Here is a 55,407-nt window from a genome sequence, read left to right on the forward strand (position 1 = left end):
GCGATGCCGATGTGGCAGTGCGCGTCGACCAGCCCCGGCAGGACGAACCCGCCGTCCACGACGGTCTCCGCGTTGCTCGACCGACCGGACACGTCCGGGTTGCCGGGCCGGTAGGCTGACCGCGCCCTGCTCCCGACCCTGAGGGTTGACATGAAGATCGCCGTGACCGGCTCGATCGCCACCGATCACCTGATGAGCTTCCCGGGTCGCTTCGCCGACCAGCTCATCGCCGATCAACTGCACAAGGTTTCGCTCTCCTTCCTGGTGGACGACCTGGTGCTCCGACGTGGCGGGGTGGCGGCGAACATCTCCTTCGGCATGGGGCAGCTCGGGCTGCGCCCGGTGCTGCTCGGGGCGGTCGGGGCCGACTTCGCCGACTACCGCTCCTGGCTGGAGCGGCACGGCGTCGACTGCGACTCGGTGCACATCAGTGAGGTGGCGCACACGGCGCGGTTCGTCTGCACCACCGACACCGACATGTGCCAGATCGCCTCGTTCTACGCGGGCGCGATGAGCGAGGCGCGCAACATCGAACTGGCCCCCGTCGCCGACCGGCTCGGCGGACTGGACCTGGTGCTGGTCAGCGCCAACGACCCGGCGGCGATGCTGCGGCACTCGGCCGAGTGCCGCACCCGCGGGTACGCCTTCGCCGCCGACCCCTCCCAGCAGCTCGCCCGGATGCCCGGCGAGGACGTGGTCGCGCTGATCGAGGGCGCCGAGTACCTGATGACCAACGACTACGAGAAGTCCCTGCTGCAGAGCAAGGCGCAGCTCAGCGACGAGCAGTTGCTGGACCTGGTCAAGGTGCGGGTCACCACGCTGGGCAAGGACGGCGTGGAGATCGCGGGCCGGGGCATCGACCCCATCCACGTACCCATCGCGCGCGAGATCCGGGCCGTCGACCCCACCGGTGTCGGCGACGGCTTCCGGGCCGGTTTCTTCACCGCGCTCTCCTGGGGCCTCGGCCTGGAGCGGGCCGCCCAGGTCGGCTCGCTGCTGGCCACGCTGGTCCTCGAGACGGTCGGCACCCAGGAGTACGACGTACGCCGCGACCTGTTCGTCAAGCGCCTCGCCGAGTCCTACGGCGACGTGGCCGCAGACGAGATCCGCCCGCACCTCCTGCCGTAGCCCCCACCCCCAACCCTCGCCGATCTTGCACTTTCGGTCGCCGTTCTACGGCTTGTGCACGCCTTTGTCCCAACAGAAACTGCAAGATCGCGGGGCGGGGGAGCGGGAGCGGGAGCGGGGGCGGGGACGGGGACGGGGACCGGGGTGCGGGGGCGCGCGGGGGTTGGGGGGTTAGTGGGTGCGGCGGATGTCGTAGGCCGGGCCTTCGGGGCCGGAGACCGAACCCAGGTACTCCTGGCCGCGCATGCGGCACCATGCCGGGAGGTCCACCGCCGCCGCCGGGTCGTCGGCCAGCACCCGGACGACCGTACCGACCGGCACCTGCGGCATCCGCCGGGCCGCCGCGATCACCGGCAGCGGACAGCGTTGGCCCCGGCAGTCGATCACCTCGTCCGGCATCGTCACAGCCCGACCACCCCGGCGTCGGCCCGCAGCCCGGCGACGATCCCGGGCAGTTCGGCGAGGAACCGCTCGACGTCCTCCTCGGTCGTGTCCCGGTGCAGGCTCACCCGCACGTTGCCGTGCGAGAGCACCCCCATCGCCTCCAGCACGTGCGACGGCCGCAGCGTCGACGACGTACAGGACGAACCGGACGACACGGCGAAACCCCGCCGGTCCAGCGCGTGCAGCAGCGTCTCGCCGTCGACGTACAGGCAGGAGAACGTCACCAGGTGCGGCAGGCGCAGCACCGGGTCGCCGACCACCTCCACGTCGGGCTCCTCCGCCGCCACCCGCTCCCGGATCCGATCCACCAGCGGAAAGAGCCGGGCCTGCTCGGCAGCCGCGTCGGCCGCCGCCGCGCGCAGGCTCGCCGCCGCCGCCACCACCGCGGGCAGGTTCACCACCCCGGGAGTACGTCCACCCTCCCGCTCGTCGGCCGGCCACGGCGACTCCCAGCGGGTGCCCTTGCGCACCGCCAGCAGCCCCACCCCGGGTGGCCCGCCCCACTTGTGGGCGCTGGCGCTGAGCACCGACCAGCCGGCCGGCAGAGGCACCCGCCCGACCGACTGCGCCGCGTCGACGTACAGCGGCACCCCGACATCCGCGCAGACGGCCGCCGCCTCGGCGACCGGCTGCACCGTGCCCACCTCGTGGCTGGCGCTGATCAGCGCGGCCACCGCGACCCCGGGAGCCCGGACGGCGTCCGACCAGGCGGTCAGATCCAACCGGCCCGACCGGTCGACCGGCACTGCGGTGGCGGTGCCGCCGGCCGCCACGTGCCGTTCCGCGGCGTGCAGGACGGCGGAGTGCTCGATCGCCGAGTGCACAAGCGTCGCCCCGACCCGACGCCGTCCCGCCAGCGTCCCGAGCACCGCGCCGTGGGCTGCGGTCGTACCGCTGGAGGTGAAGGACAGCTCGTCGGCGCGGACGCCGAGCGTCTGCGCGGCGGCCTCGCGGGCGGCGTCGAGCAGTTGCCGGGCGCGGCGCGCCTGGCTGTAGAGCTTCCCCGGGTCGGCCCAGCCGTCCTCCAACGCGGCCAACAGCGCCTGCCGGGCGACCGGATGCAGCGGCGCGGCGGTCGCCGCGTCCAGGTAGACCGGGGATGCGCTCACGGGGCCGCCTTCTGTTCGCGACTGCGGGGCTCGCAACCCCGGCTCACTCCTCGCACTCACGGGGCCGCCTTCTGTTCGCGACTGCGGGGCTCGCAACCCCGGCTCACTCCTCGCACTCACGGGGCCCAACGCTATCGCGGCGTTATGCCCAGGATCCCCCCGATGGGGGCGGACAGTGACCCCACCACGGTCGAGTCCGTCATGGTCGAGTAATCTGCGACCGTCGGTGACGCCTTTGCCGCCGGTGCTGACGAACGACGCACCGCGGCGCGCTAGGGAGGCAGGACCAGGTGGTCGCAAGGAGTTCGGAGGTACGGCCGTCGGCCGTACGGCACGGTGCTGTCCCACGGGTCGGTGGACGCCGGGGACGTGGTGCCGGTCGGCTGGCCGGGCTCGGTCTCGGGGGCGTGGCTCTACTGGTTCTGCTCACGGGCTGTGACGTCGGCAAGACGTTCGACGGCTTCGGGTGGCCGCAGGGCGGCATCACCCCCGAGTCGCACCGGATGTACGACCTGTGGATCGCCTCCTGCGTCGCCGCGCTCGCGGTCGGCGTCTTCGTGTGGGGCCTGATCTTCTGGTGTGTCGTGCGCTACCGCAAGCGTGGCAACGCGCTGCCGGTGCAGACCCGCTACAACCTGCCGATGGAGTTCCTCTACACCATCGCGCCGATCCTGATCGTCTCCGTGCTCTTCTACTACACGGCGATCGTGCAGACCGACGTCGACAAGCTGTCGAAGAACCCGGACGTCACGGTCGAGGTCGTCGCGTTCAAGTGGAACTGGCAGTTCAACTACCGCGACGGTCAGGGCACGGAAGCCAAGACCACCGCGTCGACGCTGGGCACCAGTGAGGTCATCCCGGTGCTCGTGCTGCCGACCAACCGGTCCATCCGGTTCGAGGAGACCAGCCGCGACGTCATCCACTCCTTCTGGGTGCCGGAGCTGCTGTTCAAGCGGGACGTCATGCCCGGCAAGATCCGCAACGTCTTCGAGGTCTCCAGCCTCGACGCCGAGGGCGCGTACGTCGGCCGCTGCGCCGAGCTGTGCGGCAGCTACCACGCGTTCATGAACTTCGAGCTGCGGGTCGTCTCGCCGGAGAAGTACGACCAGTTCCTCGCGGCCAAGCAGGGCGGCAAGTCCACCCAGGAGGCGCTGGCCCAGATCGGCGAGGAGCCGTACGCGCAGACCACCCAGCCGTTCGACACTCGCCGGACGCAGAGCAACTTCAACCCGGACAACGCTCCGGCCGGCACGGGAAGCTGAGGCAGCGGCATGAAGACCGAGTGGCGTATCTTCCTGATCATCGCCGGGTTCCTCTTCGGCGCCACCATCCTCTACGGCGCCTGGACGCACGGTGAGTCCGGCAACATCGAGTGGGTGGGCACCGTCGCCCTGGCGCTGTCGTTCCTGCTGTGCTCGATGTGCGGTGGCTTCTTCTGGTTCGTCTCCCGCCGTATCGACCTGCGCCCGGAGGACCGGGCCGACGCCGAGATCTCCGACGGCGCCGGCGAGGTCGGCTTCTTCAGCCCGGGCAGCTACTGGCCGTTCGGTCTGGCGCTGGCCGCCGCGACCGCCGCGCTGGGCATGGTGTTCTGGCAGTTCTGGCTGATCGGCCTCGGCCTGGTGGCGGTCATCTTCGGTGCCTGTGGCCTGCTGTTCGAGTACTACACCGGCACCCGGCGCACCGCCGAGCACTGATCGACCGTTCGCGTACCGCCACGAAGGCCCGCACCCCGACCGGGGGAGCGGGCCTTCGTCGTGATCGACTCGGTTTCCTGGAAATCGGGGTGTCCGAGTGGTCCGGACCCCCCGCCTTCCGTGGTGTCGAGTGGATCACGGATGGCCGGTGCGGTCCGAGGGCGTGCGCGGAGATTTGTCGGACCCGCGTGGGAAACTACAGGCGAGTAGTTCTCCGCTTCCGGTGTGCGTCGTTGTCGCATTCGGGAGCGGCTCGCCCGGAGTGAGAAGGAGACGCCCGATGTCGCACCGCGATCTCTACTGCGACGTCTGCGAGGGCGTGGCGCCGTTCGAGGCGCCGCCCTGCGTCGACGGCCACGGCAGCGACTGTCCCGAGCTGGTCTGCACCGGTTGCGGCGCGGCCGTGGTGATCGCCACGTTCGCCGCTTCCGTCACCCGGTTGGCCGAGCGTCGACGCCGCCAGCCCACCCGCCGCCACGCTGCCTGACGCACGACGCCTCACGCACGACGCCTCACGCACGACGCCTCACGCACGACGCCTGACGCACGCCGCCTCACGCACGCCGCCTCACGCACGACGCCTCACGCACGACGCGTGACCGGCTACGCCCTCGGCCGGCCGCACACCGCTGCAACCGACACGCCGCCGTACCCACCTCGCCGATGTGGGGCATCCCGTCGCGCCGACACTCCCACCTCGCCGATGTGGCGGTATCTCGCCGTGCTGTCGCCCCCATGTCGCGGATGTGGGGGTATCCCGTCGCGTCGACACCCCCGCGTCGCGGATGTGGGGGTATCCCGTCGCGTCGACACCCCCGCGTCGCCGCCCCGGCGGTATCCCGTCGCGTGACAGGCCGCGTCACCGATGCGGGGGCATCCCGCCGTACTGTCGCGCACCGCCTCGCGGACCTGGTCAGACGCGGTCGCGCATGCCGGTTGATCTGGTGGGACGGGCGCGCCGATCAGGCGCTGGTCGTGGCCTCGGCGGTGGTGGCGGTCTCGATCCAGCGCTCCAGGACGCCCGCCGCCGCGCCCGAGTCGATCGACTCGGCGGCGCGGTCCAGGCCGGCGCGCAGCGCCTCGGTCAGGTCGCCGTCGAGCGGACCCTGCGTCGCGAGGGCCGCCGCCGCGTTGACCAGGACCGCGTCGCGCACCGGACCGGTCTCGCCGGCCAGCAGACGACGGGCCACGCCGGCGTTGTACGCCGCGTCACCGCCGCGCAGGTCGGCGAGGGTGGCTCGGGGTACGCCGAGGTCCTCCGCGTCCAGCACGGCCTCGCGTACGGTGCCGTTCTGCGCCGCCCAGACGCGGGTGGGCGCGGCGGTGGTGAACTCGTCCAGCCCGTCCTCGCCGCGCATCACCAGCACCGAGTCGCCCCGGGCGGCGAACACGCCGGCCATCACCGACGCCATCCGGGCGTCAAAGCAGCCGACCGCGCCGGCGCGGGGACGGGCAGGGTTGGTCAGCGGGCCGAGGAAGTTGAACACGGTCGGGACGCCCAGCTCCCGGCGGACCGGCCCGGTGTGCCGCATTCCCGGGTGGAACCGGGCGGCGAAGCAGAAGCCGATGCCGGCCTCGGTGACGCAGCGCACGATGGCCTCGGGGTCGAGGTCGAGCGGGACGCCGAGGAACTCCAGCAGGTCCGCGGTGCCGCAGGAAGAGGACGCGGCCCGGTTGCCGTGCTTGACCACCCGTACGCCCGCGCCCGCGACGACCAGCGCGGCCATGGTGGAGATGTTGACCGTGTGGGCGAGGTCACCGCCGGTGCCGACGACGTCCAGCGCGGTGGAGCGCAGCTCGTCGGGGAGGTCGACCGGGACGGCCCGGCTCAACATCGTCTCCACCAGGCCGGCCAGCTCGGCCGAGGTCTCACCCTTGGCCCGGAGCGCCACCGCGAAGCCGGCCACCTGGGCGGCGCCCGCCGAGCCGGCCATGATCTCGCCCATGGCCCAGGCGGTGTCGCCGGTGGACAGCTCCTCGCCGCGCAGCAGCGAGTTGAGCAGGTGCGGCCAGGTCCGATCGCCCATGGCGGGCCTCCCGAGCGTACGAAAGTGCGGGTGGGCTGGAATCGGCGCGGGCTCGGCCGGCGCCGTGTCGGTGCCGGGTGGCGCTGGGACGTCAGGCGGGTGCGTGCGTCCGCAGCAGCTCGGCCACCGTGCTGCCGGTGGTCACCGGGTCGAGCGGGTGCACCAGCGTCGCGTCGACCTCGGCGTACGCGGCGAGCCATCGGTCCGCGGCGCGGGCGATCACGAGGCAGGTGGGGGGCGCGTCGTCCCGGTCGTCCTTGATCTGCCGGGCGATGCCGATGCCGCCGCCGGGGCTGGCTTCGCCGTCCAGCAGCAGCAGGTCGATCTCGTAGTCGTCGACAAGCCGGATGGTCTCGGCGTAGGTCGACGCGTCGACGAACTCGATCTGCAGCCCGGGCGCGGGCCGGGTGCCCACGGCGAGCCGCATCCGGTCACGGACCTGCGGGTCGTCGCTGTAGAGCAGGACGGTGCACAGACGCTCACTCATGCCGACACTCCGCTTCCAACCTCGTAGCTGCCCGCCGATCGTACCGGCCGACGTGACGTACCTGACACGCCGCCCGCTCTCCGCGCGTCCGGCGTACCGTCTGCGCAGCTCAGGCCGTCGTGGCGCCGGCGGCGCGGTCGCGGGCCTCCTGGCGGTCCAGCTCGCGGTCGACGCGGCGGGCCTCCCGCTCGGACTGCTTCACCCACTGCACGACCAGCACCGCGAGCATGGTCACGCTGACGAACTCACCGCCGGCCCAGAGGATGCCGCCGGCGACCACCTGGTCGGCCTTGGGGTCGGACCAGCTCAGGTTGAGCGACGGATACCAGTCGCCGCCGAAGAGCGTGGTGCTCTGCATGATGGTGAGACCGAGCACGGTGTGGAACGGCACGGAGAGCAGCATGAGCAGCGCCCGCGCCGGGTACGGCCAGCGGCCCGGCAGCGGGTCGAGGCCGAGCAGCGGCCAGAAGAACACGCAGCCGGTCATGATGAAGTGCGCGTGCACCAGCTCGTGCGCCCAGGCGTGTTCCAGGGTGAAGCGGTACAGGTCACTGAAGTACAGCGCGAACGGGTTGACCACGAAGATGGCGAACGCCACCAGCGGGAAGCTGTAGACCCGGGCGATGCGACTGTGCACGATCGCCAGGAGGCGCTTGCGGGGTCCGACCGGCAGGGTCCGCAGGGCCAGCGTCATCGGCGCGCCCAGCGCCAGGAAGATCGGCGACACCATGGAGAGCACCATGTGCTGGACCATGTGCACCGACAGCAGCGCGGTGTCGTAGGCGTGCAGTCCGCTGACCGTGACCAGCGCGATGCCGCCGAGGCCGGGCCCGAGGAAGAACACGGTACGGGCGATCGGCCAGCGGTCGCCGCGGATGCGCAGCCGGTACACGCCGTAGAGGTAGAGCCCGGCGGCGAGCACCAGGCCGAGGGCCAGCCAGCTGTCCAGCCGGGTCTCGGTCAGCACCGCGCCGATGGTGAACGGTGGTGGGGTCGCCTCGGCCCCGGCGGCCAGCGCCGACGGACTCGCCGGCGTGGCCGCGAGCACACTGGCCGGGACGGCCGAGGTGGCGGCGAGGATGGGATCGACGTGCAGCACGCTTTTCAGGCTAGGCCAGGCGAACCGGACCCTGACGCTCGGGCCACGGAAGGCGCAGGTTTGCCACCCCGCTGATCGCCGGCCCCGGTCAGGGGCAATAATGACGGCGTGACTGCGGCCCCAGCCATTGACAAGAGCCGGATCCACTCTCTGACGCGACCCAACATGGTCAGCGTGGGGACGATCGTGTGGCTCTCCAGCGAACTCATGTTCTTCGCGGCGCTCTTCGCGATGTACTTCTCGATCCGCGCGGCTGCGCCGGAGCAGTGGGAGAAGCACACCGAGTCGCTGAACATCCCGTACGCGACCACCTTCACGGTGATCCTGGTGCTGTCCTCGGTGACCTGCCAGCTCGGCGTCTTCGCGGCGGAGAAGGGTGACGTGCACGCGCTGCGTCGCTGGTTCACCGTCACCTTCGTGATGGGCCTGATCTTCGTGCTCGGCCAGGTGAACGAGTACCGCCACCTGGTGGAGGACGGCGTCAAGATCAACGCCGACGGCTACGGCTCGATGTTCTACCTGACGACCGGCTTCCACGGCCTGCACGTGACCGGCGGTCTCATCGCCTTCATCATCTTCATGGTCCGCACGACCATGGGCCGGTTCACGCCGGCGCAGGCGACCTCGGCGATCGTCGTGTCGTACTACTGGCACTTCGTCGACGTCGTGTGGATCGGCCTGTACGCCATGATCTACTGGCTTCAGTGATCTTGGCGCGTCACGAACCGCGCCGCTGCTCCGTCCCCTGAGACAAGGTCCAACCGGTTAAGGACACAGCTCATGACTTCTGACAACGACCGCCGACGCGGCCTGCTCGCGCGGTTGCGCGGGCGGCCCGCCGTGCGCAGCAGGGGCCGCCGCCGGCTGGGCGCCGCGGTCCGGCTGATCGCGGCGCTGATGCTCGCCGGCGGCGCCTACACCGTCTTCGCCCCCGGTGCGCAGGCGCAGGACAACCCGCCGCTCACCGGCGCCGCAGCCGAGGGCAAGGCGCTGTTCGACGTGAGCTGTGTGACCTGCCACGGACGCAACGCCCAGGGCGTCGAGGGTCGCGGGCCGAGCCTGATCGGCGTCGGCGCGGCCTCGGTCGAGTTCCAGGTCAGCTCGGGCCGTATGCCGCTGGCCCGCCAGGAGGCCCAGGCGCACCGCAAGCCCCCGGTCTTCACCGACGAGCAGGTTCGTCAGCTCGCCCAGTACGTCCAGGAGCTCGGCGGCGGTCCGGTCGTGCCGGGCACCGACGAGGACCTGCACGAGAACGGCAACGTCGCGGCCGGCGGCGAGCTGTTCCGGATCAACTGCTCGCAGTGCCACGCCTTCGGCGGTGGCGGCGGTGCGCTCTCCTCGGGCAAGTTCGCCCCGAGCCTGCACCCGGCGACCGACCGGCAGATCTACGCGGCGATGCTGAGCGGCCCGCAGAACATGCCGGTGTTCGGCGACAACCAGATCACTCCGGAGCAGAAGGCCGACATCATCGCCTACATCCAGGAGACGCTGAAGACCGACCAGGACCCGGGCGGGTTCAACCTCGGCCGGTACGGGCCGTCCACCGAGGGCCTGGCGATCTTCCTGGTTGGCATCGTGGCGCTCGTATTCGCTAGCCTGTGGATTGCGGGTAAGTCGTGACCGAGCGGATCGTCAGTTTCAGTGCCGTGGTGCCGCTCGGCGCCACCCGTAGCGAGGTGACGGCATGAGCACGCACACCGAGCACCAGGCCCCCCAGGGCCGGGAGCCGCTCGACGTGAACGACCCCCGGCTGAGCCGGTTCGACATCGTTCGTGAGGGCGCGCGTCGAGACGACATCGAGATCGTCCACTACGAGCCGCAGGTGCTGCCGGGCACCAAGGCGGAGCGTCGGCTGACCCGCGTGGTCGCCGGATTCTTCCTGATCACCGGCCTGGCGGCGACCGCCTTCCTGGCCATCTACATCTGGTGGCCGTGGCAGTACGCGCCGGGCCGCGGCGGCGACAAGTTCTACACGCCGTTGCTGGGTGCCACGCTCGGCGTGGCCCTGCTCGCCGTCGGCTTCGGCATCCTGACCTGGGGCAAGAAGTTGCTGCCCAAGGAGGTCTCGATCCAGGACCGGCACGAGGGTCAGGTCGACTCCGAAGGCCGCACCATCACCGGCCAGACCATGCTCTACATGGCCGACGAGCTGGGTGTGAAGCGTCGTCCGCTGCTCGGCATCTCGCTGCTGGCCGGTCTCGCGCCGGTCGCCGCGGTCGCGGCGGCGCCGCTGGTCGGCGGGCTGATCTCCCAGCCGCACAAGAACAACCAGATGTTCACCACCGGGTTCGCCCCGGCCGAGGGTGGGCAGAGGATCCGCCTGGTCCGCGAGGACGGCCGTCCGGTACGCCCGGCGGACGTCAGCGCCGGTGGTCAGCTCACGGTCTTCCCGGGCATCGAGCACGGTGTGAGCAACCGGCACGCCGACTCACCGACGCTGCTGATCCACCTGCGCGACTCGGACGCCCAGAAGTCCCGTGCGGCCAACTCGCGTCCCGACGTGGGTCACGGCGACTACATGTGGGGCAACTACGCGGCGTTCTCCAAGGTCTGTACGCACGCCGGCTGCCCCGCCAGCCTCTACGAGCAGCAGACCAACCGGCTGCTCTGCCCGTGCCACCAGTCCCAGTTCCTGATCACCGACAACGCCCGGCCCGTCTTCGGCCCCGCCAGCCGGCGGCTGCCGCAGCTGCCGATCGAGGTGGACTCCGAGGGCTTCTTCGTGGCGAAGTCCGACTACACCGAGACCGTCGGGCCTGATTTCTGGGAGCGGCCATGAAGCGTCGAAAGTTCGACCTGGCGGCCACGCCGGGCAAGGCCGCGGTGGGGGTGGACGACCGCTTCGCGGTGGCCACTCCGCTGCGCAAGCTGCTGAACAAGGTCTTCCCGGACCACTGGTCGTTCCTGCTGGGCGAGATCGCGCTGTTCTCGTTCATCGTGCTGCTCCTGACCGGTGTGTTCCTCACCCTCTTCTACGAGCCGGCGATGACCGAGGTGGTCTACGACGGCAGCTACGCGCCGTTGCAGGGCACGCCGATGTCCGCCGCGTACGCCTCGAGCCTGGACCTCTCGTTCGACGTCCGTGGCGGCCTGGTGATGCGGCAGATGCACCACTGGGCGGCGCTGCTGTTCATGGCCGCGATCGTCGTGCACATGCTGCGGGTGTTCTTCACCGGCGCCTTCCGCAAGCCGCGCGAGACCAACTGGATCATCGGCTCGCTGCTGTTCTGGGTCGGCTTCCTGGCCGGCTTCACCGGCTACTCGCTGCCGGACGACGGCCTGTCCGGCACCGGCCTGCGGATCGCCTCCGCGATCATGCTGTCCATCCCGGTGGTCGGCTCCTGGGTCACGTCGTCGATCTTCGGTGGCGAGTTCCCCGGGACGATCATCATCAGCCGGTTCTTCATCGCCCACGTCCTGCTGATCCCGGGTCTGCTGCTCGCGCTGATCAGCGTCCACCTGGGTCTGGTCTTCAAGCAGAAGCACACCCAGTGGCCCGGCCCCGGCCGGACCAACAACAACGTGGTCGGCGAGCGGATGTTCCCCCGCTACGCGTTGAAGCAGGGCGGCTTCTTCATGGTCGTCTTCGGCGTCATCGCGCTGCTGGGCGGTCTGTTCCAGATCAACCCGATCTGGCTGTTCGGCCCGTACGAGGCGTGGGTGGTCTCGGCCGCCAGCCAGCCCGACTGGTACGTCATGTTCCTCGACGGCTCGACCCGACTCATGCCCGCCTGGGAACTCAACATCCCGATCGGCGACGGGTACGTCATCCCGCCGCTGTTCTGGCCGACTGTCGTCCTGCCCGGCATCCTGGTCGGCCTGTCGACGATGTACCCGTTCCTCGAGGCGCGGCACCTCAAGGACCGCAAGAGCCACAACCTGCTCCAGCGGCCCCGTGACGTTCCGGCCCGTACGGCCGTGGGTGCCATGGCCGTCGCCTTCTACATCGTGCTGACGCTCTCGGGCGCCAACGACGTGATCGCGGACAAGTTCCAGATCAGCCTGAACGCGATGACCTGGGCGGGCCGGGTGGGTCTGCTCGTGGTCCCGCCGCTGGCGTACTACGTCACCTACCGGCTCTGCCTCGGTCTGCAGCAGCACGACCGGGAGGTGCTCGCGCACGGCGTGGAGACCGGCATCATCCGGCGTCTGCCGGACGGCCGGTTCGTCGAGGTCCACCAGCCGCTCAGCGCGGCGAACGGGCACGCGGACGGCCACGGCGAGCTGGACTACGTCGGCTGGGTGGTGCCGAAGAAGATGAACCGGCTCGGGGCCCTCGGCCCGGCGGTCCGGGGCTTCTTCTACCCGATCGAGAAGCCGGTCGAGGCACCGGTCTCGCCGGGTCACCCGCCGGTCGAGCCCCGGGGAGACCGCGCGGAGATCGGCAGCGGCGAGAGCCGCCACTGACCTCCCGACAGCACCGTCACGTGACGCCCGCCGGACTTCCGGCGGGCGTCACGTCGTTGTCGGTGCTCTGCCGCCCATCCGAGGAGAAGTCGGACGGGTACGGCGGGACCGGTCGACCCCGCGCGCCGGGCGATCGCAGGAATAACCCCCGTGAGCCGGGTATCCGTGCGATCCAACGTCTCAAGGGGGGGAAGCATGTTGGGTCTCAAACGCCTCGGCCTGTTGGCCGCGCTGGTGCTGGTCGGCCTCGCACCGGCCGCGGCCGCCCAGGCGGCGGCACAGCCGTCGACGCAGGACACCCAGTATCTGCAGGCGGTGCACCAGGTGAACCTGTTCGAGATCACCGCCGGTGACCTGGCTCAGCAGAAGGGCCAGAACCAGGGGGTCAAGGACCTGGGTGCGATGTTCAAGACCGACCACACCCAGCTGGACCAGACGGTGCAGCAGACCGCGTCGCAGCTCAACGTCGAACTGCCGAACGAGCCCACGGCCGATCAGCAGGCGGTCATCGACAAGCTGAACAACGCCAGCGGCGCGGACTTCGACCGGCTCTGGGTGACGAGTGAGCTGGCCGGTCACGTCCAGGCCATCCAGGCCACCCAGACGGAGATCTCGCAGGGCTCCGAGCAGTCGGTGGTCCAGTTGGCCCAGACCGCCCTGCCGACGTTGCAGGCGCACTACGACGAGCTGGTCCAGCTCGCCAACCAGTTGGGCATCCCGGTCCCGCAGACCAGCGCCAGCGGCACGCCCAGCCCGGGCACCTCGTCGTCGGCGCCGGGTGGCGTCACCGAGTCGCCGTCTCCGAGTGGTGGCATCACCGAGTCGCCGGAACCGGGCCTCGGCACCACCGAGCGGCCCGCTCCCAGCGAGAGCTGACCTCGCGGTAGCGCGACGGCCGGTCCACCCGCACGGGTGGACCGGCCGCGCCGTCTTGCGGGCCGGCCGCGCACGCGGCCCGCGGGTCAGTCGGCGTCCGCGAGGCCGATCGCGAACGTCTCCTCAAGGTCGAGCTTCGAGTACGCCCGGAACGCGATGTGCGACTCCGTGTTCAGCACACCCGGCACCTTGGAGATGCTGCCCGCGATGACCTGTGCGATCTGGTCGAACTCGCGGACCCGGACGATGGCGATGAGGTCGACGTGCCCGGCCACCGAGTAGACCTCGCTGACACCGGCGACGTTGGCCAGGGCCTCCGCCACCTCGGGGATCGCATCGGTGGCGCAGTCGATCAGCACGATCGCGGTGATCACGGGGCATTTCTCCGTTCGTCGGCGTCGCTGCCCATGCTAGATGTTCCCGACGGGATTCCAGGACGGGTGTACCCGGGTCAGCGGTGGGCGCCGGCGTGCACCGTGCCGTCGTCGCCGAAGCGGATCACGTCCCGCAGACGTTCGCCGGGCCGCACTGTCGCGCCCGGCCAGATCACGCTGCGTCGCACGTCGCCACCCACCGTGGCGTGGGCGCCGACGACCGACTCGACACAGCTCCCGGTCACCGTGGCGGACGCGTCGACCAGCACGCCGCCGGCCGTCGCGTGCAGGTTGGCCGCCAGGTAGTCGGCGGGGGTGCCGGTGTCGTAGAAGGTGCCCGCGTACGGCACCACGTCGAGCGTCCCGGCCGCCTCCGCCGGGCGCCACACCGCGCGTACCAGGTCCGAGAAGACCACCGGCAGGTCGCGTACCAGTCGCCACGGCAGCAGCGAGAAACCGGTGAAGCAGTGCCCGGCGAAGGTGCCCGGCGCGGCCGGGTCGGCGGCGGGCTGCCCGAGCAGGCGTACGGAATCCTGGTCCCAGCCGTCCAGCAGCGCGGCCACGTCGGGGCCTGGGGCGGTGGCCGGATCGGCCAGGTACGCGTCGGCGTTGCCGACCAGGACCGGCCGACCGTCGATCCAGTCCCGCAGGTTGGCCACCCCGCCGGCCGTGCCGAGCGGGTCGCCGGGCTCCACCGACAGGTGGGCGCGGTCGCCGACGTGTGCGACCACCTGGTCGGCGAGGTAGCAGGCGTTCACCGCGACCCGTGCGGGACCGGTCAGGCCGAGACCGGCCAGCCGGTCCAGCGCCCGGTCCAGCAGGGGTACGTTGCCGACCGGGCACAGCGCCTTGGGCACCCGTTCGGTGAGCGGGCGCAACCGGGTGCCCTCGCCGGCGGCGAGCACGACAGCGCAGAGGTCCTCCGGCCAGCCCGCCCTGGTCATGGCGCGGTGTCGGGCACCGGCGGAGGGAACTGCCCGGCCAGCGGCCCGATGTCGTAGTAGGCGAGCAGCCGGGCCGTCGGCCAGGTCAGCTTGGGTAGGTCGTCCAGCGGATGCCAGGCGGCCTCGAAGACCTCGCCGCCGTCCACCACCAGGTCGGTGCTGGACGCCGGCACCTCCGTCTCGAAGACCATGTCCACCCAGCCCTTGGCGTGCACGATCGCGTTCGGCACGGCCGGGCGCAGCCGGGACGGCGGCAGCCGGACGCCGGACTCCTCGAACAGCTCACGGGCCGCGCCCACGACCGGTGGCTCACCCCGGTTGAGCAGGCCGGCGGGGAGCGACCAGCCCTTGCCCGGGGGTTGACGCAGCATCAGCAGCCGACCCGCGCCCGTCGCCTCGGCGTCGCGGACCAGGGTGACCGCGCCGACGATGTACTTCGGCACGGCGAGCCGGACCAGGCGACGGCGCACCGGCAACGGCAGCCGGTAGAAGGCCTGGTAGAACAGGGCCCGACCGGTGGCGCGGGAGCGGGGGATCATGACCCCAGGCTAGTGGTCACGAATGTCGTTCGGACGCGCTGGGGCCTGCCGGAGTCACTGTCGATGGTCGACGAGGTCGATGAGCTGGCGTACCACGGCGTCCGGTTCGATCACCCGGTCGAAGACCGCGACGAGCAGGGTCTCCAGGTCGGGGTAGCCCAACTCCTCGGAGAGCCGCAGCAGGGGCAGGTCGCTGGCGAGGCCACGGTTGTGTTGACGCAGGGCGAGACCGATGGTGGCCCGACCGAGGCGGACCTTGTCGCTGATCGTGATGCCCGGCTCGGTGTGCTCGGCGAACCACCTGTTGATCTGCATCTGCGCGTGCGGCGACTTGACGAAGCCCAGCCACTCCTTGCGCGGGCCGCGCGGCGCGGCGCCGGCCTCGAAGCCGTTGTCGGCGTCGTTCTCGGTGAAGATCTCCACCACGTCGCCCTCGTCCAGCTCCGAACTCAGCGGGGCGAGCCGGCCGTTGATGCGGGCGGCGAGGCAGTGGTCGCCCCGGTGACTGCCCAGCTCGTACGCCAGGTCGACGGGTGTGGCGCCGGCCGGCAGCACCACCTGACGGCCGTCGCCGAAGACCTGGATCTGGCCCTCGGCGAGGTCGCAGCGCAGCGACTCGTAGAACTGTGCCGGGTCGGCGGCCTCCGGCTCCCAGTCGAGCACGCGGCGCAGCCAGTCCAACTGCTCGGCGCGGGCCGCCGCGCCGCCGCCGCCCGAGCGGGGGAAGCGGAAGTCGGCGGCGATGCCGTACTCGGCCGAGCGGTGCATCTCCTCGGTGCGGATCAGCACCTCCACGGTGCGGTCCTGCGGGCCGCAGACGCTCGTGTGCAGCGAGCGGTAGAGGTTGTTCTTGGGCGAGGCGATGAAGTCCTTGAAACGGCCCGGGACCGGCCGCCAGGTGCCGTGGATCGCGCCCAGCGCCGCGTAGCAGTCGGTGGCCGGGCCGTCGACCACCACCGAGATGCGGGGCAGGTCGTACGGCGCGGTGTGGCCGCCGGCGATGGTGTCCTTCCAGATCGAGTAGAGGTGCCGCGGTCGGGGGCTGACCTCGGCGTCGACCCGGCTGCGCTTCAGCGCCATCCGGGCGCGGCTGACCACCGCGTCGAGGTACGCGTCCCAGCCCGGCCGGTCGTGCACGTGGCGGGCCAGTCGGGCGTGCTCGTCGGGCTCCAGGTGCAGCAGCACCACGTCGTCCAGCTCACGCTTGAGGGTCTGGATGCCCAACCGGTCGCAGAGGGGGACCAGGACCTCCTGCGTCTTGCGGGCGATCCGTTCGCGGGAGGCCGCCGAGCGCACACCGAGGGTGCGCATGTTGTGCAGCCGGTCGGCCAGCTTGATGATCAGCACCCGGACGTCCTTGGCGGCCGCGACGATCATCTTGCGGACCGTCTCCGCCTCGGCGGCCTTGCCGTAGAACGCCTTGTCGAACTTGGTCACCCCGTCGACCAGGTGGGCCACCTCGTGGCCGAAGTCCTCGGACAGCGCCTGAAGTGTGTAGCGGGTGTCCTCGACGGTGTCGTGCAGCAGCGCCGCGACCAGCGTGGTGGTGTCCATGCCCAGCTCGGCGCAGATCTGCGCCACCGCGAGTGGATGGGTGATGTACGGCTCGCCGCTCTTGCGGAACTGCCCGCGGTGCATGTTCTCCGCGATCGTGTACGCCCGCCGCAACACCGCCGGATCGGTGCCGGCGTGGATGCCCCGGTGGGTGCGGACCAGGTGCGTGACCGGGTCGGAGTCGTTGGTCGGCCAGGTGAGCAACGACCGCAGTCGGCGGGTCAGTGGCAGCTCACCCGACTGGGTTGGCAGGGCGCCCCCCAGGGCGGCGCCGTGTCCGGCGTCGACGTCCACGAGGGACACCTCCTCACCCCGGCTCCACGACCGCCGGACCGGGCGATCGGGAGCAGGCCCACGAAACGGGCAGGACTGCACTTCTCTAACAGCCTAAGCGAGTCGACGTAGTCCGATCGGTCAGTTGGTCATGAGCGTTCGGTCGAGAGTTGGTGCGACGCTCCGCTCTCGGCCTTCGTCAGCAGGTCACGGAAGCGGCCCGCGCCGGCTGCCGGTGACGACCAACCGGACGAGATCTCGACCAGCCGGGTCTCCGGCCGCTCCAACCAGGACAGGATCCGCTCGGACTCCTCGGCGGTGGCCGACGGCACCGGCCCGTGTCCTCCGGACACCGTCTCGGCCGTGGCACGGATGGTGTTCAACGTGGGTCGCGGGTGGACGCCCGGCGGGGACACGCCCGCCCCGGCCAGCCGTCCGTGCCGGATCAGGGCCAGCTCCCAGCCGCCTGTCGGGGCTGGCCGGGCCGCGGCCATCTCGACGATCCCGGTCAGCGCCGCCAGCCGCTGCATCCGCACGGTGGCGCGCAGCACCGCGGCCAGCCGGGATCGCACCACGGCGGCCTCCTCGTAGCGCTGATCGGCCGCGAGTACGTCTATCCGGGCCAGCAGCGCGTCCACCACCGGCTGCGGGTCACTGGTGGTGGCGGTGCGGAACGGCCCGACCGCCGCGTCGTCGTACTCCTCGGGGGTGATCCGGTGCTCGCAGGGCGCCGGGCAGCGACCCAGCTCGGCCAGCGCGCAGGCCGGCGTGACGGTGCGCAGCGAGAGCCGGTGGGTGCACTGGCGCAGTGGGACGGCGTCGTGGAAGCCGGCGGCGGCCAGCTCGGCGGCCCGCCGGGAGGTGAACGGCCCGAGGTAGGCGGCGTCGGTGGGGGAGATGTCGCGCACGATCGACAACCGGGGGTACGGGCCGTCGGTCAGCTTGAGCCAGACCATCCGCTCCGGGTATTTCGACCGCCTGTTGTACGGAGGCGCGTGCGCGGCGATCAACCGCAGCTCACGGACCTCCGCCTCCAACGAGTGCGCGCACTCCACGGCCTCGACCCGCTCGGCCGCGGCCAACATCTCGGAGATCCGGGCACGCTTCTCGCCGGCCGTGAAGTAGCTGCGCACCCGGGTGGCGATGTCGCCCGAGGTGCCGACGTAGAGCGGCCGGTCGTCGGCGGCCCGGAAGATGTAGACGCCGGGCACCTTGGGCAGCCCCTCGGCCAGGTGTCGCTTGCGACGCTGCGTCGGGGTGACCGCGCGAGCGAACTCGATGGCGTCGCCGACGGTGTCGACGCGGTGCCCGCCGAGACGGCCGATCAGGCCGTGCAGCACGTCGACGGTGGCCTTGGCGTCGTCCAGCGCCCGGTGGGAGGGCTGGGTGGCGGTCCGGAAGTATGCCGCCAGGGTGCCCAGCTTGCGGTTGGGCACCTCGTCGCGGGTCAGCACCCGCCGGGCCAGCGCCGCGGTGTCCAGCACGCGGGGGTTGGGCCAGCGGTACCCGTGCTTGGCGCAGGCGGCCTTGAGAAAGCCCACGTCGTACGGGGCGTTGTGGGCCACCAGCACCGCGTCGGCGATGAATTCCAGGAAGCTGGGCAGCACCTGCTCGATCGGCGGGGCCGGCAGCAGCATGGCCTGGGTGATCCCGGTCAGCACGGTGATGAACGGCGGGATCGGCTGCCCCGGGTTGACCAGGGTGGCCAGCACTCCCAGCTCCTCGCCGCCGCGTACCTTGACCGCGCCGATCTCGGTGATGCCGCCGCCGTCCGGCGCGCCGCCGGTGGTCTCGAGGTCGACCACCACGAAGGTCGTCGCGTACAGCGGCAGGGCCGGGTCCACCCCGCCCACCGCCGGGTCGAGACCGGCCAGTGACTCCTGGACGTACTCCGCCTGTGCCATCGGCGGCACGCTAGCGCCCCGGTCCGACACTCCCGTCGCAGCCGTCCCACCAGTCACCATGGGGCTAGGATGAGAGATCGGCTCACTCACCGGGCGGTGGGCCCGCCAGCGGTGGGAGACTTGCCACATGCCCCTCACCGAGCCGCACGACGACCACCTCCCGCAGGAGGATCCGGTCGCGCGCGACGGTGCCGTGGGCGATCCGGACACCGGCGACACTCCCGGCGGATCGGCGATCGAGCCGGAGCCGACACTGCCCGAGCCGGTCCGGCAGCGGATCGTGGCGCTGACCGCTGCCGTGCTGCCGGGGTTGCCCGCCGACGAGGTGCCGGTGCCGCTGCGGCGGGTGGCCAAGTTCGCCCCCAACCGTCGGGCCCGCCTCGGCGCTCCGGCCATCGCCGCCCAGCTCACCGGTGACCCGCTGTTCCGGCAGCGCGTCACCGCCCGGGTGCTGGCCGACGCCGGTGACCTCGGTGCGGCCGTGGTCGAGGGCACCGCGCCGGCCGCCGCCGACCCGGTCGAGGTGGCCGCGCTGGCGTACCTGGCCCGACCGCGCGGCTGGCGGGAGCTGATCGACGCCAGCGGCGCCGCGGTGCGCGCCGAGGCGGACAGCGCCGTCGTCGCCGAACTGGTCCGCGAGGCCGAGCACCGGGCCACCCGCGCCGAACACGACCGCGCGGTGGCCCGGGTCGAGGCCGACAAGCTCCGCGACGAGCTGGCACGGGTCCGGGAGGAGCTGGGTCAGCTCCGCGAGGAGTCCCGTCAGCTGGCCCGTACCCTGCGTGAGACGCAGATCCGCGAGCGCAAGGCCACCGACGTTCTCGCCACCGAGCGGGGTCGCGCGGCCCGGGCCAGCGCCGACGTGGACGCCGAGCTGCGCCGCGCCCGCGCCCGGCTCGCCGAGGCGGAGGCCGCTGCCGGGGTCGCCCGCGCCAGCGCCAAGGAGGCCCGCTCGGTCGACGACGCCCGCCTCTGGCTGCTGCTGGAGACCATCGGCCAGGCCGCCGTCGGGCTGCGCCGGGAGTTGGCGCTCGACCCGGTCGACAAGCTTCCCGCCGACTTCGTCGCGGACGCGTTCGCCGAGCAGCCGGGGAGCGCTCCGGCCGGCCCGGCCGCCCGTGCCCGCGACACCGACGACCCCGCCCGGCTCGACCAGCTCCTCGCCCTGCCCCGGGCGCACCTCGTGGTGGACGGCTACAACGTCACCAAGCGCGGCTTCGGCGAGATGTCCCTGGAGCAGCAGCGCAAGCGCCTCATCACCGGGCTGGGCGGGATCGCCGCGCAGACCGGCGACGAGGTCACCGTGGTGTTCGACGGGGCCGAGCGGATGCACGGGCTGCCCCCCGCGCCGCGCGGCGTACGGGTGCTCTTCTCGCGTAAGGGCGAGACGGCCGACGAGCTGATCCGACGCCTGGTCCGCGCCGAGCCGGCGGGCCGCCCGGTCGTCGTGGTCTCGTCCGACCGCGAGGTCGCCGACGGCGTACGCCGGCACGGCGCGTACCCGCTGGGGGCCGACTCGCTGCTGCGCCGCCTCGCCCGCTCCTGAAGGGCGCGCCGGGGCCGGATCGGCGCAGCTGTGTCGGTGGCTCTGCCGCCGTCAGACGCAGCGGGAGACCGACGGGTTCGGGTCGTGGCCGGTGTACATGTAGTCACCGGCGAGCATGCCGCTCGCGTTTCCGTAGAACGCGTTGTACCAGACGGTGTCGCCGTTGACCGACGATCCGGTCGCCCAGCAGTTCAGGTAGACCGACTGGCCCTTTCCGATGGTGAGGATGACCGAGCACTGCGAGTTGTTCAGCCACTGGCAGTAGCGCAGGTTCAGGTCCGTCTTCGTCGTGAAGTAGCCACCGGCGAAGGCCGGTGTGGCGACCAGGCCGACCGCCGCGGTCACCGCGACGGCGCACGCGGCCAGGAGACGTCGTGGATTCATGTCTTCAACCTCCTTCGATCGGTTCAGTAGGAGCAGTACGGGGAGTCCATGATGTCGATGGCGACCGCGTAGCCATACGGCTCGAGGTAGGCCAGCTCGCCCGGGGAGACGCACACCCAGTCGTTGTTCGAGTAGAAGATCTTCGCGCCGTCGTCGTTGCGGCTGTTGTAGACCCAGTCCGCGCCCCTGCTGCGGGACCCGAGGGTCTGGTAGTAGGTGTCCTGGAACGACGCGGTCGGCGGCGCGCCGTCGTAGGGGCTGCCGCTCACCCAGAAGCAGACGCGGGGGTAGTTGCAGCCGAGCGCCGAGGTGGCCTGCGCCGGCGTGGCGACGAGTCCGCCCGCGGCTGTCGCGGCGACCGCGAGGAGCGCGACGGCCGAGAGACGGGAGCGTGTGGTCGTGGATGGTCCGCGCATTCGACAACCTCCGTGGGTCAGGGTGGGACGGCCGGTTCCACTCGGCCCGCCGGGACGTCGTTGGACCTTCGGGCGGCGGTGGATCGGCCGTAGGGCAACGATCGCAGCGGCCACTGTCGACGGAACAGGCGCTTGACCGGCAGTTGACCGGCGATTCGACCGGGCGCGGCGGGTGCGTCCAGCCGGGAGGGGCTTGCTGGTCACGAGGTCGGCGATGTCGTGGTGTCCGGCCGGTCGGGATACCCCGATTTCGCTGACCTGGAGTCGATCTAGCCCTCAACGGGCGGTTCTGTCGTACCCGGTGGATAGCGTCGATGTGACCGACGGTGCTCGGGTGGCGACGACAGCGTGTCGACCGCGCATCGCGAGCGATCAGGAGGCGTGATGCTCATCGACTGCGACGGGTGCGCGAAGCGGGCCGACGGCTGTTCCGGCTGCCCGCTGACCGCCCTGTTCGACGAGACGTCCCCGGCGGCCGGGCTGGTCGCCGCCGAGGTCGAGGCGATCGAGGTGCTCGCCCGGGCTGGCTTCGACGTCGAGGTGCTGGCCGCGCCCGCGCGGCCCGACGTGCCCGTCCGGCCCGACGTGCCCGCCCGGTCCGGTGCCCCCGCGCGCTGGGTCCGCCGAGTGGCCTGAGCCACCGCGTCCGCCGGGTGGCCTGAGCCGCCGGGTGGCCTGAGTCGCCGGATGGCCTGAGTCACCGGCACGAGCCTTCCGCGCCCGGTGGCACGGGCCCTCGCCGGGCTGCCCGCCGGCCGGGGCGACGGAGCGCGACACCGCGCCCGAAGCGGACTTTTCGCGGGCCATAGGATGGGCGGTCACGGCGGGAGGAGCGACGGGATGAGCGGGGTACGACGCGAGCGCGACGCGCCCGTCGGTGCGACGCACGCCGGCGACCCGCGGCAGGCGGTGTCCCGGTGAGCCCGCGCGGCTGGGCGGTGCTGACGTTGGCCGCGTTGACGGTGGCCCTGCTGGTGACCGTCGCGGTGTTCATCCCCTGGCACCGGCCCCCGGCGCCCCGTGCCGACCAGCTCGCCGCGCTCCGGGACCTCCCGGCCGACCAGGTGGCCAAGGGGCGTGAGTTCCGTGCTGCCCTGCGCCCCGGCGGCTACGCCGCGCTGGCCGTGGGGCTGCTGATCGCCGTCGCGCTCGGCCTCACCCCGCTGGGCAGTCGCCTGGTCGAGCTGGTGGGCCGGCCGTTCGGTGGGCACTGGATCGCCCAGGCGGTGCTCGGCGGTCTCGCCGTGGTGCTCGTCGCCGACCTGCTCACCCTCCCGTTCGCCGCCTGGCGGCAGAGCGTCCTGACCCGCTACGGGCTGAGCACCAACGGGTGGAGCGGCTGGGCCGTCGACCTGCTCAAGTCGTACGCGGTGAGCGCCGTGATCGGTGCGGTGGCGCTTCTCGGTTTCTATCTGGTCATCCGGCTCGCGCCGCGCTGGTGGTGGGCTCTCGGCGCGGCGGGCGCGGCCCTGCTGGTGGTGCTGCTGTCGTTCGTGCTGCCCGTGCTCGTCGAGCCGGTCTTCAACAAGTTCACCCCGATGGAGCAGGGCCCGTTGCGCACCGAGTTGATGAGCATGGCGGCCCGGGACGGGGTGCCGGTGCGCGACGTGCTCGTCGCCGACGCCTCGCGGCGCACCAGGGCGGTCAACGCGTACGTCTCCGGCCTCGGCCCGACCCGCCGGGTGGTCGTCTACGACACCCTCCTGCGCGAGGCCACCCCCGACGAGCTGACCGCTGTGGTGGCGCACGAGCTGGGCCACGCGAAGGACTCCGACGTGACGGTGGGCACGCTGACCGGGGCGCTGGGCGCCGCCGCCACGGTGGTCGCCCTCTACCTGCTCGGTTCCTGGGGCCTGCTGTTGCGGTTGGCCGGCGTCGACTCGATCGCCCATCCGCGCGCGTTTCCGCTGCTGGTCGCCCTGGTCACGGTGGCCGGCCTGGTCGCCACCCCCGTGCAGGCGCTGGTGTCGCGGCGGGTGGAGGCGCGGGCCGACGCACACGCGCTCGCGCTCACCGGCGACCCGGTGGCCTTCGAGTCGATGCAGCGCCGCCTCGGCTCGGTCAACCTGGGTGACCCCGACCCGCCGCGGTGGGAATACCTCTACTCGGCCTCGCATCCGTCCACCGTGGAGCGGATGGCCGCCGCCCGCGCGTACGCCCGGGAGGCCCGCCGATGAGCCGGACGTTGCTGATCACCAACGACTTCCCACCCCGCCCGGGTGGCATCCAGTCCTTCGTGCACAACCTCGCCGTGCGTCAGCCGGCCGGGTCGGTGGTCGTCTACGCGTCGAGCTGGCGCGGCGCGGAGAAGTTCGACGCCGACCAGCCGTTCGAGGTGATCCGTGAACGCACCCGGGTGCTGCTGCCCACCCCGCTGATCGCCCGTCGGGCGGCCCGGCTCGCCCGCGAGTACGACTGCGACACGGTGTGGTTCGGGGCGGCGGCCCCGCTGGGGCTGCTCGCCGCCGGTCTACGCAGGCGTGCGGGCGTACGGCGGGTGGTGGCGCAGACCCACGGCCACGAGGTCGGTTGGGCGGCGCTGCCGGCCGCCCGGCCGGCGCTGCGGCGCATCGGGCGTGGTGTCGACGTGACCACCTACCTGGGCGAGTACACCCGCACCCGGCTCGCTCGGGTGCTGGGCGGGGTGACCGACCTGCGTCGGCTCGCGCCGGGGGTGGACGTGGACACCTACCACCCGACGGTGGACGGCGAGCCGGTCCGCGCCCGGTTGGGGCTGACCGACCGTCCGGTGGTGGTCTGCGTGTCCCGGCTCGTGCCGCGTAAGGGTCAGGACATGCTGATCCGGGCACTGCCGGAGATCCGCCGTCGGGTGCCCGACGCGGCGCTGCTGATCGTCGGCGGCGGCCCGTACCGGGCGACCCTGGAGAAGCTGGCCCGCCAGGCGGGCGTCGAGCAGGACGTGGTCTTCACCGGCTCGGTGCCGGCGGCCGAGCTGCCAGCGCACTACGCGGCCGGTGACGTCTACGCGATGCCGTGCCGCACCCGCAACCGCGGCCTGGACGTGGAGGGGCTGGGCATCGTCTACCTGGAGGCGTCCGCAACCGGCCTGCCGGTGGTGGCCGGGGACTCCGGCGGCGCGCCGGACGCGGTCCGGGAGGCCGAGACCGGGTACGTGGTGCGGGGCCGGGACGTCGCGCAGCTCGCCGACCGGGTCGCGCGGCTGCTCGCCGACCGTGACCTGGCCCGCCAGCTCGGCGCGGCCGGTCGAGCGTGGGTGGAGCGGGAGTGGCGCTGGGAGGCGCAGGCGCAGCGGATGGCGTCTCTGCTGGCCGGCTGACCGTCGCCCCTGCTCAGGGGCCGGTCTGCCGGGGCGGGGCGTAGCGGGGGACGTACTCCTGGTTGGTGAGCTGTTGGATCGCGGCCATCACCTCGTCGGTGACCGTCCGGACGTCGCGCGGCCCGGTGATACGCCCGGCGACCGGGATCGCCGGCCCGAACCGCAGGGTGACCGGGTGCCGACGGGGAACTCGCGCGTCGACCGGCAGCACCTCGGCGGTGCCGAGCACACCGATCGGGATGATCGGCACCTCGGCGTCGCGGGCCAGCCGGGTCATGCCGACCCGGCCCCGGTAGAGCCGCCCGTCGGGGGAGCGGGTGCCCTCCGGGAAGATGGCGACGAGCCCGCCGGCGCGCAGCACCGGCACGGCCGCGTCGAGGGCCGTGAGGGCGGCCCGGCCACCGGCGCGTTCGACACGGATGGCCCCCATGCCGGCGACGACCTGCCGGCTGAGCCAACTGCCGGTGAAGTACTCGGCCTTGGCCCAGAAGGTGACGTGTCGGGGCGTCAGGCAGCCGAGGAACACCTGGTCGGCGACGGACAGGTGGTTGCTGGCGAGAATCGCGCCACCCTCGCGGGGCAGGTGTTCCAGTCCCTGGACGCGGGGTCGCCAGCCCAGTCGCAGGGCCGATCCGACGGTCAGTTTGCTGAGGTCGTACAGCAGGGGCACGTCGTCTCCGGTTCAGTTCGGTGCGGGGCCGAGGTGCGCGTCGAGGGCGGCCCGCAGCACGTCGTCGTCGTCGTTGTCGCCGGTCGCCAGCGGCAGGCTTCCCCAGGCCCAGAGCTGGGCGATGCCGTGCAGGTTGGCCCAGAGCGCACCGGCGACCACCGCCGCGGGCGCGTCGGTCGGCCGGCGCGCCTGTGCCACCAGGTCGGTCAGGAGGGTGAACAGCGGCAGGCTCGTCTCGCGTAGCCGCAGGCGACCGCTGGACAGCAGGTCGTGGCGGAACATCAGCTCGAACATGCCGCGGTGCGCCGCGGCGAAGTCCAGGTACGTCCGGGCCAGCGCGACCAGTCGGGTACGCGGCTGGGGGTCGGCCGCGCGCATCGTCTGCTCGAGCCGGGTGGTGAGGTCGGCGAAGCCCTCGCGGGCGATGGCCGAGAGCAGGTCGACGTGGGTGGGGAAGTAGCGGCGTGGCGCACCGTGTGACACGCCCGCACGACGGGCGATCTCCCGCAGGGACACGCCGGACTGGCCCTCCCGCAGCACCAGGTCCACCCCGGCCGCCACCAGTCGGGCCCGAACTCCCGCCGCCTGATTCATAGACACTGTCTACCAGTTCGCCGTAGACGTTGTCTACGCCCCGGGGCGCGTAGACAACCGCTCGACAGCTGGACGCCGTGTCGACGATCGCGGGCGCTCAGCGGATGCGGGCCAGGATGCGGTCGGCGGGGGCCGGGCGGCCGAAGTGCCAGCCCTGTGCGGCGTCGCAGTCGATCGCCCGCAGTCGCTCCGCCTGCCCGGCGGTCTCCACCCCCTCGGCGGTCACCGTGAGGTCGAGCGCGTGCGCCAGCGACACCAGCGAGGCGAGAATCCGTTCGTCGGTACGCCCCACCGCCGGCGAACGCAGGCCGGCCACGAACTCCCCGGCCACCTTCAGCTCGGTGACCGGCAGGTCCCGCAGGTACGCGAGGTTGCTGTAGCCGGTGCCGAAGTCGTCGATGGCGATGCGTACGCCCAGATCGGCCAGCACCCGCAGGGCCCGAACGGGCTCCTTGGCGCTGCTCATCATCGTGCTCTCGGTGATCTCCAACTGGAGTCGTTCGGGCGGCAGACCAGTCTGGCTCAGCAGCGTACGGACCTCCTGCACCAGGCCGGGCCGGTGCACCTGCCGCACGGCAAGGTTGACGCTCACGAACGGCGCGTGGGCACCGCCCGTCGACCACGCCTCCGCCTCGCGGCACGCCTCGGCGAGCACCCACCCGCCCAGTTGCACGATCAGACCGGTCTCCTCGGCCAGCGCGATGAAGCTGTCCGGCCGCAGGACGCCCAACTCCGGGTGTCGCCAGCGGACCAGCGCCTCCACACCGAGCAGTTTGCCGTCGCGCAGCGACGTCAGGGGCTGGTAGTCGAGGTAGAACTCGCCCCGCTCCAGGGCGGCCGGAATGGCTGCCGAGAGGGCGTACCGAGCCAGCTCACGGCGGTTGCGCTCGGCGTCGTAGAGCGCCCAGCGCGCCCCACCGGCCGACTTCGCCCAGTGCAGGGTGCTGTCGGCGGCCCGCATCAGGTCGCTGGGGCTGGCACCGGCCACCTGCCGCTCCACGATGCCGATGCTCGCGGTGACCTGGAGCTCGTGCCCGGCGACCACCACCGGTGTCCGGACCGCGGCCAGAGCGGCCTCGGCGACCTCCACGGCCGCCTCGGTGCCGCCGGTGCCCTCCACCAGGATGACGAACTCGTCCCCACCGAGGCGGGCCACCAGGTGCGCGCCGAGGGTCTGGCGGAGCCGTTCCGCCACCGTGGTCAGCAACTGGTCGCCGACCTGGTGCCCCAGGCTGTCGTTGACGACCTTGAACCGGTCCAGGTCGAGGAAACACACCCCGAGGCGCTGGGCACCCCGGCCCGGCTCGTTGAGCGCGGCGGTGAGCCGCTCGGTGAACAGCGTCCGGTTGGGCAGGCCGGTGAGCGGGTCGTGGGTGGCCTGGTGGCGGAACCGCGCCTCGCTGGCCCGCAGCGCCCGTTCGGCCTGCGTCCGGGCCATCATGGCGGCCCGGCGGATGGACTCCTGCTCGTCGAGCGTGCGGTCCCGCAGCGCGCGGGCGTAGCCGGTCGCCACGGCGGCCAGCAGTCGCGCCATTCGGTCCTCGACGTCCTCGGCCACCAGGCCCAGGTCCCGCACGAGCCGGAGCTGGATCACCTCGACCGTACGACCCAGCCCTTCGGCGGACGCGATGTGCGCGGCGACCAGCTCCGCGCCGACCCGGTGCCCGGCGCGCAGGTCGAACGGCTCGGCGAGCAGCGCCTGAGCCAGCTGGCCGGTGAGCCGGTGCAGCAGCGCCTCGAGCTGGGCCTGTGTCATCGGCAGGTAGCTCGTACCGGAGACCGCCTTGGCCCAGGCGCGGGCGAAGGTGCCGGGGCGGGTGGCCGCCGCAGCCGCCTCAGTCACCGAGTCGCCCGACGCCGCCCATGAACACCGCCCGCTCGGCGGCCTCCGCGCTCTCCGGGCTGTCGGGTCGCCACTGCGGCACCCAGACGACGCCCGGGTCGACCAGCTCGAACCCGTCGAAGAGCGCGGCCAGCTCGGCCTGGCTGCGAATCGTGAGCGGACTGTCGGTACGCCGGTAGACCCGCTCGGCCTCGGCGCGCTCCTCCCCGGCGCGGCCGTCGTCGCTGGCCTGCGACAGCACCAGGTAGCTGCCGGGCGCCAACGCGTCGCGCAGCGTCGCCAGCAGCTCCGCCGGCCGGTCGTCGTCGGGGACGAAGTGCAGGACGGCCACGATCATCACGGCCACCGGCTGACTCAGGTCGAGCAGCCTGCGCGTGTCGGGGTGCGCCAGGATCTCCTCCGGGTGCCGCAGGTCCTCCTGGACGATGGCCGCGCGGTCGTTGCCGGCCAGGATCTCCCGGCTGTGCGCCACCGCAACCGGGTCGACGTCCACGTAGACCACCCGCGACGCCGGGTCGATCCGCTGGGCGATCTCGTGGACGTTGCCGACCGTGGGGATGCCCGAGCCGATGTCCAGGAACTGGCGAATGCCGGTCTCGGCGAGGTGGTGGACCGCCCGGCGCAGGAATGCCCGGTTGGCCTGCGCCGCCAGCGGCGCCTCCGGTACGGCCGCCACCATCGCCTGCGCGGCGGCCCGGTCCGCGGCGAAGTTGTGCGATCCGCCGAGGTAGTAGTCGTACATCCGGGCGACGCTCGGGCGTTCGATGTCGATGGTGTCGGGTGCCCAGTCCGGCCGCTGCATGCGCTCACCCCTTGAGTCCACGACGCGGGCGTCATCGCCCGCGCGGGTATTCTGCCCCCGCGGTACCCGGCAGACCATAGCGTGTCGCGCACTCGCCGCCGACGTCGGTCGATACGCGAAGGTCCGCGCCAGCGGTGCGGCGGCGCGGACCTTCGGTCACGGAATCCCGCTCGACGAGCGGGCGTGGGTTAGAACTTCGGGGCGTCCGGCGCTTCGAGCAGGCCGAGCCGCAGCGCGGTCATCAGGGCCTGTGCCCGGTTGGCGGCACCGAGCTTCTCGTAGAGCTTGGAGATGTGCGTCTTCGCCGTGGACTCGCTGACGAAGAGCTGCTTGGCGATGCCCGCCACGCTCATGCCGTCGGCGAGCAGCCGCAGGACCTGCCCCTCGCGGGGGGAGAGCTGCGGGCCGGAGGGGGCGAGTCGACGCTTCATCGCCTCGGCCAGGTCGGCGGCGGTGAACGCGCTGGGCGACGAGGCGGCGTGCCGTGCGGCGGCCACGACCTCGTCGGCCGGAGCGGTCTTGGGCACGAACGCGCTCGCGCCGGCCTCCAGGGCACCGAAGAGCTGGTCGTCGCCGGCGTACATGGTCAACACCACGATGCCCATGGACGCGCTGGACTTGCGCAGCGCGCGGGTGGCCTCCAGGCCGCTGCCGTCGGGCAGCCGCAGATCCATGATCACCACGTCCGGCTGGAGGGCGCCGGCCTGGCGTACCCCCTCTGCCGCGGTCGCGGCCTCGCCGACGACCTCGAACTGGCGGTCGCGCTCGAAGGCGTGCCGCAGGCCCTTACGAATCAGGTCATGATCGTCGACAAGGAGGACCTTGGTGCGGGTGGCCGGTGTCGGACTTGTGGTCATCCTCGGGTTACTCCCCTTCTGGTGCTGCGCTGTCACGCACGTTATCGCGCCGGGACGAGGTGCCGAGAACCACCGCCACGGTCGTGCCGCTGGGTTGCCGCGGCCTGATCTCCAACCGGCCCCGGATACGTTCCGCCCTCTCGGCCATGATCGCAAGACCGTACCGTCCGTCGGGGCGCTGGTCAGCCATCCCCTGACCGTCATCCGACACTTCAATTTGCGCGTACGGGGGGTCGACCTCGCACGTGACCCACAAATTCGACGCCCCGGCGTGCTTCCGGGCGTTGGTCACCGCCTCCTGCGCGATGCGCAACAGCTCGGCCTCGGTGGCGGCCGGCAGGCGGGCCGTGGACTCGTCCAGCGACAGGTGGACCCGCAACCCACCGGACGCGCCGACGGTGCGGGCGTACTCGGCGATCGCCGCGGCCAGCCCGCCCTGCCGGTCCACCTCGCTGCGCAGCTCGAAGAGGCTCAGCCGCAGCTCCTGGATCACCCGGGTCACCTCGGCGCGCAGCGTCCGCAGCGCCTCGGCGGTCTCGTCCGCGTCGTCGAAGACGGTGGCCATGGCGTTGTCGATGCCGTAGCCGACCATCACCAGTTCCTGCGCCACCCCGTCGTGGATCTCCCGGGCCAGTCGCTGTCGCTCCTCGTTGGTGGCCAGCGAGCGGACCTCGTCGAAGAGCAGCGCCGCCTCCAACCGCAGCGCCGCCGGCCGGGTCAGCGCGGTCACCCGGGACACCACCGGCGGCGGGTACGCCTGCGCGACGTCGGCCTCCAGCACCACCAGACCCACCGTGCGGACCCCGGCGACCAGCGGGACGATCAGCGCGGACACGTCCCCGCGCCGGTGCGAGCGGGCCTGCGAGCGGGCCGCGGTGGTGGCCTGCTGGCTGGCCCAGGCGTCGGCGATCGCCGAGTCCGCGTCCAGCGTCGTCTCCCAGTCGACCCGGTCCGCCCCGGCCTGGGCGAGCACCACGAGCCGGCCCCCGCCGCTGGCCGACAGCACCGCCCCCCGGTCCGCCCGGGCCACCGTGCGCAGCTCCTCGATCAGGTGCTCGGAGATGCCGCCCGGGTCCAGGGTCGCCCCGGGCAGTTGCCGGGCCACCGTCCGCAGTTGGGTCAGCAGGCGGGTGGCCTCGGCGTACGGCTGGGGCTTGCCGTCGGCGCGTACGGCCATCACCCGGTGCAGGGTGCCGGCGGCGTAGAGCCCGAGCGCGGCGAGGATCAGCCACTGGGCGCAGACCGCGAGGTAGCCCACCTGGCCGAGTTGGCGTGTGCCGTCGACCTCGGTCACCGCGCCGCTGACCAGCAGCGTGGCGGCGGTCACCGCGAGCAGCGCCGTGCCCTCGCGGAAGCGGCGGCGCAGAGCGGTGACGGTCACCGGCACCGCCAGGTAGGGCAGCACGGCGGAGGCGCCCAGCCCGTCGACGGTGCCGCCGATCGACGCGACCGCGGCGATCTGGCTCGCGGCCAGCCCCAGCACCACCACCTCGGCCACCCGGCTCAGCGGCCCGATCAGCCGGTGCTGCGGAGCGAGCAGGGAGGGCAGCCCGGCGACCGCCAACAGCGCGATCCACCACAGCTGGGCGACGTCGCGGGTGGCGAACAGGGTCAGGATCGCGACCAGCGCCAGCATCACCAGGCGGGCGGCCGCGGCGAGAGGATGCGGGTGTGGGGCGGCGGTTGTGGATGCGGGCACGTGACGGATCGTAGTCAGCCGCGGTAGATGTCGGCGATCTCCGCCGCGTACGTCTTGTGCACGACCTGGCGTTTGACCTTGAGCGACGGGGTCAGCTCACCGGTGGCCTCGGCGAAGTCCCGGGGCAGGATCCGGAAGACCTTGATCGCCTCGGCCTTGGACACGGCCTGGTTGGCGGTGTCGATGGCGGACTGCACCTCGGCGCGCAGGCCCTCGTGGTCGCGCAGCGCCTCGACAGTGGTGTCCGAGGGCAGTCCGGCGCTCGACAGGAAGGTCGGCAGCGCCTCCTCGTCGATGGTGACCAGCGCCGCGATGAACGGCTTCGCGTCCCCGACGACGACGCACTGACTGATCAACGGGTGCGCCCGGACCTGGTCCTCCAGCACCGCAGGGGCGACGTTCTTGCCGGCGGCGGTCACGATCAACTCCTTCTTGCGGCCGGTGATGCTCAGGTAGCCGTCGGCGTCGAGCTGGCCCAGGTCGCCGGTGCGGAACCAGCCGTCGGTGCTGAGCGCCTCCGCGGTGGCGGTCTCGTTGTGCCAGTAACCCTGGAAGACCAGTTCGCCGGCGATCAGGATCTCGCCGTCGTCCTCGATCCGGACCGTCACACCGGGCAGCGGCCGGCCGACGCTTCCGATCCGGGTGCCGGTGGGCAGGTTCGCGGCGGCGGCGGGAGACGTCTCGGTCAACCCGTACCCCTCCAGGACCGTCACCCCGACGCCGCGGAAGAAGTGGCCGAGCCGCGCGCCCAGGGGCGCGCCGCCGGAGATCGCGTCGCGGCACCGCCCACCGAGCGCGGCGCGCAGCTTGCGGTAGACCAGCCGGTCGAAGACCGCGTGCTGGGCGCGCAGCGCCAGGCCGGGCCCGCGCGGGGTTTCCAGAGCCTCGCTGTACGCGATGGCGACCTGCTCGGCGCGGGCGAAGACGCCGCCCTTGCCGTCGGCCTCGGCCTTCTGCTTGGCCGCGTTGTAGACCTTCTCGAACACCCGGGGTACGGACAGCACGAAGGTGGGCCGGAACGCCTGTAGCTCGCCGACCAGGTTCTCGGTGTCGGCGCAGTGCGCGAGGGTGGCCCGCGCCTGCACGACGCCGATCTGGATGAGCCGGGCGAAGGCGTGCGCCAGCGGCAGGAAGAGCAGGGTGCTCGCCCCGGCGTTGAACAGGTTCGGCAGCACCGGCACCGCGTTGGCGACGTCGGCGTACATGTTGCGGTGGGTCAGCACGCAGCCCTTGGGGCGGCCGGTGGTGCCGCTGGTGTAGATGATGGTGGCGAGATCGTCGGCGCGGACGGCCTTGCGGCGCTGCTGCACCTCGGACGCCTCGACGGCCGCGCCCGCGCTGACCAGCTCGTCGACCGCGCCCTGCTCGATCTGCCAGACGTTCGTCAGGTCGGGCAGACGGTCCCGGACGCCGGCGATGAGGTCGGCGTGGGCGCCGGACTCCACCACGGCGGCGACCGCACCGGAGTCGGCGATGATCCAGGCGGTCTGCTCGGCGCTGGAGGTCTCGTAGATCGGTACGGTGACCGCGCCGGCCGCCCAGATGGCGTAGTCGAGCAGCGTCCACTCGTAGCGGGTCCGGCTCATCAGGGCCACGCGGTCGCCCGGCTGGATGCCGGCGGCGATCAGGCCCCGGGCCACGGCCGTCACCTCGTCGCGGAACTGCAGGCAGGTCACCTCGGCCCAGGTGGTGCCGCTGCCCTCGGGGGAGGGGGTGGCGCGGGCGAACTGGACGGTGTCCGGCGCGGCCTCGGCGTTGTCCCAGACCGGATCGGTGAGGTTGGCCGCGTCGCCAACGGTGACGATCGGCGGGACGGAGAACTCGCGCACCTGCACTCCTTCGTGCTCGCACTGGCCGGGCCGGCCGCCGAGGGCGTCGGCTGTGTCGAAACCTACCCGTCGAGCGGTTCGGGTGGGGTAGGCAGGGGCGCGGCGGGGGCGGCTCGGCGTGTGGACCGTGCCAGCCGGGTAGCCTCCCCCCATGGCGGACTCCTCCACCCAGTCGATCATCATCGGCGCGTCACCCGAGCGGGTGGCGGCGGTCATCTGTGACTTCCCGAGTTACCCCGAGTGGACCGAGGCGGTCCGCGGTGCCGAGGTGATCGAGGAGTACGAGGACGGCTACGCCAGCCAGGTGCGTTTCACCATCGACGCCGGCGTGATGGCCGACGAGTACGTGCTCGCCTACGAGTACGCCGAGGACCTGTCCCGCGTCGAGTGGCACCTGGTCGCCCCCTCGAAGATGCAGAAGAGTCAGCGTGGCTCGTACGACCTGGTGGGCAACCCGGACGGGAGCACCACGGTGACGTACACGCTGGAGGTCGAGCTGTCCGTGGGGATGCTGGGCATGTTCCGGCGCAAGGCCGAAAAGATGATCATGGACACCGCGTTGAAGCAGCTCAAGCGCCGGGTAGAAGCATCCGGTGCGGCGCAGTGACGCGTCCGGCGGCACGGTAGAGGAGCCGAGGGTGGGCGGAACGGATCCGGGTTCGGCCCGGGAAGAGGCGGAGCGTCTGGTGGCCACCCTGCTCGCGGGGGCGCGACTGGCGTCCGCAGGGGCGGCGGGCGGCGCGTTCGGCCCGCTGGGCGGGGTGCTGGCGGGTGTCCTCGGTCACAGTGCCGCTCCGGGGGGTGATGCACGGGCAACTGGTGGTTTCGCCACCGGTTCGGCCGAATGCTGCGTCTGCCCGGTCTGTCGTGGCATCGCCGCGTTGCGCGATCCGAGTCCGGAATTCGCCGAACGTCTCGCCACCGGCGCGGGAGACCTCGCCGCCGGTGTGGCCAGCCTGCTCCGGGCGTTCGCGCCGCCGGAGTCCTCGGCCGCGACCGCGCCGGGATCGTCCGCGTCGTCGCGGGCGACGCCCGCTGCGGGCGGCGCCGAGGAGGCACCGGAACGCGCTCGGACCGCCCGGCCGGCAGAGGCCGTCGACGAGCACGTGTGGCGCGATGCCACCCGCACCGGGCATGATTCTCAGCCGGCGCCGGAGCGGGATGTCTGGTCGGTCGCCACCCGGACGGCGGACACATCCGCCCCGGCCACCGCGCCACCCGTCGACGACGCCGGGGCGGTGGCCGCGCCGGTGCCGACCAGCCGACCCGTGGTGCCCGCGTCGCGGGCGTCCGACGACACCGGCGCGGACGCGTCGGGCGGCGGCGCCTGAGCGCGGGACATCGCGATCCGGACCGGCGTGCCTCGTGGCACGCGCGGGCCGGACAGCACAGCAGAGGGGAGCGGCGGCGGTGACGCTGACCATCGGAGTCGACGTTGGTGGCACGAAGGTGGCCGGCGGTGTCGTGGACGACACCGGCAAGGTCCTCGTGCAGAGCCGACGGGACACCCCCGCCGACGACGTCGCCAAGACCCGCGACGTCATCATCGAGCTGGTCGACGAGTTGGCTGCCGGGCGGACGGTCGAGGGGGTCGGCATCGGCGCGGCCGGCTGGATCGACGCCACCCGCTCGACAGTGCTCTTCGCCCCCAACCTGGCCTGGCGCGACGAGCCGCTGCGCGAGTACGTCAGCGCCGCCGTCGGCCTGCCGGTGATCGTGGAGAACGACGCCAACGTGGCCGCGTGGGCCGAGTTCCGTTACGGCGCCGCCCGAGCCGCCGACGACTCCATGATCATGTTCACCATCGGCACCGGCGTCGGCGGCGGCATCGTCCTCGGCGGCGAGCTGATGCGCGGCGCACACGGCATCGCCGCGGAGCTGGGCCACATGCTGGCCGTGCCGGACGGCCACCAGTGCGGCTGCGGGCGGCTGGGCTGCATCGAGCAGTACGCCAGCGGCAGCGCCCTGGTCCGCTTCGCCCGTGCCGGTGCGCGACAGGAACCGCAGCGGGCCACCGCGCTGCTGGAACTGGCCGGCGGCGAGACCGAGGCGATCACCGGTCACATGGTGACCGCCGCCGCGCAGGGCGGCGACCCGGTCTCCGCCGAGGCCTTCGCGCAGATCGGCCGGTGGTTGGGCACCAGCCTCGCCGACATGGCACAGATCCTCGACCCGCAGACCCTGGTCGTCGGCGGCGGCGTGATCGACGCAGGTGACCTGCTGCTCGGCCCGACCCGGCGGTCGTACCTCGACGCGCTGGCCCAGCGGGGACGCCTGCCGGTGGCCGAGGTGCTCCCCGCCGAGCTGGGCAACAGCGCCGGGGTGATCGGCGCCGCCGACCTGGCCCGCCGGATCTGAGGGCGGCCAGGAGATGGGCGTACCGCTGCGGGTGGTGTCGTACAACATCCACAGCCAGCGCGACGACACCGCCGCGCTGGCCGAGGTGGTGCGGGCCGCGAAGCCGGACGTGGTGATCGTGCAGGAGGGGCCGCGCCGGTTCCGGTGGCGGCAGAAGTCGGCCACGTTGGCGGAGTCGTTCGGCCTGGTGGTGGCCGCCGGAGGTCTGCCCGCCCTGGGCAATCTGCTGTTGACCAGCCTCCGGGTGCAGGTACGCGGCACCCGCTGCCAGCGCTTCCCGCTGACCCCGGGCCGGCACCTGCGCGGTGCCGCGTACGCCGACTGCCGCGTGGGCGACGCCCGCTTCACCCTCGCCGGCTCGCACCTGTCCACCGACCCGGCCGAGCGGCCGGCGCAGGCCGCCGAGTTCCGGCGCGGGCTGGACGCCGCGAGTGGCCCGGTGGTGGCCGGCGCCGACCTGAACGAGGGTCCGGACGGGCCGGCCTGGGCGACGGTGGCGCGCGGCCTGACCGACACGGCGATCGCGGCCGACCGGGCGGAACGGCTCACCTACTCGTGCGCGGACCCGCGCCGCCGGATCGATGCCCTCTTCGTCGACCCTCGGATCAGCGTCGTCGACTACGACGTGGTGGACACCCCGCAGACCCGCCGGGCCAGCGACCACTTCCCGGTCCTCGTCGACCTGCTGCTGCCCACCACGGCCTGACCCCACCCGTCGAGGCCGCCGATCGGTCCGCGCCAGGGCTGGACATCCGGCTCCGATGTGGAGAGGATTTCGCGGCGACCGGCACCCGTGCCGCACCTAAGGAGATGTCCCGGTGTCCACCTCCACCGACCAGGGCCGGCCCGACCCGGATGCGATCCCGTCCGCGCAGAGCGGTGACGGCCGCGCGCTCTCCGACCGGGGCGACACGGTCTGCGTCATCGGGGCCGGGGCCAGCGGCCTGACGGCCATCAAGAACCTGCGCGAGCACGGGTTCGGGGTCGACTGCTACGAACGGGAGACCGGCGTCGGCGGCGCCTGGAACTGGCGGCACGACCGCAGCCCCGTGTACGCGAGCACCCACCTGATCTCGTCCAAGCCGTTCACCCAGTTCCCCGACTTCCCGATGCCGGACTCCTGGCCGGACTACCCGCACCACAGCCAGCTCCTGTCGTACTTCGAGCGGTACGCCGACCACTTCGACCTGCGCTCGCACGTCTGGTTCGGCACCGAGGTCGTCCGGGTCGAGCCCGCGCCGGGGGAGCGGTGGGACGTGACCACCCGCTCCACCGGCGGGTACGGCCCCGAGCGTACGTCCCGGTACGCCGCAGTGGTGATCGCCAACGGGCACAACTGGTCGCCGAAGCTGCCCCGCTACGAGGGCCTGGAGGAGTTCCGCGGCGAGATCATGCACGCGTCGTCCTACAAGGACCCGGCGCAGCTGCGCGGCAAGCGGGTGCTGGTGGTCGGTGCCGGCAACACCGGCTGTGACATCGCCGTCGAGGCCGCCCAGCAGTCGTCGCGCTGCTGGCACTCCACCCGGCGTGGCTACTGGTACGCCCCGAAGTACGTCCTCGGCCGTCCGGCCGACCAGATCAACGACGCGCTGCTGGCGCTGCGGGTGCCGCTGCGGGTCCGGCAGTGGCTCTACCACTGGACGATGCGGCTGACCGTCGGCAACCTCACCCGCTTCGGGCTGCCCAAGCCCGACCATCGGGTGTACGAGACGCATCCCATCGCCAACAGCCAGCTCGTCTACTACGTGGGCCACGGCGGGATCGGCCCGGTGCCCGACATCGCCCGGTTCCACCCGTACGCCGTGGAGCTGGCCGACGGCCGAGAGATCGACCCCGAGCTGGTCATCTTCGCCACCGGCTACCTGCCGCGATTCGAGTTCCTCGACGCGTCGGTGTTCGGCGACAGCGCCGGCACCGGCCGTCCCACGCTCTGGCTCAACGCCTTCACGCCGGGGCACCCCACGCTGGCGGTCGCCGGCCTGGTGCAGCCGGACTCCGGCCTCTTCGCGCTGTCGCACTGGCAGACGGTGCTCTTCGCGCGCCTGCTCCGGGCGCGACAGGAGCGACCCGAGCGGGCCACGGCGTTCGCGCAGCGGGTACGGGACCGGGCCGGGGAGCGGTACGCGGGGCAGGTCAAGGACAGCAGCCGGCACTGGTTCGAGGTCGGGCACGCCGACTACCTGCGTGCCGTCCAGCGCGCCCTGGTCGAGCTGGAGGGCAAGTGAGCGCGAGGAGTGAGCTTGCGAGCCCCGCAGTCGCGAACGAAAGGCTGGATCAATGACCGAGCTGCGGATCATGCGGGGCCGGGAGTGGGCTCGCCCGGTCCGGCCGGCGCGGCGTGAGGTGCTCAGCGCCGTACCCGAGGTCGAGGAGGGGCGTCCGCCGCTGCTCTTCGTTCCCGGGTTCGGCCATGGCGCGTGGGCGTTCGCGGAGCACTGGCTGGGCCACGCCGCGTCGCGGGGCTTCCCGGCGTACGCGCTGAGCCTGCGGGGGCACGGCGGCAGCGAGCCGGCGCCGGAGGCGACGCTGCGGGCGTACGCGCACGATGTGACCCAGGTGGCGGCGGGCCTGCCGCGCCAGGCGGTGCTGGTGGGGCACGGCGCCGGGGCGCTCGTCGTGGCGCACGCGCTGGCGCGCTACCCGGCGCGCGGCGCGGTGCTGGTGGCGCCGGTCTTCGGCGGCTGGGGGGTGCTCGGGGCGGCGGTGCGCCGCAACCCGGCCGGGACGCTGCCGGCGGTGTTCGGCGGACCGCTGCGGCTCAGCCGCGCGCAGTTGTTCAGCCGGGAGTTGCCCGACGAGGACGCCCGACGGCACGTGGCGCGACTGGGCCGGGCCGGTCGGCGGGCGCAGTGGGCGCTGCTGGGTGAGCCGCAGGCCGAGCCGGCCGTGGGTGAGCCTCCGGTCCTGGTGCTGGGCAGCCCGGACGACCGGGTGGTGCCGGCGTCGGCGTTGACGCGGATCGCCCGCCGGTACGGGTCGGCGCCGCTGCTCTTCCCCGGCATGGGGCACGACCTGATGCTCGACGCGCGCTGGGCCGAGCCGATAGACGCGATCCTGGACTGGCTGGAGAAGGAGCCCACCGGGCGGTGAGCGCCGGTCAGCCGCCGGTGTGTTGGGTGGCGATGGTCGCCCGGGTCGCCGGACGAGGCACCCGGGCGGTGCCGTCGGTGCTGGTGAGGCGGCCGACCAGCGCGCCGGTCTCGTCCAGCGCGCTCAGGTAGGAGCGGGCCCAGGCGCGGATGTCGTGCTCGTGCAGGTGGGCGCGCATCGCCCGCATCCGGGCGGTGGCGTCCGCTGGGTCGGCCCGCAGCGCCGTCCGCAGGGCCTGCTTGAGCCCTTCCAGGTCGTGCGGGTTCACCAGGTACGCCTGGGACAGCTCGGCGGCGGTGCCGGCGAACTCGCTGAGCAGCAGCGCCCCGCTGTCGTCCACCCGCGCGGCGACGTACTCCTTGGCGACCAGGTTCATCCCGTCGCGCAGCGGGGTCACCGCCATCACGTCGGCGACCCGGTAGAGCGCCGCCAGCTCGGCCCGGTCGAAGGGCTGGGTGAGGTAGTGGATGGCGGGCTCACCGACCCGCCCGAACTCGCCGTTGATCCGGCCCACCTCGCGCTCGATGCGTTCGCGCAGGATCTGGTACTGACCGACGCGTTCCCGGCTCGGCATGGCGACCTGGACGAGCACCGTGTCGCGGACCTTGACGTCGCCGCTGGCGATCAGCTCGCTGTACGCCTTGAGTCGCTGCTCGATGCCCTTGGTGTAGTCCATCCGGTCCACGCTGAGGATGACCTGCCGAGGGTCGCCGAGGTCCTGGCGGAGGCGGCGGGCGCGGGCGGCCACGTCGGGGCGGGCGGCGAGGGCGGCCATCTCGGCGGTGTCGATCGAGACGGGGAACGCGCCGATGCGGACCACCCGGTCGTCGATCCCGATCCGACGGTCGGTTGCCGGCAGCTCCAGTACGCGGGTGACCAGTTGGGCGAAGTTGTGCGCCGCCTGGGCGCGCTGGAAGCCGACCAGATCGGCGCCGAGCATGCCGCGCAGCAGCTCGGCCCGGCGCGGTAGCTGCATGAACAGCTCCGGCGGCGGGAACGGCACGTGCAGGAAGAAGCCGATACGCAGGTCGGGGCGCAGCGCGCGCAGCAGCCCGGGTACGAGTTGCAGGTGGTAGTCCTGCACCCAGACCACGCCACCCGGCTCGGCCACCTCGGCGGTCGCCTCCGCGAACCGCTGGTTGACCCGTTGGTACGCCTCCCACCACCGGCGGTGGTGCTCGGGTTGCTCAACGGCGTCGTGGTAGAGCGGCCAGAGGGTCGCGTTGGCGAACCCCTCGTAGTGGTCGCGCAGGTCCTCCTGGCTGAGGGCGACGGTGTGCATGTGGACGCCGTCCACGTCCGGCAGGGCGGGCGCGGAGCCGGTGCCGCCGGCCCAACCGACCCAGATCGCCGGGGTGTGCCGCAGGAGCGGGTGTAGCGCGCTGACCAGCCCACCGGGGCTGCGCCGCCACTCGCAGGCCCCGTCGGGGGCCTGGTTGTCGTCGATGGGGAGGCGGTTGGCCACCACCACGAGAGAGCTCTTTCGCATCTCGGGCATTCCGATCAGCAGAGGACTGACCGCCACGAGCAAGGAAAAACCGGTCAGTCAGCGGGGGAAGTGACGTGCAGCGGTATTCCTACTGACAGTAAGTTACACCACTGTTACGCCCAGAGTGAGGGCGGTCGTGTCCCGCGATACGGGCCGGGTTGGGCCTGCTTCATAAGGGCGGCCGAGCCGAGGCGGAGTCCGGGCGGCGATCCGGCAAGGCGCGGTTGGGTCCGGATACCGATGTTGTATCCGGACCCAACCGCAACGCCGCCGGTCGTCGTCCGGGCCCGCCGCAGGCCGGCCAGTTCTTATGAAGCAGGCCCTAGACGACCGCGCCGTTGTCCGGGTCGTCGTCTTCCTCGTCGCCGGGCCGCAGCCGCCAGATGAGCGTGACGAATCCGGCCAGGATGCCGGTGAACCCGAACAGGGTGACGGCCGAGCGGTCCACCGGGAGCAGCGACGGGAAGAGGAAGAGCACGAACCCGACGACCACCGCGAGCGCGCCGACGACCGCGTACTTGGAGACGCGGGGTAGCGGTGGCGGCGGTGGCGGGTGGTAGGTGTCCTCGTCGTCGTCCGGCAGGTCGGCGCCGAAGGTGTCCAGACCATCGAGCAGCGACGGCTCGTCGTCCCGCGTGTTGCGGCCGACCGAGATGCCGGAGAAGTCCGTCGCCGACGGCAGCCGACGGACGTCGGTCGCGGTCGGCCCGGCCTCGTCGGCGCCGGAGCGGGCGAGTGGTCCGGCGGTCGGCTCGTCCCGGGTGTCCTGGTCGTCGCGCTCGTCCACGTCCTCCGCGGCCGGCCACGGCCGCTCGTCCGTGCTGGGGGAGGTGCTGTGGAAGCCGGCCACGATCCGGGCCCACTCGGCGTCGATGTCCGGCTCGTCGCGGGCCGGTGGCTGCTCCGGGGCGCTCTCGTCGGCGAGCTGGGTGAGGTAGTCGCGAGCGGTCCTCAGGTGCGAACGGTCGACGTAGAGCCGGTCGACCGGGCGCGCCGGGACGGTGGTGGTGCGGGTGACCGGGTTGAGGTCGGCCGACGGTTGCAGGTAGGCGGCGATCCCCCCGGCGGCCAGGACGTCGAGCAGGTGCTCGCCGACGCGCGGATCGACGTCGCCGACCACGGCGTACTCGCTCGCGTCGAGCCCGTTGTCCCGCCGTCCCCGGCGGGCCCCACCCGCTGACACCCGGCAATCCTCCTCAACGCGCCCTGCGGCGCGGCCACCCTGCCCCCTCGACGCCCGTCCGCACGCCGTGCTCTGAATCGTGACACGTCAGGGGCCGGTTCCGGGAGTGCGTTGTGTCGCGTCTTGGAAACTCAGGGGCGCTCCCGCTGGTCACGGCCGTGGCTCTTTGTCCGTTGTTGCGCGAGACGTGCTATCTCGATGATCGCTTTCGACCGCATGGCGCGCTGGTGAGCTGCGAGGTTCGCGCCCCTGGGGCGGAACAACCCTCGCGTCGCTCGCAAGGGTCCGAGCAGTTTCCCTGTTGTTGCTGCCTGCGGCGTCCGGGAAGCAGCATCAACGCTGATGTTGCGCGGATCTCCGCGCGCCTGTCCGGTCCGCTGGTCGTCGGCAGGAGGCGCGGCGTGCCGAGGTGGGCGTCCGTCCGTTGTGGTGCGAGCGCTCGCTTCGTAGGCTCGTCGGCGACGCGCCCGGCGCTGTCGTGGGCCCCCTCGGAAAGGACGCCGGTGCTCTACTGGCTGTTGAAGCACGTGATCCTCGGTCCGCTGCTCAAGCTGATCTTCCGGCCGCAGGTGGAGGGGTTGCACCACGTGCCGGCGACCGGCCCGGTGATCCTGGCCAGCAACCACCTCTCCTTCTTCGACTCGATCTTCATTCCGTTGATCGTCTCGCGGCGGGTCACCTTCGTTGCCAAGGCGGAGTACTTCACCGGCAAGGGGATCAAGGGCTGGTTCATGAAGATGTTCTTCGTCGGCACCGGCACGATCCCGGTGGACCGCTCCGGCGGCGAGGCCGCCCGCGCCGCTCTGGACACCCAGTTGCGGGTGCTGCGCGCTCAGGGGGTGGCCGGCATCTACCCCGAGGGCACCCGCTCCCCGGACGGGCGGCTCTACCGGGGCAAGACCGGCGTGGCCCGGCTCGCCCTGGAGAGCGGCGCGGTGGTGGTGCCGGTGGCGATGCTCAACGCCGACGAACTCCAGCCGCCCGGCAGGCTCATCCCGAGGATCGGCCGGGTGCGGGTCCGCTTCGGCGTACCCCTGGGCTTCTCCCGCTACGCGGGAATGGCCGGCGACCGGTTCGTCGAGCGTGCGGTCACCGACGAGATCATGTACGAGTTGATGGAGCTCACCGGCCGTGAGTACGTCGACATCTACGCGCAGAAGCTCAAGACGCCGGTGGCCGCCTAGCCTAGGCCGTGCGTCAGCAGGCGACGGCCGGCCCGGTCGGGCTGACCGGCCTCCCGGCCAGCGCCAGCAGGCCCGGGGCGTCGTTGCGCAGCGCGAAGGTGCGGACCTCGGCGCGCGGCGCTCGTGCGCCCGCCGGGTCGCCCGCACGGCTCAGCTCCGCGGCCGCCAGCGCCAGCGCCAGCACGCGGTCGCTCGTGTCCGGGATCCGTCCGTACGTCTCGGCGGCGGCCAGGTGCAGCTCGGCCGCCCGTCGGTGGTCGCCGTCGGCCGCCGCCACCGCAGCCGTCACCGTGCGCAGCGCCGCCTCCGACCACGGCGTCCGATGTCCGACCCGGTCGAGCATCGCCCGGACCCGCACCGCGGCGTCCCGGCCGGCCAGGGCGCCGGCGTACGCGGCCGCGGCGATCCACTCGCCGCTGGCGAGCGCCGGCACCTCCGACCAGGAGCGCTCCAGCTCGTCGATCAACTCCGCCGCCTCGGCGTGGCGCTCCTGCAACGCCCGGCACAGTGCCGCCATGCCCAGCATCGTCCAGCGCAGGCGGTGGAAGCCGCTGCGCCGGGCGGTGGTCAGCGCGTCGACCAGGTCGGCCGGGTCCTCGTCGTCGCGCAGCACGAGCAGGCAGCAGCGCAAACCCCGCACCTGCATGTCCCAGCTGCCGGTCGGCGTGTCCACGAACGCCTCCGCCGCGGCGAGCAGCCGGCCGAAGTCACCCTCGAACCAGGCGCGCATCGCCTCGGCCGAATAGCTGGTGGTCAACGTCTGCCCGCTGGCCGTACGCGCCGGCGCGGCCGAGAGCAGGGCGTTCGAGCGCAGCCAGTCGCCCTCCTCGCGGATGGCCCAGGCCAGGTTCTGGGTGGCCCGGGGCAGCGCGAGCAGCTGGCCGGCCCGGCTGAACTCGACGATCGCGTGCAACTCGTCCAGGCCGACCCGGTCGCCGGCCTGGTAGCGGGCGGTGGCCGCGGTGATCCGCGCGTTGGTGCGGGTCTCGGTCAGGCCCAGCCGCTCCGCGATCTCCGCCGCCGTGTCCGCCGCCGACACGGCCGGGTCGCGCTCGTAGTTGAGCATGTGCAGGCGGCCCAGCTCGGCGTACGCGTCGGCCTTCTGCGGGCTGTCCGGCAGCGGCTCGAAGAGCTGCACCGCCCGGTCCAGGCAGGCCAGCGCCTCACCCCGCTCGGCGCGCAGCCACGCTGCCTGGCCGAGCAGCGTCCACGCCCGTGCGGCGCACGCGTCGTCGCCGTGCGCCGCCAGCCGGTCGGCCAGCGCGTGCACCTGCTCGGTCCCGCCGCCGGAGAGGAACGCGTTGCCGTCCCGGTAGAACGAGATCTCCGTACTCAGCAGCTCCAGTTGCAGCCGGCCCACCGGATCGCTGTCGTCGGCCAGACCCAGCGCCCGGCCCGCGTGGCTCGCCGCCGCATCCAGCCCGTGCAGGGCGTACGCCCGGCGGGCCGCCCGGTGCAGCGCCTGCCGCGCGGGCCCCGCGTACCGCTGGATCGCCATGCCGAGGGACCGCGCGATCTCGTGGGCCGCCCAGCGGTGGTGAGCGAGGACCTCGGCCAGGTCGGTGTCGCGGCTCTGCGACAGCGCGTCGAGCCAGTCCGCCGCCCGCTCGTGCCGCGCCACCCGCTCGGTTCTCGGCAGCCGCTGGTAGCAGACGTCGCGCACCAGCACGTGCCGGAACCGGAACTCGGCCTGCCCGGCCATGGTCGACGCGGCCTGCTCGTGCACGAAGTCGCGCTGTTCGAGGCGGCGCAGCGCGCGCTCGACCGACTCGACCGGCTGGCCCAGCGCGGCGGCCACCGCGCCCGGCCAGAACTGCACCCCGACCACCGAGGCGGCGAGCAGCACCGCCCGGTCCTTGGCGTCCAGCAGGTCGACGCGGTTGGCGATCACCGCGTGCACGCTCTCCGGCATGGTCAGTTCGAGCTGCTTGTCCAGCGACCAGCCCCGCCCGGACTGGCGCAACGCGCCCTGCTCGATCAGCATCCGGACGTACTCGTGCGCGTAGAGCGGGTTGCCGCCGGCCACCTCGATGAGCGGCGTCAGCATGTCGGCGGAGAACGCCGCCTGGCCGAACAGGTGGGCGTACAGGGCGGCGATGCCGGTGTCCCGCAGCGGCGGCAGGGTGATGGTCACCGAACCCGTGATCGTCCCGGCCCAGCTCGGGTCCCGGTCGACAAGCTCGGGGCGGGCGGTGCAGAGCAGCAGCAGCGGCACGTCGCGGGCGGCCGCGCCGAGCAGCTCCACGAAGCGCAGCATCGCGTCGTCGGCCCAGTGCAGGTCCTCGAAGACCAGCACGGTGGGGCGGCGGGCCGCCAACGCCAGCAGGAAACGTCGCCACGCCGACTCCGCCTCCTCCGCCGGCAGCGGCGTACCGGGCAGCCCGACCAGTGGGCGCAGCGCGTCGACCACCCGGTCGCGTTCGCCCGGCCCGATCAGTTCGCCGACCGCGGCACCCAGTCGCTGGGCCGCGCTCGCGGCCGGGTCGGTGTCCAGGATGCCGGCCTCGGACTTGACGATGTCGGCGAGCGCGGCGAACGTGACGTTCTCCCCGAAGGGCGGACAGCGCCCCGTCCGCCAGGTCAGCGGCTCGTCGACCAGCCGGCCGGTGTGCCGGTACAGCTCGCGCAGCAGCCGGCTCTTGCCGATCCCGGCCCGGCCGAAGATCGTCACCACCTGGGGCAGTTGGTCACGCAGAGACCGGTGCAGGGCGTTGACCAGCATGCCCAGCTCGTGCTCGCGGTCCACCAGGGGCGTGGTGTCCGGCTCCCGGTCGGTGGGCTGGCGGCGCACCGGAGACAGGGCGAGCCACACCTCGGTCGGCGACGACCGGCCGCGCAGGGTGACCGGGGGCTGCTCCTCGTAGCGGATCGCGTCCTTGGTCAGGGCGTGCGTGGTGCCGCAGACCAGCACGCCTCCGGGCGGCGCGACCGACTGCATCCGCGAGGCGGTGTTCACCACGTCGCCGGCGACGATCGCCTGCCCGCCGTCGCGGGCGGCGGCCACGTCGACCAGGGCCTCGCCGGTGGCCACGCCCACCCGGAACCGCATCTCGGTGCTGCCGGTCGGCGCGAAGCGGGTGAGCACCCGTTGCAGTTCCAGCCCCGCCCGGACACAGCGCAGCGCGTCGGTCTCGGTCGCGATCGGCGCGCCGAAGAGCGCCATCACCGCGTCGCCGATGTACTTCTCCACCACCCCGCCGTACTGGCCGACCACCCGGCGGGCCGCCGAGAAGAAGCCGGTCTGCATGCCACGGACCTGCTCCGGGTCGGCCCGCTCGACGTACGGGGTGAAGTCGATGAGGTCGACGAAGAGCACGCTCACCCGCCGGCGGTCCTCCTGCGGGGCGAGCGTGGCGGACCGGTCCGTGCCCGGTCGGGGAGACCCGCAGGAGGTGCAGAACGCGACGTCCGAGGCGAGAGGACGCAGGCAATGTGGGCAGACGGCACCCAGCTCGGCGCCGCAGCCACCGCAGAAGCGGTCACCGTCGGCGGCCGTGCGTCCACAGCGCCCACACTGCGCGGCGATGACACACCCTCCACTGGCGATACCGGCCGGCGCCCCCCAGCGCCGTCACCCACAAGGAGTATCGCCGTCGGACGGGCTGTCAGGTACCGGCCTGTTGGTTTGTGGACAGTCCACCAACGGTCTGACCGACTACATTCAGTCCGCCACATATTCGATCAGCGACCAGAGGGGGACAGGTCAATGGTGTACGTCAAGCTGGAAAGTGACTGGACCGACGGTAACGGCGTCGATCACTCGGCGGGAGAGTCGGTGGACGTCGACGCCGCCACGCTCGCCACGTTGCAGGCCGAGGGCATCGTCAGCGAGCAGTCCGGCGCGGGCGGCGACAGCAAGGGCCCGAACAAGTGGGCCGGCCCGGGCAGCCCCGGAGTCTGAACCAGGCGTCGATGACACGACGGAACGGCCGGGCCGCCCACGGGCGACCCGGCCGTTTCGGATGTGCGGGCCCCGCGCTGCCCCCGCCCGGGGGTGGCGAGTCGGTTCAGCGGTCGTTCATGCCGGCGCGGCGGCGCAGCGCGGCCACGTCGGTGACGACGATCCGGCGGCCCTCGGTCCGCAGCCAGCCACGACTGGCGAAGGAGCCGATGGCCTGGTTGACGCTCTGTCGGGAGCCGCCGGCCATCTCCGCCAACTGGCTCTGGTTGAGCTCGATCGTGATCATCGGGGCCTGGCTCTCGCCGGCCAGCCGGACCAGCGTCTTGGCGACCCGGCCCGGCAGGTCGAGGAAGACGTGGTCGGCGTTCTGCTCGGTGAGTCGGCGGATCAGCCCGCCCAGAGACCTCATCACCGCGTCCAGGATGCGCGGATTGGAGTGCACCAGCTCCATGAACGCGCCCCGGGAGAGCGCGAGCGCCGCGCAGTCCTCGATGGCCTCGGCCGACGCGGACCGCGTGGAGGCGTCCAGCAGGGAGACCTCGCCGAGCACGTCCGGCGGACGGATCACCGACAGCACCGCCCGTTCGCCGGTCGGCGCGGTGCGGAACACGGCGACCGCGCCGCGGCGCAGCACGATCAGCGACTCGCCCGGGTCGTTCTCGACGAAGAGCAATTGACCCTTGCGGTAGGTGCGCGGAACGGCGGCTGCGATGACACGCTGGCGCACCTCGGGCTCCAGCCCGGCGAACATCTCGACACCTGTGAGCGCGTCACCCGGCTCCGGCAGGCGCATCTCCACGGCCCAACCCCTCCCCGGTCATGGACCACACAATCGCTCACCGGGTGAACCTGATGGCCCTGACGAGGTGAACTGACGCCGGTTCGGCATCCGGTAGCGGTACACATCAGATCATGACGGTCCGGTCGCTTGCTGTACACCCCTCGAAGCACTTCCGTGACCGTCGCGAGCTGCGGCGTACCCCCTGGGTCGTCGCCGCAGCGGCGTCGGCGGCCCGGGTCGCCGCTGGCCCACGGCGGACCGGCCGGGCTCGCACCCGGCCCCGCCGCGCGCCGACGGACGGCGGTGGGTGAGGATGTCCGGAATGGTCTACCGCTACTTCTACGACTGCGAGTTCATCGAGGACGGCCGGACCGTCGACCTCGTCTCGATCGGTGTCGTCGACGAGTACGGCCGCGAGTTCTACGCGGTCTCCACCGAGTTCGACGACTCCCGTGCCGTGCCCTGGGTACGGCGTAACGTGCTGGACCGGCTGCCGTCGCCGGCCGACCGGGCCTGGCGTTCGCGGGAGCGCATCCGCGACGACCTGTACGACTTCCTCATGGAACCGGTCCGGGACCGGCCGGGTGAGCAGTTGGAGCTGTGGGCCTGGTACGCGGCGTACGACCACGTGGTCCTCGCCCAGCTCTGGGGGGCGATGCCGGCGTTGCCCCGGGAGATCCCCCGGTTCACCAAGGACCTGCGGCAGCTCTGGGACGACCGGGGTCGGCCGAGCCTGCCGGACGCGGACGCGGCCCGGCACGACGCCCTGGTCGACGCCCGGCACAACCTGGCCCGCTGGCGGGCGATGACGACGCGCTGAGCGATGGTCATACGTCTGTAGGTTTGACCGGTTCTGTCCTGGGCAACGGTTCGACAGCCGAGCCGAGGGAGACCGCCATGAGCAATGATCCGACCAGCGTCGCCGACGGCCGGGCGCGGGTCACGGAGCTGATCCGCGCCGCACGGATCTGCATGCTCACCACGATCGGGCTGGACGGGCGGCAGGTGAGCCGGCCGATGGGGCTGCAGGAGGCGGACTTCGACGGTGACCTCTGGTTCTTCGCCTACGCCGACTCGGCCAAGATGCGCCAGGTCCGGGTGAACCCGGAGGTCAACGTCGCCTTCTCGGACCAGAAGAACAACGCCTGGGTGTCGATCTCGGGCACCGCCAGTGAGAGTTCCGACACCGAACGCGCCAAGCGGCTGTGGAATCCGCTGCTCAGGGCCTGGTTCCCGGACGGGCTGGACACGCCCGGCCTGACCCTGGTCAAGGTGCATGCCAGCTCCGCCGAGTACTGGGACTCGCCGAGCAGTGCCGTGGTCAACCTGCTCGGCCTCGCGAAGGCCGCCGTCACGGGCCGTCCGCCGTCGGCCGGGGAGAACCACGAGGTGACCTACTGAGCCGTCGCCCCCGGGGCGCTGTCGTCGCGTGGTCAGGTGCGACTACAGTGCGCAGTGACGGCCCGCCCCGGGCCGGCAACGGCGCCGATGGTCTGACCTGACACATATCCTGGGGCATATCGGGCTTTACCTGATGCTCCAGGAGGATGAGCGGATCATGCGTATCGGCGTGCTCACCGGCGGCGGCGACTGCCCGGGTCTCAACGCGGTCATCCGGGCGGTGGTCCGCAAGGGCGTCGCCACTTACGGTCACGAGTTCGTGGGCTTCCGGGACGGTTGGAAGGGCCCGCTGGAGGGTCTGTCCCGCCCCCTCGGCATCGCCGACGTGCGCGGCATCCTGCCCCGCGGCGGCACCATCCTCGGCTCGTCGCGCACCAACCCGTTCAAGATCGAGAACGGCGTCGAGCGGATCAAGGACAACCTCGCCGAGCAGGGCGTGGACGCGCTGATCGCGATCGGCGGCGAGGACACCCTCGGCGTGGCCACCAAGCTCTACGAGCTGGGCGTGCACGTGGTCGGCGTGCCGAAGACGATCGACAACGACCTCGGTGCCACCGACTACACCTTCGGCTTCGACACCGCGGTCAACATCGCGATGGAGGCCATCGACCGCCTGCACACGACCGCGGAGAGCCACCACCGCACCCTGGTCGTCGAGGTCATGGGCCGGCACGCCGGCTGGATCGCCCTGCACGCCGGCCTGGCCGGCGGCGCCAACGTGATCCTGCTGCCCGAGCGGCAGTTCGACGTCGAGCAGGTCGCCGGTTACGTCGAGAAGCGCTTCCAGCACCAGTACGCCCCGATCGTCGTGGTCGCCGAGGGCGCCCAGCCGCTCGACGGCCAGATGGTGCTGCACAACCAGGAGCTGGACTCGTTCGGCCACGTCCGTCTCGGCGGCATCGGCCAGTGGCTCGCCGAGCAGCTGGAGGCCAAGACCGGCAAGGAGGCCCGCACCGTGGTGCTGGGTCACATCCAGCGCGGTGGCACCCCGACCGCCTTCGACCGGGTCCTCGCCACCCGGCTGGGTCTGCAGGCCATCGACGCGGTCCACGACGGCGACTGGGGCAAGATGGTCGCGATGCAGAGCACCGACATCGTCCGGGTGCCCCTCGCCGAGGCCACCCGTGAGCTGAAGACCGTGCCGCTGGAGCGGTACGAAGAGGCCGAGGTCTTCTTCGGCAGCTGATCGACGGTAGGCGGCGCGGCGAGCCTGCGGGCCCGCCGCGCCGCGACCCGACCTCAAGGGGGTACGGCCCAGATGTCAGCCGGGGTGCACACGGTCGCGGTGATCGGGGCGGGCAAGATCGGCGAGCTGATGCTCTCCGGCCTGCTGCGCTCCGGATGGCCGGTGGAGAGGCTGCTCGCCACCGCCCGCCGACCCGCCCGCGCGCAGGAGTTGACCACCCGCTACGGCGTCCGCGTGGTCGACAACCTGACCGCCGTCGACGAGGCCGCGGTGCTCGCCGTGTCGGTCAAGCCCCAGGACGCCGCCGCGCTGCTGGACGAGATCGGCCCCAAGGTGCCCGCCGACAAGCTGGTCATCTCGCTCTGCGCCGGGCTGCCCACCAGCTTCTTCAACCGCCGGCTGCCCGAGGGCACGCCGGTGGTCCGGGTCATGACCAACACGCCGGCGCTGGTCGACGAGGCGATGACGGCCATCTCCGCCGGGGCGTACGCCACCGGGGCCCACCTGAGCCTGGCCGAGGAGATGTTCAAGCCGCTCGGCCAGACCATCCGGGTGCCCGAGTCGCAGCAGGACGCGGTCACCGCGCTCTCCGGCTCCGGCCCGGCCTACTTCTACCTGCTGGTGGAAGCCATGATCGACGCCGGGATCCTGCTCGGGCTGCCCCGCCAGGTGGCGCACGAGCTGATCGTGCAGACCGCCATCGGCTCCGCCGTGATGCTGCGCGACTCCGGCGAGCACCCGGTCAAGCTGCGCGAGGCGGTCACCTCGCCGGCCGGCACCACCATCTCCGCGATCCGCGAGCTGGAGAAGCACGGCGTCCGCGCCGCACTGCTCGCCGCGCTGGAGGCGGCCCGGGACCGCGCCCGCGAACTGGCCGCCCAGGCCGACTGACCGCGGCGCGCGGGGTCCCCGCGGCCGGGTGGGTGCCGCATACTGGCGGCGTGTTCACACTCGCCCAGGCCCGGCACCTGGTGGCCACCCTCCAGCCGCGTGTCGACGAGCTGATCCGCATCCGCGCCGACCTCGCCGAGCTGCGCGTCGACCTGGCCGACCACGGCGTCAGCTCGCTCGGCGGGATGGCCGAGGTCAAGGGGCTGGAGGCCCGGCTGCACGCCGTCGTCGACGAGCTTCACCAGCACGACATCCAGGTCAAGGGCATCGCGCCGGTGCTGCTCGACTTTCCGGGCGAGCGCGACGGCCGCGCCGTGCTCTGGTGCTGGTTGGAGGGCGACTCCGACGTGCGCTGGTACCACCGCGCCGAGTGCGGCTTCGCCGGCCGTCGCCCCCTCTGACAGTCCCGCGCCGCCGAGCCGCGCCACCGGGGTGTTGATCAACTGGGGTGCACGGAAACCGCGGTGTCCGCTTGCGTCGGATGCCGCGATTCCCTGGAACCCGAGTCGATCAAACCCTCAGCCCGCCGCGGACGTCGGCAGAACCGGCCCGGGGGCGTCGGTGACCGCGAACACCACCACGTTGTCGACGTAGTGACCCCGCCGCCGGTCGAAGTCACCCCCGCAGGTGACCAGGCGAAGCTCCGCGTTGGGCGTCGGCCCGTAGACGACGGCCGTCGGAAACTGGTCCTTGCGGGTGCGCAGCGACCCGGTCACCCGGAACGACAGCCACTGCCCGTCGCGCCACACCTGGACGCGGTCGCCGGAGCGCAGCTCGCCGAGCCGGGCGAAGACCGCCGGGCCGCGCCGCGAGTCCAGGTGCCCGGCGAGCACCGCCGGACCAGTGTCGCCCGGGGCGGGGCCGCCCCCGTACCAGCCGGCCACGTCGAAGTCGGCCGGCGGGACGAGCGCGCCCGCGCGGTCCAGGCCCAGCACCGTGAGCGCCGAGTCGACACCGATGCGCGGCACGCGTACCCGGGTGGGTGGACCCTGCGGTCGCGGCGACGCGGCCACCGACGCGGCCACCGAGGCGCAGCCGTCGGCGCAGCCGGGGTGCCAGGTCGCGACCGGGGGCGGCCCGGTCGTCGCGAGCCCGACGCCGCTGCCGGCGGCCAGGCAGACCGCCGCGCCGGCCGCGACCAGCGCGGCCAGCGGCGCCCGACGGTCCCGGTGCCGCCGGATCGCGGACCCGATGCTCACCAGGTGGTGCGCCGCCGCCGACGCCACAGCAGCAGGCTCGCCGCCACGGCCGCCGCGGCCACCGCGCCGGCCACCAGGGGGTACGCCCCGAGCCCACGCCCGGCGGTGCCACCGGCGCCGGTTTCCACCCCGCCCGCCGGTACGACGGTGCCGCCCTCGGCGTCCTGCCGCAGCTCGGCGGTGAGCCCGCCCTGCCTGCCGTCGAGCACCAGCAGCGAGTAGACCGCGCCCCCGGCCAGCCGCACCTCGGCGTCGGCGCTCGGACCGCCCGCGCCGGTCAGCCGCAGCCGCCAGGTGCCCGGGTCCACCTGCTGGTAGTCCGTGGTGGTGGCGAACTGCACGCCGTCGGCGATCGTCGGGCCCTCGGCGGCGGCCACGTCGAGGACGGGCGTCCGCACCGACGCCTGCACGACGCGCACCTTGGCCCGGCCCTGCGCGGGAGCGCTCAGGTCGTCGGTGAGCACCCGCAGCCCCAGGTCGGCGTGCCGGCCGACACCGGCGACGGTGTACGCGCCGCCACTTTTCACCGCCACCTCGGTGGTGAGCACCGGCGGGTCGCTGGCGGGCGCGCCGGCGTCGCGCATCGCCACCGCGTACCGGCCCGGGGGCAACTGGAGATAGTCGGAGACCACGCCGTAGCCGACGCCGGGAAAGACCCTCGGCTTCGCGGCGTCGGGGGCGGCAAGGTAGACGTCCACCGCCGGAGTGTCGGGGGAGAGGTGAGCGAGTCGGACGTACCCGACGCTGTCCGCGCTGGCCGGTGCCGGGAGCACGGCGGCGACGGCGGTGCCGAGCAGGAGCGCGCCGGTGCCGGCCAACAGCCGGCGGGACGCGGTACGGAGCGTGTGCATGTCGCCTCCGAGGCACGTTCGGTGAGCGGGCGGCAACCCACGGACAGAGTCCCGTGCGTGAGACTTTCGCGCAAGTTGTACACGCCATGTTTCTCTCCGCCGCGCTGCCGCAAGCGCCGCGCCGCGATCGTGCTCGATCCAGGATGTAGTGGCCTCGGCGTCGAAAGGATGCCACTGGATCCATGATCGAGCGCGATCTTGCCGTTCGGCGAGGGATGACCTGACTCTGGGACCGAAACTGCTGCCGCTACCGCGCTGGCTACTCCGACTCGGCGACGAAGACGCCCTGCCCCTGTTGGCCGTACACCAGGTTCCGCTGGTGCAGTTCGCGTACGGCCCGGTAGGCAGTCGACCGTGCCACGTTGTAGATCTCGCCGATATCCGAGACCGAGGGCAGTTGATGGCCGGGCGGGTACTCGCCGGAATTGATTCTGCGCGCGATGTCGTCGGCGACGCGGAGGTAGTGCGGTGGCCTGGTAGGCATGATCAGCTGCCGAGCGGCTGCCTGGAGTGTCGAGGTCAGCACGACTGTCCGCAGTTGGACTGGGCTCTCGAGATCGTGGCGGACGTCGCGTCGGTGCTCTTTCAGAAGTAGTGCCTTCGCCCGTCGGCCGAGTCGTGCTCGTCACCGTTCGACTGCACGGCCAACGGTTGACGGGGCCGTCGCCCGGCTTGCGTTCGCCTATTCTCGGGCGATGCGGGATCGCCGGGTGGCGCTGGTGTGGGCGGCCTTCGTCGTCGTCGCGACGGTGTCCTGTGTGCTCGTGATGACACGCGATGACCGGCTCTCCGACCTGCACATCTACTACGGCGCACTGTCCGATCTGCACGCCGGCCGCCCGCTGTACGAGTACCGCGCCGCGAACGGCGGGCCGTTCACCTATCCACCGTTCGCCGCACTGGTGCTGGCCCCGATCACCGTGGGTCGCTGAGGGCGTACTCCAGGGGATCTGGCTGGTCGCGACGTGCGCGGCGGTCGTCGCCATCGCCGGGATGGTCGGTGTCGCGCTGAGCGCCGATCGGTCCCGCCGCCCGCTGGTCGTCGCGGTGGCTGCCCTGACGCTGATGCTGTCGGCGCCGGTGCAGAGCAATCTGCGGTTCGGGCAGGTCAGCATCTTCGTCGTGCCGCTGGCGCTGCTGGACGGCATCGGCGTCGTCCCGCCACGGCTGCGGGGAGTGCTGGTCGGGGTAGCGGCGGCGATCAAGCTGACACCCCTGTTGTTCGTCGTCTACTTCCTCGTCACCGGCCGCTACCGCGATGCCGGGCGTGCGGCGGCGACGTTCGTGGGCTGTGCCGGGCTGGCGGCGCTCGTGTTGCCCGGCGAGAGCTGGACCTACTGGACCGAGGCCGTCCGGCAGACCGCACGGATCGGCAACCTGGCGTCGCTGGGCAACCAGTCGGTGCACGGGATGCTGCTACGGGCCAGTATGGCGCAGGGCCGGCTCGTGGCGTACGACCTCGATGGTCAGCCGATCGCCAGTTACGACGACGAACTGGCCGCCGCCCTCCGGAGGGCCACCCGGTAGGCGGTCACCGGAGGGCGGCGGTTACTCAGCGGGTGGCGGCGGCCAGGGCGGTGCGGAGCTTCTCTGCGTCACCCTGCGCCGGCTGCTCCCAGTTGGTCGGGGTCGCGGAGTAGAGCGTGCCGTACGCCGGGGTGTCCGGCTGGTAGCGCCAGCCCTCGGCGAGCGGGCCGACGTCGACCGCGTCGTACCCGATCCGGTCGAGGAAGGCCGTGACCTCGGCCTTCGCGGCGGCGTCGTCACCGGCGATGGCGAGGGCGCTGCGGTCGGCGGCCCCGGACGGCCGGGCCAGCGCGGCCAGGCCCACGAAGTAGATGTTGTTGAAGACCTTCACCACCCGCGACTCCGGCAGGTGCCGCTGGAGGAGTTCGCTGCTGGTGGTCTCGCCCGAGTCCAGCTCCGGGAAGCTTCCGTCACGCTCCGGGTAGTAGTTGTTGGTGTCGATGACGACCTTGCCGGCCAACGGTTCGACGGGCACCGCCCGGTACGCCTTGAGCGGCACGGTGACCACCACCAGATCGCCGACCCGCGCCGCGTCCTGGGACGTGCCGGCGCTGGCCCGCTCGCCCAGCTTGTCGACCAGTTCGGTGAGCGTCTCCGGCCCGCGCGAGTTGCTCAGCACCACGTCGTAGCCGGCGTCCACCGCCAGTCGGGCCACGGTGCCGCCGATGTTGCCGCTGCCGATCAGTCCCACAGTTGTCATGCTGCTTCCCAACTCCGTCCACCCGCGACGCATTCCCGACCGATGCGGTGGGTTATTGCACGAACCTCTGGTTGCGCGAGCCGGTCCCGCACAACGTACTGCGTACACAATGTCGTGCGACGGGCTTCGCGGGACGCGCCACCCTCCGGCGGCGCCTGCTCCCCGGGTGGGGCGTTCGGGGTGGGGCGTCAGGCGGGGAGGATCTTTTCGATGGCCGTGCGCAGGTCGTCGGCGTCGGGCTCGACCGTCGGGGCGAAGCGGGCGGCGACCGTGCCGTCCGGCGCCACCAGGAACTTCTCGAAGTTCCAGCGAACGTCCCCGGTGTGCCCGTCGGCGTCCGGCATGGACACCAGCGCGGCGTAGAGCGGGTGCCGCTCGGGTCCGTTGACGTCGACCTTCTCGGTCAGCGGAAAGGTCACCCCGTAGTTGACCTGGCAGAAGTCGCTGATCTCGGCGGCGCTACCCGGCTCCTGTCCGGCGAACTGGTTGCACGGCACGCCCAGCACCACGAGGCCACGCTCGGCGTACGTGTCGGCGAGGGTCTGGAGGCCGGCGTACTGCGGAGTGAGGCCGCAGCGGGAGGCGACGTTGACGACCAGCAGCGCCTTGCCGCGGTAGCGGTCGAGGTCGGCGGGGCCGCCGTTGAGGGCGCCGATCGGGATGTCGAAGACGGTCATGGCCCGAGGTTACGCGCCGAGTGTCGTCCCGCCGGGACGGGGCGTGAGAGGCGCATTCCGCGCATCAGGGTAAATCGAAACATGGACATCTTGACGGAGTGATGACGGTGTGAGTACCGTCTCACCATCTCTTTTGGAAAGTTTCCTAACAGTACGGGAGACGCCTCATGAAAAGATCGCTCCGTCGGG

Annotated in this window: 57 protein-coding genes (1 of these 57 only partly in view); 29 read left to right on the plus strand and 28 right to left on the minus strand. The window is 72.4% G+C overall.

Annotated features, from left to right (window positions below; genetic code table 11):
- Positions 1-150 precede the first annotated feature (150 nt).
- On the plus strand, positions 151-1,128 hold the full coding sequence (locus ABZV06_RS17480) for a carbohydrate kinase family protein (RefSeq protein ID WP_355622551.1): 978 nt from the start codon (positions 151-153) through the stop codon (positions 1,126-1,128).
- A 171-nt stretch (positions 1,129-1,299) separates the two neighbouring features.
- Here ABZV06_RS17480 and ABZV06_RS17485 read toward each other — a convergent pair whose 3' ends face one another.
- Together ABZV06_RS17485 and ABZV06_RS17490 are read right to left on the minus strand one after the other, a co-directional pair.
- Positions 1,300-1,533 carry a sulfurtransferase TusA family protein gene (locus ABZV06_RS17485; protein ID WP_355622554.1) on the minus strand — a complete coding sequence of 78 codons (234 nt, stop codon included), beginning with the start codon at positions 1,531-1,533 and terminating at the stop codon, positions 1,300-1,302.
- Positions 1,530-2,681, minus strand: coding sequence for an aminotransferase class V-fold PLP-dependent enzyme (locus ABZV06_RS17490; RefSeq protein WP_355236405.1), 1,152 nt, complete (start codon positions 2,679-2,681; stop codon positions 1,530-1,532). Before ABZV06_RS17490 ends, ABZV06_RS17485 begins: the two co-directional genes overlap by 4 nt.
- 290 nt (positions 2,682-2,971) lie before the next feature.
- Here ABZV06_RS17490 and coxB point away from each other — a divergent pair, with 290 nt between their 5' ends.
- The 3 genes from coxB to ABZV06_RS17505 all read left to right on the plus strand — a co-directional run bounded on the left by coxB (position 2,972) and on the right by ABZV06_RS17505 (position 4,865).
- Positions 2,972-3,943: a cytochrome c oxidase subunit II gene (gene coxB, locus ABZV06_RS17495; RefSeq protein ID WP_355236408.1), complete on the plus strand. Its 972-nt coding sequence runs from the start codon at positions 2,972-2,974 to the stop codon at positions 3,941-3,943.
- Positions 3,944-3,952: 9 nt separating this feature from the next.
- Positions 3,953-4,378 carry a cytochrome c oxidase subunit 4 gene (locus ABZV06_RS17500; protein WP_355236411.1) on the plus strand — a complete coding sequence of 142 codons (426 nt, stop codon included), beginning with the start codon at positions 3,953-3,955 and terminating at the stop codon, positions 4,376-4,378.
- A 280-nt stretch (positions 4,379-4,658) separates the two neighbouring features.
- Positions 4,659-4,865, plus strand: coding sequence for a hypothetical protein (locus ABZV06_RS17505; protein WP_355236414.1), 207 nt, complete (start codon positions 4,659-4,661; stop codon positions 4,863-4,865).
- Between the two features lie 475 nt (positions 4,866-5,340).
- Here ABZV06_RS17505 and trpD read toward each other — a convergent pair whose 3' ends face one another.
- The 3 genes from trpD to ABZV06_RS17520 all read right to left on the minus strand — a co-directional run bounded on the left by trpD (position 5,341) and on the right by ABZV06_RS17520 (position 7,991).
- Positions 5,341-6,405 carry an anthranilate phosphoribosyltransferase gene (trpD, locus tag ABZV06_RS17510; RefSeq protein WP_355622557.1) on the minus strand — a complete coding sequence of 355 codons (1,065 nt, stop codon included), beginning with the start codon at positions 6,403-6,405 and terminating at the stop codon, positions 5,341-5,343.
- A gap of 91 nt (positions 6,406-6,496) precedes the next feature.
- Positions 6,497-6,892 carry a hypothetical protein gene (locus ABZV06_RS17515; RefSeq protein ID WP_355236420.1) on the minus strand — a complete coding sequence of 132 codons (396 nt, stop codon included), beginning with the start codon at positions 6,890-6,892 and terminating at the stop codon, positions 6,497-6,499.
- 109 nt (positions 6,893-7,001) lie between these two features.
- Positions 7,002-7,991 carry a cytochrome c oxidase assembly protein gene (locus ABZV06_RS17520; protein WP_355236423.1) on the minus strand — a complete coding sequence of 330 codons (990 nt, stop codon included), beginning with the start codon at positions 7,989-7,991 and terminating at the stop codon, positions 7,002-7,004.
- A gap of 108 nt (positions 7,992-8,099) precedes the next feature.
- Here ABZV06_RS17520 and ABZV06_RS17525 point away from each other — a divergent pair, with 108 nt between their 5' ends.
- From ABZV06_RS17525 to ABZV06_RS17545, 5 genes are all read left to right on the plus strand, one after another.
- On the plus strand, positions 8,100-8,699 hold the full coding sequence (locus ABZV06_RS17525; protein WP_355236426.1) for a heme-copper oxidase subunit III: 600 nt from the start codon (positions 8,100-8,102) through the stop codon (positions 8,697-8,699).
- Positions 8,700-8,771: 72 nt separating this feature from the next.
- Positions 8,772-9,611: a cytochrome c gene (locus ABZV06_RS17530; protein ID WP_355236429.1), complete on the plus strand. Its 840-nt coding sequence runs from the start codon at positions 8,772-8,774 to the stop codon at positions 9,609-9,611.
- A 64-nt stretch (positions 9,612-9,675) separates the two neighbouring features.
- Positions 9,676-10,770, plus strand: coding sequence for a Rieske 2Fe-2S domain-containing protein (locus ABZV06_RS17535; protein ID WP_355236432.1), 1,095 nt, complete (start codon positions 9,676-9,678; stop codon positions 10,768-10,770).
- Positions 10,767-12,398, plus strand: a complete 1,632-nt coding sequence (locus ABZV06_RS17540; RefSeq protein WP_355236435.1) for a cytochrome b N-terminal domain-containing protein — start codon at positions 10,767-10,769, stop codon at positions 12,396-12,398. Before ABZV06_RS17535 ends, ABZV06_RS17540 begins: the two co-directional genes overlap by 4 nt.
- 195 nt (positions 12,399-12,593) lie before the next feature.
- Positions 12,594-13,274 carry a DUF4142 domain-containing protein gene (locus ABZV06_RS17545; RefSeq protein WP_355622560.1) on the plus strand — a complete coding sequence of 227 codons (681 nt, stop codon included), beginning with the start codon at positions 12,594-12,596 and terminating at the stop codon, positions 13,272-13,274.
- A gap of 86 nt (positions 13,275-13,360) precedes the next feature.
- Here ABZV06_RS17545 and ABZV06_RS17550 read toward each other — a convergent pair whose 3' ends face one another.
- From ABZV06_RS17550 to ABZV06_RS17570, 5 genes are all read right to left on the minus strand, one after another.
- Positions 13,361-13,648, minus strand: coding sequence for an Lrp/AsnC ligand binding domain-containing protein (locus ABZV06_RS17550; protein WP_355236440.1), 288 nt, complete (start codon positions 13,646-13,648; stop codon positions 13,361-13,363).
- Positions 13,649-13,725: 77 nt separating this feature from the next.
- A complete protein-coding gene (locus tag ABZV06_RS17555) occupies positions 13,726-14,592 on the minus strand; it encodes a sugar phosphate nucleotidyltransferase (protein ID WP_355622563.1) in 867 nt (288 codons plus the stop codon).
- Entirely contained in the window at positions 14,589-15,131 is a 543-nt protein-coding gene (locus ABZV06_RS17560; RefSeq protein ID WP_355622566.1) for an NUDIX domain-containing protein, read from the minus strand. Before ABZV06_RS17560 ends, ABZV06_RS17555 begins: the two co-directional genes overlap by 4 nt.
- 54 nt (positions 15,132-15,185) lie before the next feature.
- On the minus strand, positions 15,186-16,979 hold the full coding sequence (locus ABZV06_RS17565; RefSeq protein ID WP_355622645.1) for an HD domain-containing protein: 1,794 nt from the start codon (positions 16,977-16,979) through the stop codon (positions 15,186-15,188).
- A gap of 128 nt (positions 16,980-17,107) precedes the next feature.
- Complete coding sequence (locus tag ABZV06_RS17570) at positions 17,108-18,862, minus strand: DEDD exonuclease domain-containing protein (RefSeq protein ID WP_355622569.1); 1,755 nt, start codon at positions 18,860-18,862, stop codon at positions 17,108-17,110.
- Between the two features lie 127 nt (positions 18,863-18,989).
- Here ABZV06_RS17570 and ABZV06_RS17575 point away from each other — a divergent pair, with 127 nt between their 5' ends.
- Positions 18,990-20,408: an NYN domain-containing protein gene (locus tag ABZV06_RS17575; protein WP_355622572.1), complete on the plus strand. Its 1,419-nt coding sequence runs from the start codon at positions 18,990-18,992 to the stop codon at positions 20,406-20,408.
- 51 nt (positions 20,409-20,459) lie between these two features.
- On the opposite strand, the gene ABZV06_RS17580 is transcribed toward ABZV06_RS17575, so the two are convergent.
- Together ABZV06_RS17580 and ABZV06_RS17585 are read right to left on the minus strand one after the other, a co-directional pair.
- Complete coding sequence (locus ABZV06_RS17580; RefSeq protein ID WP_355622575.1) at positions 20,460-20,792, minus strand: hypothetical protein; 333 nt, start codon at positions 20,790-20,792, stop codon at positions 20,460-20,462.
- A 23-nt stretch (positions 20,793-20,815) separates the two neighbouring features.
- Complete coding sequence (locus ABZV06_RS17585; RefSeq protein ID WP_355622577.1) at positions 20,816-21,208, minus strand: hypothetical protein; 393 nt, start codon at positions 21,206-21,208, stop codon at positions 20,816-20,818.
- 384 nt (positions 21,209-21,592) lie between these two features.
- Here ABZV06_RS17585 and ABZV06_RS17590 point away from each other — a divergent pair, with 384 nt between their 5' ends.
- The 3 genes from ABZV06_RS17590 (at position 21,593) to ABZV06_RS17600 (ending at position 24,506) form a co-directional block, all read left to right on the plus strand.
- Positions 21,593-21,844 carry a hypothetical protein gene (locus ABZV06_RS17590; RefSeq protein ID WP_355236464.1) on the plus strand — a complete coding sequence of 84 codons (252 nt, stop codon included), beginning with the start codon at positions 21,593-21,595 and terminating at the stop codon, positions 21,842-21,844.
- Between the two features lie 281 nt (positions 21,845-22,125).
- Complete coding sequence (locus ABZV06_RS17595) at positions 22,126-23,385, plus strand: M48 family metallopeptidase (protein ID WP_355622580.1); 1,260 nt, start codon at positions 22,126-22,128, stop codon at positions 23,383-23,385.
- Positions 23,382-24,506, plus strand: coding sequence for a glycosyltransferase family 4 protein (locus ABZV06_RS17600; protein WP_355236469.1), 1,125 nt, complete (start codon positions 23,382-23,384; stop codon positions 24,504-24,506). Before ABZV06_RS17595 ends, ABZV06_RS17600 begins: the two co-directional genes overlap by 4 nt.
- A gap of 13 nt (positions 24,507-24,519) precedes the next feature.
- Here the strand turns inward: ABZV06_RS17600 and ABZV06_RS17605 are convergent, their stop codons facing one another.
- The 7 genes from ABZV06_RS17605 to ABZV06_RS17635 all read right to left on the minus strand — a co-directional run bounded on the left by ABZV06_RS17605 (position 24,520) and on the right by ABZV06_RS17635 (position 32,800).
- The gene (locus tag ABZV06_RS17605) at positions 24,520-25,176 is read right to left on the minus strand and encodes a lysophospholipid acyltransferase family protein (protein ID WP_355236472.1); all 657 of its coding nucleotides are present in this window, start codon (positions 25,174-25,176) and stop codon (positions 24,520-24,522) included.
- A gap of 12 nt (positions 25,177-25,188) precedes the next feature.
- A complete protein-coding gene (locus ABZV06_RS17610) occupies positions 25,189-25,770 on the minus strand; it encodes a TetR/AcrR family transcriptional regulator (RefSeq protein WP_355236474.1) in 582 nt (193 codons plus the stop codon).
- A 97-nt stretch (positions 25,771-25,867) separates the two neighbouring features.
- Entirely contained in the window at positions 25,868-27,526 is a 1,659-nt protein-coding gene (locus ABZV06_RS17615; protein ID WP_355236975.1) for a bifunctional diguanylate cyclase/phosphodiesterase, read from the minus strand.
- Between the two features lie 79 nt (positions 27,527-27,605).
- The gene (locus ABZV06_RS17620; protein WP_355236477.1) at positions 27,606-28,415 is read right to left on the minus strand and encodes an SAM-dependent methyltransferase; all 810 of its coding nucleotides are present in this window, start codon (positions 28,413-28,415) and stop codon (positions 27,606-27,608) included.
- Positions 28,416-28,603: 188 nt separating this feature from the next.
- Complete coding sequence (locus ABZV06_RS17625) at positions 28,604-29,272, minus strand: response regulator transcription factor (protein ID WP_007072219.1); 669 nt, start codon at positions 29,270-29,272, stop codon at positions 28,604-28,606.
- 7 nt (positions 29,273-29,279) lie between these two features.
- Positions 29,280-30,971 (minus strand): GAF domain-containing sensor histidine kinase, encoded by a 1,692-nt coding sequence (locus tag ABZV06_RS17630; protein ID WP_355236481.1) that lies wholly within the window; start codon positions 30,969-30,971, stop codon positions 29,280-29,282.
- Positions 30,972-30,985: 14 nt separating this feature from the next.
- The gene (locus ABZV06_RS17635) at positions 30,986-32,800 is read right to left on the minus strand and encodes a long-chain fatty acid--CoA ligase (RefSeq protein WP_355622583.1); all 1,815 of its coding nucleotides are present in this window, start codon (positions 32,798-32,800) and stop codon (positions 30,986-30,988) included.
- Positions 32,801-32,951: 151 nt separating this feature from the next.
- Here ABZV06_RS17635 and ABZV06_RS17640 point away from each other — a divergent pair, with 151 nt between their 5' ends.
- The 6 genes from ABZV06_RS17640 (at position 32,952) to ABZV06_RS17665 (ending at position 38,248) form a co-directional block, all read left to right on the plus strand.
- A complete protein-coding gene (locus tag ABZV06_RS17640) occupies positions 32,952-33,407 on the plus strand; it encodes an SRPBCC family protein (RefSeq protein ID WP_355236487.1) in 456 nt (151 codons plus the stop codon).
- A 31-nt stretch (positions 33,408-33,438) separates the two neighbouring features.
- On the plus strand, positions 33,439-34,131 hold the full coding sequence (locus ABZV06_RS17645) for a hypothetical protein (protein ID WP_355236490.1): 693 nt from the start codon (positions 33,439-33,441) through the stop codon (positions 34,129-34,131).
- 79 nt (positions 34,132-34,210) lie between these two features.
- On the plus strand, positions 34,211-35,158 hold the full coding sequence (locus ABZV06_RS17650; RefSeq protein ID WP_355236493.1) for an ROK family glucokinase: 948 nt from the start codon (positions 34,211-34,213) through the stop codon (positions 35,156-35,158).
- Between the two features lie 13 nt (positions 35,159-35,171).
- Complete coding sequence (locus ABZV06_RS17655; protein WP_355236496.1) at positions 35,172-35,864, plus strand: endonuclease/exonuclease/phosphatase family protein; 693 nt, start codon at positions 35,172-35,174, stop codon at positions 35,862-35,864.
- 112 nt (positions 35,865-35,976) lie between these two features.
- Positions 35,977-37,383 carry an NAD(P)-binding domain-containing protein gene (locus tag ABZV06_RS17660; protein WP_355236499.1) on the plus strand — a complete coding sequence of 469 codons (1,407 nt, stop codon included), beginning with the start codon at positions 35,977-35,979 and terminating at the stop codon, positions 37,381-37,383.
- Between the two features lie 52 nt (positions 37,384-37,435).
- Positions 37,436-38,248: an alpha/beta fold hydrolase gene (locus ABZV06_RS17665; protein ID WP_355622586.1), complete on the plus strand. Its 813-nt coding sequence runs from the start codon at positions 37,436-37,438 to the stop codon at positions 38,246-38,248.
- A gap of 7 nt (positions 38,249-38,255) precedes the next feature.
- Here the strand turns inward: ABZV06_RS17665 and ABZV06_RS17670 are convergent, their stop codons facing one another.
- On the minus strand, positions 38,256-39,737 hold the full coding sequence (locus tag ABZV06_RS17670) for a trehalose-6-phosphate synthase (RefSeq protein WP_355236505.1): 1,482 nt from the start codon (positions 39,735-39,737) through the stop codon (positions 38,256-38,258).
- 322 nt (positions 39,738-40,059) lie between these two features.
- Positions 40,060-40,920 carry a DUF308 domain-containing protein gene (locus ABZV06_RS17675; protein WP_355236508.1) on the minus strand — a complete coding sequence of 287 codons (861 nt, stop codon included), beginning with the start codon at positions 40,918-40,920 and terminating at the stop codon, positions 40,060-40,062.
- Positions 40,921-41,423: 503 nt separating this feature from the next.
- Between ABZV06_RS17675 and ABZV06_RS17680 the strand changes: the two genes are divergently transcribed.
- A complete protein-coding gene (locus ABZV06_RS17680; RefSeq protein WP_355236511.1) occupies positions 41,424-42,104 on the plus strand; it encodes a lysophospholipid acyltransferase family protein in 681 nt (226 codons plus the stop codon).
- 13 nt (positions 42,105-42,117) lie between these two features.
- On the opposite strand, the gene ABZV06_RS17685 is transcribed toward ABZV06_RS17680, so the two are convergent.
- The gene (locus tag ABZV06_RS17685) at positions 42,118-45,651 is read right to left on the minus strand and encodes an adenylate/guanylate cyclase domain-containing protein (RefSeq protein WP_355236978.1); all 3,534 of its coding nucleotides are present in this window, start codon (positions 45,649-45,651) and stop codon (positions 42,118-42,120) included.
- Positions 45,652-45,810: 159 nt separating this feature from the next.
- Here ABZV06_RS17685 and ABZV06_RS17690 point away from each other — a divergent pair, with 159 nt between their 5' ends.
- Positions 45,811-46,005, plus strand: coding sequence for a hypothetical protein (locus ABZV06_RS17690; protein WP_355236514.1), 195 nt, complete (start codon positions 45,811-45,813; stop codon positions 46,003-46,005).
- Between the two features lie 106 nt (positions 46,006-46,111).
- Here the strand turns inward: ABZV06_RS17690 and ABZV06_RS17695 are convergent, their stop codons facing one another.
- Complete coding sequence (locus tag ABZV06_RS17695; protein WP_007463121.1) at positions 46,112-46,804, minus strand: Crp/Fnr family transcriptional regulator; 693 nt, start codon at positions 46,802-46,804, stop codon at positions 46,112-46,114.
- A 304-nt stretch (positions 46,805-47,108) separates the two neighbouring features.
- On the opposite strand from ABZV06_RS17695, the gene ABZV06_RS17700 reads away from it, so the two are divergent.
- The 5 genes from ABZV06_RS17700 to ABZV06_RS17720 all read left to right on the plus strand — a co-directional run bounded on the left by ABZV06_RS17700 (position 47,109) and on the right by ABZV06_RS17720 (position 50,665).
- Positions 47,109-47,606 (plus strand): polyadenylate-specific 3'-exoribonuclease AS, encoded by a 498-nt coding sequence (locus tag ABZV06_RS17700; RefSeq protein WP_355236981.1) that lies wholly within the window; start codon positions 47,109-47,111, stop codon positions 47,604-47,606.
- Between the two features lie 77 nt (positions 47,607-47,683).
- Complete coding sequence (locus ABZV06_RS17705; protein WP_355236517.1) at positions 47,684-48,187, plus strand: pyridoxamine 5'-phosphate oxidase family protein; 504 nt, start codon at positions 47,684-47,686, stop codon at positions 48,185-48,187.
- A 157-nt stretch (positions 48,188-48,344) separates the two neighbouring features.
- The gene (locus ABZV06_RS17710) at positions 48,345-49,373 is read left to right on the plus strand and encodes a 6-phosphofructokinase (RefSeq protein WP_355236984.1); all 1,029 of its coding nucleotides are present in this window, start codon (positions 48,345-48,347) and stop codon (positions 49,371-49,373) included.
- Between the two features lie 72 nt (positions 49,374-49,445).
- A complete protein-coding gene (gene proC, locus ABZV06_RS17715; protein ID WP_355622589.1) occupies positions 49,446-50,264 on the plus strand; it encodes a pyrroline-5-carboxylate reductase in 819 nt (272 codons plus the stop codon).
- A gap of 50 nt (positions 50,265-50,314) precedes the next feature.
- Positions 50,315-50,665 (plus strand): DUF2203 domain-containing protein, encoded by a 351-nt coding sequence (locus ABZV06_RS17720; protein ID WP_355236522.1) that lies wholly within the window; start codon positions 50,315-50,317, stop codon positions 50,663-50,665.
- A 117-nt stretch (positions 50,666-50,782) separates the two neighbouring features.
- Here the strand turns inward: ABZV06_RS17720 and ABZV06_RS17725 are convergent, their stop codons facing one another.
- From ABZV06_RS17725 to ABZV06_RS17735, 3 genes are all read right to left on the minus strand, one after another.
- Positions 50,783-51,490: a class F sortase gene (locus ABZV06_RS17725; RefSeq protein WP_355236525.1), complete on the minus strand. Its 708-nt coding sequence runs from the start codon at positions 51,488-51,490 to the stop codon at positions 50,783-50,785.
- Positions 51,460-52,314: a DUF4397 domain-containing protein gene (locus ABZV06_RS17730; protein ID WP_355622592.1), complete on the minus strand. Its 855-nt coding sequence runs from the start codon at positions 52,312-52,314 to the stop codon at positions 51,460-51,462. The genes ABZV06_RS17725 and ABZV06_RS17730 overlap by 31 nt, the downstream gene beginning before the upstream one ends.
- A 259-nt stretch (positions 52,315-52,573) precedes the next feature.
- A complete protein-coding gene (locus ABZV06_RS17735; protein WP_355236530.1) occupies positions 52,574-52,798 on the minus strand; it encodes a GntR family transcriptional regulator in 225 nt (74 codons plus the stop codon).
- 211 nt (positions 52,799-53,009) lie between these two features.
- On the opposite strand from ABZV06_RS17735, the gene ABZV06_RS17740 reads away from it, so the two are divergent.
- Both ABZV06_RS17740 and ABZV06_RS17745 read left to right on the plus strand, forming a co-directional pair.
- On the plus strand, positions 53,010-53,246 hold the full coding sequence (locus tag ABZV06_RS17740) for a hypothetical protein (protein WP_355622595.1): 237 nt from the start codon (positions 53,010-53,012) through the stop codon (positions 53,244-53,246).
- 52 nt (positions 53,247-53,298) lie between these two features.
- On the plus strand, positions 53,299-53,841 hold the full coding sequence (locus tag ABZV06_RS17745; protein WP_355622648.1) for a glycosyltransferase family 87 protein: 543 nt from the start codon (positions 53,299-53,301) through the stop codon (positions 53,839-53,841).
- Positions 53,842-53,866: 25 nt separating this feature from the next.
- Here ABZV06_RS17745 and ABZV06_RS17750 read toward each other — a convergent pair whose 3' ends face one another.
- The gene (locus ABZV06_RS17750; RefSeq protein ID WP_355622598.1) at positions 53,867-54,541 is read right to left on the minus strand and encodes an NADPH-dependent F420 reductase; all 675 of its coding nucleotides are present in this window, start codon (positions 54,539-54,541) and stop codon (positions 53,867-53,869) included.
- Between the two features lie 188 nt (positions 54,542-54,729).
- Complete coding sequence (locus ABZV06_RS17755; protein ID WP_355622601.1) at positions 54,730-55,218, minus strand: glutathione peroxidase; 489 nt, start codon at positions 55,216-55,218, stop codon at positions 54,730-54,732.
- 167 nt (positions 55,219-55,385) lie between these two features.
- On the opposite strand from ABZV06_RS17755, the gene ABZV06_RS17760 reads away from it, so the two are divergent.
- Positions 55,386-55,407 carry the 5' portion of a glycosyl hydrolase family 18 protein gene (locus tag ABZV06_RS17760; protein WP_355622604.1) on the plus strand. Its footprint extends 1,616 nt past the window's final position, so 22 of the gene's 1,638 nt are visible here — the first part of the coding sequence; the start codon lies at positions 55,386-55,388; its stop codon lies off the right edge, out of view.

This window comes from Micromonospora sp. NPDC005172, assembly GCF_040608555.1.
Classification (GTDB): domain Bacteria; phylum Actinomycetota; class Actinomycetes; order Mycobacteriales; family Micromonosporaceae; genus Micromonospora.

Bases quoted from the DNA above. Each gene is read 5' to 3' on its own strand.
- ABZV06_RS17710 (WP_355236984.1), top strand. From the start codon at position 48,345: ATGCGTATCGGCGTGCTCACCGGCGGCGGCGACTGCCCGGGTCTCAAC.
- ABZV06_RS17580 (WP_355622575.1), bottom strand. From the start codon at position 20,792: ATGAATCCACGACGTCTCCTGGCCGCGTGCGCCGTCGCGGTGACCGCG.
- ABZV06_RS17480 (WP_355622551.1), top strand. From the start codon at position 151: ATGAAGATCGCCGTGACCGGCTCGATCGCCACCGATCACCTGATGAGC.
- ABZV06_RS17590 (WP_355236464.1), top strand. From the start codon at position 21,593: ATGCTCATCGACTGCGACGGGTGCGCGAAGCGGGCCGACGGCTGTTCC.
- ABZV06_RS17570 (WP_355622569.1), bottom strand. From the start codon at position 18,862: ATGGCACAGGCGGAGTACGTCCAGGAGTCACTGGCCGGTCTCGACCCG.
- ABZV06_RS17755 (WP_355622601.1), bottom strand. From the start codon at position 55,218: ATGACCGTCTTCGACATCCCGATCGGCGCCCTCAACGGCGGCCCCGCC.
- trpD (WP_355622557.1), bottom strand. From the start codon at position 6,405: ATGGGCGATCGGACCTGGCCGCACCTGCTCAACTCGCTGCTGCGCGGC.
- ABZV06_RS17585 (WP_355622577.1), bottom strand. From the start codon at position 21,208: ATGCGCGGACCATCCACGACCACACGCTCCCGTCTCTCGGCCGTCGCG.
- ABZV06_RS17535 (WP_355236432.1), top strand. From the start codon at position 9,676: ATGAGCACGCACACCGAGCACCAGGCCCCCCAGGGCCGGGAGCCGCTC.
- ABZV06_RS17740 (WP_355622595.1), top strand. From the start codon at position 53,010: ATGCGGGATCGCCGGGTGGCGCTGGTGTGGGCGGCCTTCGTCGTCGTC.
- ABZV06_RS17610 (WP_355236474.1), bottom strand. From the start codon at position 25,770: ATGAATCAGGCGGCGGGAGTTCGGGCCCGACTGGTGGCGGCCGGGGTG.
- ABZV06_RS17560 (WP_355622566.1), bottom strand. From the start codon at position 15,131: ATGATCCCCCGCTCCCGCGCCACCGGTCGGGCCCTGTTCTACCAGGCC.
- ABZV06_RS17690 (WP_355236514.1), top strand. From the start codon at position 45,811: ATGGTGTACGTCAAGCTGGAAAGTGACTGGACCGACGGTAACGGCGTC.
- ABZV06_RS17600 (WP_355236469.1), top strand. From the start codon at position 23,382: ATGAGCCGGACGTTGCTGATCACCAACGACTTCCCACCCCGCCCGGGT.
- ABZV06_RS17625 (WP_007072219.1), bottom strand. From the start codon at position 29,272: ATGACCACAAGTCCGACACCGGCCACCCGCACCAAGGTCCTCCTTGTC.
- ABZV06_RS17555 (WP_355622563.1), bottom strand. From the start codon at position 14,592: ATGACCAGGGCGGGCTGGCCGGAGGACCTCTGCGCTGTCGTGCTCGCC.
- ABZV06_RS17750 (WP_355622598.1), bottom strand. From the start codon at position 54,541: ATGACAACTGTGGGACTGATCGGCAGCGGCAACATCGGCGGCACCGTG.
- ABZV06_RS17620 (WP_355236477.1), bottom strand. From the start codon at position 28,415: ATGCAGCGGCCGGACTGGGCACCCGACACCATCGACATCGAACGCCCG.
- ABZV06_RS17575 (WP_355622572.1), top strand. From the start codon at position 18,990: ATGCCCCTCACCGAGCCGCACGACGACCACCTCCCGCAGGAGGATCCG.
- ABZV06_RS17545 (WP_355622560.1), top strand. From the start codon at position 12,594: ATGTTGGGTCTCAAACGCCTCGGCCTGTTGGCCGCGCTGGTGCTGGTC.
- ABZV06_RS17530 (WP_355236429.1), top strand. From the start codon at position 8,772: ATGACTTCTGACAACGACCGCCGACGCGGCCTGCTCGCGCGGTTGCGC.
- ABZV06_RS17505 (WP_355236414.1), top strand. From the start codon at position 4,659: ATGTCGCACCGCGATCTCTACTGCGACGTCTGCGAGGGCGTGGCGCCG.
- ABZV06_RS17705 (WP_355236517.1), top strand. From the start codon at position 47,684: ATGAGCAATGATCCGACCAGCGTCGCCGACGGCCGGGCGCGGGTCACG.
- ABZV06_RS17665 (WP_355622586.1), top strand. From the start codon at position 37,436: ATGACCGAGCTGCGGATCATGCGGGGCCGGGAGTGGGCTCGCCCGGTC.
- ABZV06_RS17700 (WP_355236981.1), top strand. From the start codon at position 47,109: ATGGTCTACCGCTACTTCTACGACTGCGAGTTCATCGAGGACGGCCGG.
- ABZV06_RS17735 (WP_355236530.1), bottom strand. From the start codon at position 52,798: ATGCCTACCAGGCCACCGCACTACCTCCGCGTCGCCGACGACATCGCG.
- ABZV06_RS17615 (WP_355236975.1), bottom strand. From the start codon at position 27,526: ATGACACAGGCCCAGCTCGAGGCGCTGCTGCACCGGCTCACCGGCCAG.
- ABZV06_RS17670 (WP_355236505.1), bottom strand. From the start codon at position 39,737: ATGCGAAAGAGCTCTCTCGTGGTGGTGGCCAACCGCCTCCCCATCGAC.
- ABZV06_RS17730 (WP_355622592.1), bottom strand. From the start codon at position 52,314: ATGCACACGCTCCGTACCGCGTCCCGCCGGCTGTTGGCCGGCACCGGC.
- ABZV06_RS17500 (WP_355236411.1), top strand. From the start codon at position 3,953: ATGAAGACCGAGTGGCGTATCTTCCTGATCATCGCCGGGTTCCTCTTC.
- proC (WP_355622589.1), top strand. From the start codon at position 49,446: ATGTCAGCCGGGGTGCACACGGTCGCGGTGATCGGGGCGGGCAAGATC.
- ABZV06_RS17655 (WP_355236496.1), top strand. From the start codon at position 35,172: ATGGGCGTACCGCTGCGGGTGGTGTCGTACAACATCCACAGCCAGCGC.
- ABZV06_RS17640 (WP_355236487.1), top strand. From the start codon at position 32,952: ATGGCGGACTCCTCCACCCAGTCGATCATCATCGGCGCGTCACCCGAG.
- ABZV06_RS17515 (WP_355236420.1), bottom strand. From the start codon at position 6,892: ATGAGTGAGCGTCTGTGCACCGTCCTGCTCTACAGCGACGACCCGCAG.
- ABZV06_RS17540 (WP_355236435.1), top strand. From the start codon at position 10,767: ATGAAGCGTCGAAAGTTCGACCTGGCGGCCACGCCGGGCAAGGCCGCG.